The organism is Actinomyces ruminicola, from assembly GCF_900103885.1.
Taxonomy (GTDB): domain Bacteria; phylum Actinomycetota; class Actinomycetes; order Actinomycetales; family Actinomycetaceae; genus Actinomyces; species Actinomyces ruminicola.
Genome location: NZ_FNIM01000009.1, coordinates 57,672 through 115,342, shown reverse-complemented (window position 1 = coordinate 115,342; position 57,671 = coordinate 57,672). Strand labels below are relative to the sequence as shown.

Below are 57,671 nucleotides of genomic sequence, written 5' to 3'. Positions count from 1 at the left end.
AGAACGTCGCCCGTCACCTGGTGATGGTGCAGCGACTGCTGGATTCGGATCCCGAGTCGGCATACCAGCATGCGCGATATGCGGCGTCGCACGCCGGGCGCGTGGCAGTGGTGCGCGAGTCGGCGGGCATTGCCGCCTACCTGGCGGGCCATTACAACGAGGCGCTGCGGGAGATCCGCGCAGCCAGGCGACTGTCCGGTTTGGACTTGCACCGTGCGATCGAGGCCGATTGTGAACGCGCCCTGGGTCGCTACAGCCAGGCGCTGAAGGTCGCCAAGCAGGCTGACCCGAAGCAGCTGGACGACCAGGAAGAGGCCGAGCTCGCCATGGTCGTCTCGGGTGTGCGCCACGACATGGGGCAGAGCGAGCTCGGACTGGTCGTCATTGAAGAGGCGATCATGATGTTCCGGGGTGACCGGGAGACCCTGAGGCGGCTGCACTCGGTACGTGCGGATCGCCTGGAGGAGCTCGGCCGCGTCGAGGAGGCGGAGAAGATTCGCGCGCGCATTGGCCTGGCTGAGGAAGACGCCCCTGCCGAGCAGGTCGAGGTATACGACATCGAGGACGACTACGACGAAGAGGAGGCTACCGCCGCGGCGGCGGTTGATTCGGAGTCGGAGAACGAGACGGACGCGTCGGGTGACTTGGATTCGGCTGGGCACGTGGACGGCGGCTCCCCGGATCAGGAGGCGGCAGATGTGGCCGCTGCCGGTGGGACCACCGGAGACTGAGCGCAGCATGATGGGGACTCCGCACCACCTTCGTTCCGGAAGCTCTGATAGCCGTGCTGCGGCTTTCCTGCGTGGCAGTGAGCGGCCACTGGCGGCCGCCTACGACGTCGCCCTCCTGGACCTCGATGGCGTGTGCTTCGCGGGCGACGCCAGGGTGCCGTACGCGGCTGAAGGAGCCAATGGGGCACGCGAGTTAGGGATGCACCTGGTCTTCGTGACGAACAACGCTTCCCGTGCCCCGCAGGCGGTGGTGGACAAACTTGCTGACAACGACATCGTCGCCTCCCCGGGCGAGGTCTTCTCCGCCGCAATGGACGCTGCGGCGCTGCTTCATGAGCACTTGCCCGACGGCGCTCCGGTGTTCGTCATCGGCGGGGACGGGCTGCGGCAGGCGCTGACGGACGAGGGATTCGCCGTCGTGGCCTCTGCGGAGGATGCTCCGGCGGCCGTCGTGCAGGGCTGGGATCCCGCCGTGGACTGGGCCATGATGTCCGAGGGGCTGTATGCGATTGCGAACGGCGCCCTGCATGTAGCCACTAACCTGGACGCCACCCTGCCCACCGAACGCGGTTTCGCGCTCGGCAACGGCAGCCTGGTCGCCGCGGTCGCCAACGCCTCCGGGCGCAAGCCGCTGGCAGGGGGCAAGCCCTTCCCGGGTATCTACCAGCGGGCTCTGCGCCGCGCCGGGGGAGCCAGGCCCCTCGCCATCGGCGACCGGCTCAACACCGACCACGTCGGCGCCCGGGCGGCGGATATTCCCGGTCTACACGTGCTTACCGGCGTCAGCACCGCCCGCGACGTATTGCTGGCCACCCCCGAGGAACGGCCCACCTTCCTGCACACGGACCTGCGCGGTCTGCTGCAGCCTCACCCCGAGCCCCGGCGTACCACCAGCGACGGCGATTCCTGGTGGCAGGTCGGTGACGAGCGCTGGCGGGTAACCGCGGCGGGTGCGGAGGGCCAGGGAGTCGGATTCCTCGACACGGCGTCCGCCGCGGTGAGCCTGGACGCGTATCGCGCCCTCGCCTGCGCATTCTGGGACTACGCCGATGCTCACGGCGGCCGCGCAGATGACTTGAACGTGCCCGAGCTTCACGTCGGCTCCCAAGAGAACAACGTCTGATCCGAGCAGCTCTATGACCAGCACCCCCCGACCGGTTCCGCGACCCGTACCGCAACGGACACCCGCAGCCGCGTCCGCCCCCGCCTTGGACCTGACGACGCGGCTCGAGGCGGCCGCCGCCCTACCACTCGAGGAGCGCGCGGTGGAGCTCGCCTCCATCCATGAGACGCTCGCCTCCCGGCTGCGTCAGACCCAGAACTGACACCGTCACCGAAGCCCACTGCATGGCACGACTCATCCGTATCGACTCCGAGCTGGTCCGCCGTGGACTGGCGCATTCGCGGGCACATGCCGCCCGCCTCATCGGCGATGGCCGGGTCACCCTCGACGGCGTGGTGGTGATCAAACCTGCGCGCCAGGTGAACCCCGCACAGGCCATCGAGATCATTGCCCCGGAAGCGGACGACTACGTCTCCCGCGGCGCCCACAAGCTGGCGGGCGCGCTAGACGCCCTCGCGGAGCGCGGCCTGGCCCCGCGAATCGAGGGCCGCCGCTGCCTGGACGCCGGAGCCTCCACCGGCGGCTTCACCGATGTGCTCCTGCGCCGCGGTGCGGCCCACGTCGTTGCCGTCGACGTCGGCTACGGACAGCTCGCCTGGTCCCTGCGGACCGATCCACGGGTAACCGTGCTGGAGCGAACAAACGTGCGCACGCTCGATCCCGAGGCGGTCGCCCCTGCGCCTGAACTCATCGTAGGCGACCTGTCCTTCATCTCCCTGACCACCGTGCTGCCGGCGCTGGTCGGTGCGGCCGCCGCCGACGCCGACCTGCTGCTGATGGTCAAGCCCCAATTCGAGGTCGGCAAACAGCGCCTCGGGCACGGGGGAGTGGTCCGTGACCCAGAATTGCACGTCGAGTCTGTGCTGACCGTGTGCGAGTGCGCCCATGGCCTGGGGCTGGGCATTGATGCGGTCACCGCGTCGCCGCTGCCCGGGCCGGCCGGGAATGTCGAGTACTTTGTGAACATGCATGCCGGACAGGCCGGCTCGCCGACGGATCTGACCGGCGCGGCGCTTCAGGACGAGGCGCATCGCGCCGTGGCGGCAGGACCGGCCGGGCGCAGCCGGCGCAGACGTCGCACGGAAGGAGGCGGACATGAGCACCGGAACCATCTCCGGGACCACTCCTGAAATCACCGGGGCGGGTACGCGCTCGAGCCAAAGCCCCCAGCCGCGGCTTCGACGCGTCATGGTCCTCCAACGCGATCTCAACGACAAGCCGGTGCCTCCCCACCGCAAGGCGGCACCGACCGCCACCGCGGTCGCCCGCGCGCAGGCGGCCCTGCGCTCCCACGGCGTGGAGCCGGTTGAACCCGGATTCGAGGGTGACGTCGACCTGGTGCTGGTCCTGGGAGGAGACGGCACCATCCTGCGTGCCAGCGAGGTTGCTCGTGATCGCGACGTGCCGCTGCTCGGTATCAACACCGGCCATGTCGGTTTCCTCGCCGAGGCCGATCCAGACGCCGTCGAGCAGGTCGTCGCCGACCTGGTGGCAGGCAGGTACGTCGTGGACACCCGCATGACCATCGACGTGGAGGTGCGCGCCCCCGACGGCTCGGTGACCCGGGACTGGGCACTGAACGAGGCGGCCCTGGAGAAGCGCGATCGGGCCCGCATGGTCGAGGTGGCCGTCGGAGTGGACGGTCAGGCGGTGTCCTCCTTCGGCTGCGACGGGCTGGTCATGGCCACACCCACCGGCTCCACCGCTTATGCCTACTCCGGCGGAGGCCCCGTCATCTGGCCCGAGGTAGAGGCGCTGCTGCTGGTACCGCTGTCCGCGCACGCCCTGTTCACCCGCCCGCTGGTGGTGGGCCCCGATTCGCGCCTGGAGGTGGTCATCTACCACGCCGGCTTCGGCGGCGCGGAGGTGTGGTGCGACGGGCGCCGCTGCCTCGACGCGCCGACCGGATCGCGCATCTGCGTCACCCGTGCGCAGCGCCCGGTGCGGCTGGCACGAGTGAACACCGCCCCCTTCGCCACGCGGCTGGTACGCAAGTTCGACCTGCCCGTCCAGGGGTGGCGCACCGCCGATGCCTCCGCCGCGCTGCCGGGCCGGGACGGCGATACGCAGTGATCGAATCGCTGCACATCGAGAACCTGGGAGTCATCGAGGCGGCTGATCTTCAGCTCAGCCCCGGACTGACTGCCCTGACCGGGGAGACCGGAGCCGGCAAGACCATGGTGCTCACCTCCCTGGGACTCCTACTGGGGCAGCGCGCTGAGGCGGCCGTCGTCCGCACCGGCTCTGAACGCGCCCTGGTGGAGGGTGAGTTCATCATCTCCCCCTCCTCCCGCGCCGCCGCTCGCGCCGCCGAAGCCGGGGCCGAGCTCGACGACGACCTCCTGCTCGCCTCACGTACCGTGCCCGCAACGGGCCGTTCCCGCGCCCACCTGGGCGGCCGGGCCGTGCCCTCCACGGTGCTGGCCGACGTCGGCGCCCGCCTCGTGTCCGTGCACGGGCAGGCCGATCAGCTGCGCCTGCGCTCCGCCTCGGCTCAGCGCGCCGCCCTGGACGGCCTCGGCGGGCCGAGCCACGCTGCCCTGTGCCGTCGCTATGCCGAGGCCTACCAGGTCAGAACCGCCGCGGCCGCCGCCCTGGAGCAGTGGCACGCCGGCGCCGAGGCCCGCCGCGCCGAGGCCGAGGACCTGCGCCGCTGGCTGGGGCGGCTGGAGGAACTCGCTCCCGAGCCGGGGGAGGACGCCGCCCTGACCGTCGAGGCCGAGCGCCTGGACCACGCCGAAGACCTGCGCCGCGCCGCCGCCACGGCGCGCACCGCCCTGGCCGGCGATGAGGAGGCGGGTACGGGCGACGTGCCGGATGTGACTGCACTGATCGCCGCTGCCGACCGGGCCCTGTCCCACGTGGCCGACGTGGACCCCGCCCTGACGGCCCTGGCCGCACGCCTGCACCGACTCGGGATTGTCAGCGCGGACCTGGCCGGCGAGCTGGCTGAGTACCTGGCCTCGCTTGACGCCGACCCGGCCCGCCTCGCCTGGGTGCAGGACCGCCGTGGAGAGCTGGCCCGGGCCTGCCGGGAGATCGGCGGGCCCGATACTCGGCTTGACGACGTCGATGCCCTGCTCGCCTGGGGCGAGGCCGCCGCCGCCCGCCTGGACGAGCTTGAGGGGCCCCACGGCGCCGCCGCCGACCTGAGCGCGGCCCTCGCCTCCGCGGAGGACGAGCTGAGCGCTCTCGCCTCCGAGCTGTCCGCCGCCCGGCGGCTCCTTGCCGAACGGCTGCAGGATGCGGTCAATGCCGAACTGGCCGGGCTGGAGATGAAGGAGGCGCGGCTCGTCGTCGACCTCCAACCGCGTGACGAGCCCGGCCCCACCGGCGCCGAGACGGTCGCCCTGCTGCTGGTCTCCCACCCCGGAGCGCCGGCGCTGCCACTGGGCAAGGGGGCCTCCGGAGGCGAGCTGTCCCGCATCATGCTGGCCCTGGAAGTGGTTCTCGCAGACGCCGCGGCCGGCGGTGCGGAGCAGGGAGAACCGGCAGCGGAGTCCATGCATCACCGGCGTACCCTCATCTTCGATGAGATCGACGCGGGCGTAGGCGGCCGGGCCGCCAGGGAGATTGGACGGCGCCTGGCACGGCTCGCCCGCAGGCACCAGGTGGTGGTCGTCACTCACCTCGCCCAGGTGGCGGCATGGGCGGACACCCAGCTCGTGGTGCTCAAGGAGCGGACCACGGGCGACGCCCAATTCCCAGACACGCCGCCGGATTATGAACCGGACCGGCCCGCTGTACGCACCCGCGTGGTCACCGTGACCGGCACTTCCCGGATACGGGAACTGGCCCGGATGCTGTCGGGACACGAGGACTCCGAAGCCGCCCTTCGGCATGCCGCTGAGCTGATTGACGAGGCCCACGTGGCACAATCCCAGTCGTGAGGCTCCCGTTTCTGTTCCGCAAGCAGGCTCAGCCGGCGCCGGACCGCCCCAGCGGCATGGTCCGGGTGGACGCGCGCACCAAGAAACTCACCAAACGGCTCCAGCCCGGTGAAATCGCCGTGATCGACCACGTCGACCTCGACCGGGTGGCGGCGGAGGCCCTGGTCGAGTGCAAACCGATGGCCGTTCTGAACGCGGCCCCGTCGGTGTCCGGACGCTACCCGAACCTGGGGCCGGGCATCCTCATCGACGCCGGCATTCCGCTGATTGACGACCTCGGCCCGGACATCATGCGGCTGCGTGACGGGCAGCACGTCACCATAGACCTCAACCCCGACTCCGAGCACGCCGGCTGTGTGCAAGTGGAGGGCCGCGCCGGGCATCGGCGCAGCCAGGGGAGCGGCAGGACGGCCACTGCGGAGGCCGATTCCGACGTCGGCAAGCGCAGCGACTCCGGCATCCTCGCCGAGGGCACCATCCAGACCCGGGAGAGCATAGACGCGCTCATGGAGGCCGCCAAGGAGGGACTGTCGGTCCAGCTCGAGGCCTTCGCCGCCAACACCATGGAGTACATGCGCGGTGAACGCGACCTGCTCCTCAACGGCGTCGGGATGCCGGACGTCCGCACGCCGATGAACGGCAAGCACGTGCTCATCGTGGTGCGCGGCTACTCCTACAAGGAGGACCTCAAGGCCCTCAAGCCCTATATCCGCGAGTACAAGCCCGTCATCATCGGTGTGGACGGCGGCGCGGACGCGGTCCTGGAGGCGGGGCTCAAACCCGACATGATCGTTGGGGACATGGACTCCGTATCCGACAAGGCGCTGGAGTCCGGCGCCGAGATCATCGTCCACGCCTACCGCGACGGGCGCGCCCCCGGACTCAAACGCGTTGAGGACCTCGGCGTGGAGCACACCGTGTTCGCCGCCACCGGCACCAGCGAGGACATCGCCATGCTGATCGCCGACGAGGCCGGCGCCGAGCTCATCGTCGCACTGGGCACGCACGCCACCCTGCTGGAGTTCCTCGACAAGGGGCGCGCCGGCATGTCCTCCACCTTCCTGACCCGGTTGAAGGTCGGAGGGCGCCTCATCGACGCCAAGGGCGTCTCCCGGCTGTACCGTGCGCGCATCTCCGGCTGGCAGCTGGGCCTGCTGGCGCTGGCGGGACTGGTCGCGTTGCTGGTCGCCCTCGCCGCCACCCCCGGGGGACAGACCTTCCTCGGGCTCTCGGGCGCCGTATGGGACGACCTGGTCAACTTCTTCCGGTCCCTGGTGGGACTCACCCCGAACAAACCCTCCGTCTGAGCAAGTGCAGGATCCTTCATGATCGATTTCCGCTACCACCTGGTCTCGCTCATCTCCGTCTTCCTCGCCCTCGCCGTGGGGGTCGTCCTGGGAGCCGGGCCGCTGCAGAACTCACTCGGCACGGCCCTGAACGACCAGGTCACCTCTCTGCGGGCCGACCGCAACGACCTCCAGACCCGCCTGGAGCAGACCGAGACGGCGGTGAACGAGCGCGACGAGTACATCGTTGCCGCCGCCGACTCCCTGCTGCCCGGCAGGCTGAAGGACCAGCGCGTGGCCGTCGTCGTGATGCCCGACGCCGAGAGCGGCGATATCGACTCCGTCGTCACCGAGATCGAGACCGCCGGCGCCACCGTCACCGGCCGTGTCAACCTGACCACCGCCTGGGCCGAGACCGCCCGCGACTCCTTCCGCTCGACCTATTCCGGCCAGTTCTCCCCCTACCTCGACGCCGTCGCCGCGGACGGCAACGCCATCCTCGGGCAGGGGCTGGCCACCGCGCTGACCACCGAGGGGGACAACGCCACCGCCCTCATGGAGCTGCTCACCGCATCCGACACGCCGCTGGTGACCGTGGACGCGCAGCCATCCGGGCCCGCCAGCATGATCGTCGTCGTCGGCCCAAGGACGGTGGCCGCTTCGGATGGGAGCGAACCGACCGCTGCGGCCACTCCCGAGCAGGACGCCGCCGCCTGGACCTCCGCGCTGACCGGCCTCGCCTCTAAGGCCACGACCGTTGTCGTCGGGTCAGCCGACGCGAAGGCGGACGTGGTCTCGGCGCTGCGTGCCGCCAAGGCCCCGGTAACCACGGTGGACTCGGTCGGCCAGGCCACCGCCGCCGTATCCGTCCCCCTCGCGCTCGCCGCCACGGCCGCGGGCACCGTCGGCAGCTATGGATTCGACGACGGTGCCGACGCCATCATCCCGCCCGTGGCCAACTGACGCCGACTACGCTTGCAGCCATGACGCCGACCGTGCCGACGACCAGCGGCCCCGCACCCGGCCCGGTTGCGACTGCCGCCGCCTCTCTGCTCACCACGGCGGCGGTAGCGGCCGCCCTGGGGCGGGCTGGCGCCGGGTCGCGACGGCTTGAGCGTACTAATTTCCACGGCCGCACCGTCAGCCTGCGCGGTGGCGTGGGCGTGGCCGCCGGCGCTACCGCCGCGGGCGCCTGCGCAGGAGGGTTCCGGTACCACGCGGGCGAGCCCGTCGGCGCCGCCGCGATCGCCGCCGTCACGGCGGTCACGGCCGCGGGCACGGCGGGCCTGGTCGACGATCTCGACGCCGGCGCCCATGACGGCGCCGTGCCCGCCAAGGGCCTGAAGGGCCATCTGGCGGCGCTGCGCCGCGGGCACGTCACCACCGGCGCGCTCAAGGTGGCCGTGATCGGCGGCGGCGCCCTGGTCGCCGGGGGGCTGCTCGCCCACGCCCGGCGGCACGACGGCGCGGCGCGGGCCGTCGCCGACGCCGCCACCGGCGCCGTGGTCATCGCCTCCTGGGCCAACCTCCACAACCTGCTGGACCTGCGTCCCGGCCGGGCCCTGAAGGCGGCGGTCCTGGCCTCGGCGCCGCTGCTGGCCGACCGGCGCCCGGAGTCTGCGGCCAGCCGCGCCCTTGCCGCCGGTGCCCTAGGGGCGGCCGCCGCGGCCCTGCCCGAGGATCTGGGGGAGACCACCATGCTCGGCGACACCGGCGCCAACGCGCTGGGCGCCCTGGTGGGAGCCGCCCTGGCCGCCCACCCCAGCCGCCCGCTGCGTGCCGCGGCCGGCATCACCGGGACGGGGCTCGTGCTTGCCAGCGAGAGGATCTCCTTCACCCGCGTGATCGAGAACCACCCGCTCCTGTCCGCCGTCGACCGCCTCGGGCGCCGCGCCCCGTGACCCGCCCGACCGCCGTGACCAACGTGTCCGCAGGCTCAGACTCCGCCCGTTCCGGCGCTCCCTCCGGCGGTGGACATGCAGTCCTGGGGGCCGCCGGGGGAGTGGCCGGGCTCACCCTGGTCTCGCGTGCGCTCGGCTTCCTGCGCTGGATCGTGCAGGCCACCACCGTCGGGGCCGGCACCGTCGCCGGCGCCTACGCCACCGCCAACCAAGTCCCCAACGTCCTGTACGAGGTGGTGGTGGGCGGGGCGCTGGCCGCGACCGTGGTGCCGCTGCTGGCCGGCCCGGTCAGCGCCGGCCGTGACGGTGAGGTCTCCCGCACGACCTCCGCGCTGCTCGCGCTGGTGCTCCTGGTGCTCACTCCGCTCGCGCTCGTCCTGGCCCTGTGCGCCCGGCCCATAGCCGGCTGGTTCCCCGTCTCCCAGGGCGTGGACCCGGAGCTTCAGCGCGGCTTGGTGGCGGCCTTCCTGCGCATGTTCGCGGCGCAGGTCCCCCTGTACGGCATCGGCGTGGTGCTCACCGGCGTGCTGCAGGCCCACGGCCGCTTCACCTGGCCGGCGCTCACGCCCGTCCTGTCCAGTCTGGTGGTCATGGCCACCTACGCCGTGTACGGTGCACTCGCCGCCGGAGCGGAGACGGCCTCACCGGTGGCGCTGCAGGTGCTCGGCTGGGGCACGACCGCGGGGGTGGCCGCGCTGTCCCTGCCCCTGCTGTGGCCCGCGCACCGGCTGGGGATCCGGCTGCGACCCACCCTGCGCCTGGGCCGCGGCACCGCGGCGAAGGCGCTGCGCCTGGGCGGCGCCGGGGTGTGGACGCTGGTCGCGCAGCAGGTCAGCGTCCTGGCGGTGCTGGCACTCGCCCGCGCCGGGGGAAGCACCGGCACCGTCGCCGTCTACCAGTACACGCAGGCCGTCTACGTGCTGCCCTACGCCGTGCTGGTGGTGCCGGTCGCCACCGTCGTCTACCCCCGGCTGGCCGCCGCCTTCACCCGTGACGGCGATGATGCGCGCCGGCTCACCGCCCGCTCCACCGCGCTGGTAACGGGTGTGGCGGTGGCCGGGGGCGGCATGCTGTTGGCGGCCGCCGACGGCGCCGAGCGCTTCTTCTCCCTGCTGGCCGACGTCGCCGGCATGGGCGCGTCCCTGGCCCTGCTGGCCCCGGGGTTGGTGGGCTATGCGCTGATCTACCAGGTCACCCGCGCGCTGTACGCCGCCGACCGGGCCCGTGGCGCCGCCCTGGCCGCAGCCGCCGGCTGGGTGACGGTCGCCCTGGCGTCCTGGGCGGCGGTGAGCCTGCTGGCACCGCACGGCGGCGACGGGGTGGCCACCCTCAAGGGGCTGGCCCTGGGGACGACCGCAGGCATGTGCGTGGCGGGCGTCGGCCTGCTGGCGGCGCTGGCGTGCCGCATGGGAACACGGGTGCTGGCACCGACGGCGCAGATCCTGGCGGCGACGCTGCCCGTTGCCGCCGCGGCCGGCGCGGCCTGCAACTGGCTCAGCCGCCAGGCGGGAACCGTGGTCGGCGCGATGACGGTGGCCGGTGTCGGGGCGATACTGACCGCCGCCGCGACGCTGGCCGCCATCTGCGCGGTGGACCGGGAAATACCGGCGGCTCTGCGGCGGCGTCCCGCGCGGCCCGGCGTCGACGACCGCGCCGCCGCGGACGAGCACGAGGCACAGGAGTGGAAATGACCCGGTCGCATGCCGAAGACTCAAAGCGGGCCGCATCCGTTAGCGGGGCGGATGCGTGCCCGGACCGCCTGCGCATACTGGAGGTATCGGGCAGCGCCGCCGGCGGCATGCGCGCGCACGTGGCCGAGTGCGCCCGGATCCTGGCCGGCGCGGGGCACGACGTGATTGTGGAGGCCCCGGCAGACGTGCTCGCCGGAGCCGACTTCGGCCAGGCTCGCACCGAATCACTCACGATCGGTGCCCGCCCGACGCCCGGTGACGGCGCCGTGGTCGCCCGGCTGCGCCGGCTCGGGAGGCGCGCCGACGTCGTCCACGCCCACGGGCTGCGTGCCGGGGCGCTGGCCGCTCTGGCCCTGGGCCGGCGCCGCCCGGGCCGCGCCCGCCTGGTGGTCACCATTCACAACCAGCCGGTGGGCGGCCGCCTGACTACCGCCGTCGGCGAGCGGTTGGAGCAGCTGGTGGCCACGCGCGCCGACCACATCCTCGCGGTCAGCCCGGACCTGGCCGAGCGCCAACGCAGCCGCGGGGCGCAGCGGGTCGACCTCGCCGTCATACCCGCGCCGAGGCGAGACGACCGGAACCTGGCCCCCCGCGCCTCCTCCGTCGAATCGGCCTGGCGAGGCGCGTCCACGCGCCTGCTCACCGTCGCCCGGCTGGCGCCCCAGAAGGGCCTGGAGCTGCTGCTGGACACTGCGGCGCTGGTGGCCGCTCAGGCCGCGGATGGCTCCGGGAGGGGCACGGACCTGGCCTGGGCGGTTGCCGGTGAGGGGCCCGGCCGGGCCGCCGCCGAGGCGAGGATCCGTGCCGAGTCGCTGCCGGTCAACCTGGTGGGGCGGCGGGAGGACGTGCCCGCGCTGATGGAGGCCGCCGACGTCGTCGTGCAGACCAGCCTTTGGGAGGGGCAGCCGATCACCCTCCAGGAGGCCCTGCAGGCGGGCGCCGCAATCGTCGCCACCGATGTCGGCGGCACCGCCGCCACCGCCCGTGGGGGCGCCATTCTGGTGCCCCCGCAGCCGCAGGCACTCGCGGACGCGATCACCGGGCTGATGAGAGACGCCGAGGCCCGCGACCGCGTGCGGGAACGTGCCCGGCGTGCGGCCGAGCGGCTGCCGGACGGTGGCGACCTGGCCGCCCAGTTGGAAGCCGTCGTCGTTCACCGCTGAAATGATCTGAACCGAAGGAGAGAAACCAGTGAATCAGCCGAGCCGGCTCAGGGATGTCCACGACCTGACGCGCCGCGTCGTCAGCCATGAGCGCGCGTGGTCGGGGCCGATCTTCACGGTGGACGACGATGCCGTGGTCCTCGCCGACGGGCTCGCTCCGGTACGGCGCCAGACGGTCGCCCACCACGACGCCGTGAACATCGTGGCGCTGCGGGAGGGGAGCGACTCCTCGCAGGCGGATGCCGCGGCGGAGATCCTCATGGTGCGCCAGTACCGCCACCCCGTGCGGGCCATGCTGTGGGAGATCCCCGCCGGGCTGCTGGACGTGCCGGGGGAGCAGCCGTTGGTTGCCGCGCAGCGCGAGCTGGCCGAGGAAACCGACTACATGGCGGCGCGCTGGGACGTGCTGGTCGACTCCTACGCCTCTCCCGGCTTCACCACCGAGGGGGCGCGCACCTTCCTCGCCCGCGAGCTGACCCTGCTGCCGGAGGAGGCGCGGACGGTCCGCGAGGCCGAGGAGGCGGAGTTCGAGCCCACCTGGGTGCGCTTCGACGACGCCGTGGAGGCGGTCATGCGCGGCCTGCTGCACAACCCCTCAACCGTGATCGGCATTCTCGCCGCCGCACGCGTGCGCGACCACGGCTACACCGGCCTGCGCCCCGCCGACGCCGACTGGCTGCGCAGCCCGGAGAGCCTGTGAGACGGCGCGTATGGCGTATGCATGGCGTATGGCCGACGACGCTGTGAACTGAGGCCTCAGCCGATCCCGGTGATCGGTGCCGACAGGGGGGCGCCGGAGGCGTCCCGGCGTTCGTCGGCCTCCGGCAGGTCGACGGGCTGCCCCCCGCTGCCCACGGCGCGGGCCGGGCCGACCCCCGCCCAGGCGAGCACCAGCTCGTCCTCACCGCGCAGGAAGCGCTGGGCGCGCACGCCCCCGGTCGCCCTGCCCTTGGCCGGGTACCGGTCCAGGGGAGTGACCTTGACGCTGCCGGAGCCGGTTCCGGGAAGCGCGCCCGCGCCGTCCGCCACCGTCACCACCACGGCCTCGGCCAGCAGGTCGATGGGCACCGCCGCCCCGGCCACCACACGGGCGCCCTCGCGCAGGGCGACCCCCGCCATGCCACCGGCGCCACGTCCCTGCGGGCGCACCTTGGACGCCTCGAAGCGCAGCAGGCGGGCGTCGGAGGTCACCAGCACCAGCATGTCCGAATCTGCCGCCACCCCGGCGAAGACCACCCGGTCGCCGTCGGCCAGCGAGATGACCTCCCAGGCATCCCCGTGCTTGGGCTCGCTGCCCGGCTTGACGCGTTTGATCACGCCGCCGGCCGTGGCCAGCACAATCGGGGTGCCCGAGTCATCGCCGGGGGCGCCGATCGGCACCAGGCCCACGATCCGCTCGTCCGGCTCAACATCCGCCAGCAGCCGCGCCGGCTGGCCGCCGGCGAGCGACGGCGCCCCCTCCAGCCGCGGCACCTCCGGGGTGGACAGCACCTCCATGCGCACCAGCCGACCGGTGTCGGTCACTGCACCGACGTGCCCGCGCGCCGTCGTCGCCACCTGGGAGATGAGGGCGTCATGACGCTGCCGACCGCCCGAGCGCGGCACCGGCTCCGCCCCGCCGACGCGAGCCACCAGGCCGGTTGCCGACAGCAGCACCCGGCACGGATCATCCGGCACCGTCAGCGGCACCTGCCCGGCACCGGCCATCAGGCTCACCGCAGCGGCCTGGCGCATGGCCTGGGAGGCGCCCGCACCGGCGCCCCCGGGCGCACCCACACCGCCGCCCAGCGCCCCCGCTCCCGTGCCCGCCGCCTCCAGCAGCACCGTGCGCCGCGGGGTGCCGAACTCCTCCGCCACCGCCGCCAGCTCGCGGGACACGGTGGCCCGCAGCAGCGACTCGTCGTTCAGGATCGCCTCCAGCTCGGCGATCTCGGCCGCCAGCTCGTCGCGCTCCTTCTCCAGCTCGATCACGGAGTACTTGGTAAGCCGCCGCAGCTGCAGCTCCAGGATGTAGTTCGCCTGCGGTTCGGACAGGTCGAAGACCTGCATCAGGCGCCGCCGGGCCGTGGCCGCGTCCTCGCTGGAGCGGATCACCTGAATGACCTCGTCGATGTCGACGATCGCGATCAGCAGTCCCTCGACCAGGTGCTGCCGCTCGCGCCGCTTGCCCAGGCGGAAGCGGGTGCGCCGCTCCACCACCGTCAGGCGGTGGCGGACGAAGACGTCCAGCAGCTCGCGCAGGCCCAGTGTGCGCGGCTGGCCGTCAACCAGGCACACGTTGTTGATGCCGAAGGAGTCCTCCAGCGGCGTGTACCGGTACAGCTGCGCCAGCACCGCCTCGGGGTTGTAGCCGTTCTTGACCCCGATCACCAGGCGGGTGCCGTGCTTGCGGTCGGTCAGGTCCGCCACATCGGTGATGCCCTGCAGCTTCTTGGAGGCCACCGTCTCCTTAATGCGGGCGATCACCTTCTCCGGCCCCACCAGGTAGGGCAGCTCGGTGACCACAATGCCCTTCTTGCGGGCGGTGATGTTCTCAATGCGGGCGGTGGCGCGCGTGGAGAACTTGCCGCGACCGGTGCGGTAGGCCTCCCGGATCCCGTCCAGGCCCACGATCATGCCGCCCGCAGGCAGGTCCGGTCCGGGCACGAAGGCCATCAGGTCCTCCAGGGTGGCGTCCGGATGCGCCAGCAGGTGCCGGGCTGCGGCGACCACCTCAATGAGGTTGTGCGGCGGCATGTTGGTGGCCATGCCCACCGCGATGCCCGAGGCGCCGTTGACCAGCAGGTTCGGGAAGGCCGCCGGCAGCACCTCCGGCTCGGTCAGGGTGTAGTCGTAGTTGGGCGCGAAGTCGACCGTGTCCTCGTCGATGTCCGCCGTCAGCGCCAGCGCGGGGGCGGCCAGGCGGGCCTCCGTGTAGCGGGGCGCGGCCGGGCCGTCGTCCAGGGAGCCGAAGTTGCCGTGCCCGTCCACCAGCGGCAGCCGCATGGTGAAGGGCTGCGCCAGCCGCACCAGCGCCTCATAGATGGCCACGTCCCCGTGCGGGTGCAACCGCCCCATGACGTCGCCGACGACGCGGGAGGACTTCACGTGCGGGCGGTCCGGGCGCAGCCCCATACGGTCCATCTGGAACAGGATGCGCCGCTGTACCGGCTTGAGCCCATCCCGGGCATCCGGCAGGGCCCGTGCGTAGATGACCGAGTAGGCGTACTCCAGGAAGGAGCTGCGCATCTCCGTGGGCAGGTCCTGCTCCACGATGAGATGGTCGGTGGGCGGCGGCGTCGGCGGGGCGGACTTCGGCATGGTCGCATTGTGTCCCGGAGGGGCTTCGCCAACGGGGCAACGACACCCGGGGGTGACGGGAACGATGGCATGATCTGCCCCATGACGTGGACTGCGCAGGCTCGCCCCGGGGACGAGGTCCCCACCCCTACGTCGCTGGTCGACGAGGTCACTCGGGCCGGCTACTACCCCGAACTCGTGCTCGGCACCCTCGACGTCGCCACCGCGGGGGAGGAGGTGCTCGTAGACCTGGTCCAGGCCGAGACCGTGTTCGACGACGCCGTCCGGCGGCACCTGACGGTGCTCGCCCTGACCCCTACCCGCCTGATCATTGTGCACGTCGACGACGCACCCCGCGAGGACGGCCTGCCCGGGGCGCTGGCCACCAGCGAGGCCGTGCCCGTCTCCCGGATCAAGTCCGTGGGTCTCACGCGCGGCGTGTCCGAGCCGGCCGCCGACGGGGGCCGACTGACGGAGATGACCATCGCCCTGTCCTGGGGCTCCGTGCGCCGCATCGACCTCGAACCGGCCGCATGCTCCGACCCCGACTGCCAGGCCGACCACGGATTGACCGGCGTCTCCGTCCCCGACGACATCGTGGTGCGCGTGGCCGCCGGGGTCGAGGGCGATGAGGCGCTCGCCCGCGCCGAGCACTTCGCCCGCGTCCTGTCGGCCGCCACCGCCCGGGCCGCGGCGGACGCATGAGCGCCCCGCACCTGCGGCAGGTCCTGGCGGCCGCCGCCGTCGGCGCCGGGCTCACGCTGCGGGACGGGCCCGCCGGGGCCATCACCGCCGCCGAGGCCCGTGCCACCGCAGCCGAATGGGGCCTGCGCGGTGCCGACGACGCCGCAGACCCGGACGGGGTCGTCGTCGTCCTCGTGGACGGGCTCGGGCTGTGCCAGCTCCAGGAACGCCGCGGACACGCCCCCACCCTGCGCGCCTGGCTGGCCGACGCCGCCTCCGCCCCGGGCGGGGGCAGCGCCCACACCTGCGTGCCCTCCACGACCGCCGCGGCCCTGACCACACTCGGCACCGGCGCGCTGCCCGGGGCCACCGGCATGGTCGGCTACTGCGTGCTCAACCCGCGCCTGGGCCGCGATCTGCCCGCCGACACGACCCCGGACGCCACCCAGAACCTGTGCCTGATCACCTGGGAGGGCCGCGCCCCCGACCCGCGCCGCTGGCAGGACGTGCCCACCATCTTCGAGCGGATCTCCTCCCCTCCCGACGCCGCGGCGGACCAGACGCCGCCGGCCGTCACCATCGGCCCGGCGCGCTTCGCCGGCTCCGGCCTGACCGAGGCGGCCCTGCGCGGCGCCCACCACCTGGGTGCGGACCGCATGGAGGACCGGCCCGGCCTGGCCGCCGACGCCCTGAGGCGCGGCGTGCCCCTGGTGTACCTGTACGTCGGCGAGCTCGACCATGCCGGCCACCGCCACGGCTGGCGCTCGAAGCACTGGCTGGAGCAGCTCGAGCGCCTGGACGCGGCCATGGCCGAGCTGCTGCGCCGCGTCCCCGCCGGCACCCGCGTGCTGCTGACCGCCGACCACGGCATGGTCGACACCGACCCCGCCCACCGCATCGACCTGACCGAGTACCCCGAGCTGGCCCGTGACGTCGTCGCGGTGGCCGGAGAGCCACGCTTCAGCCAGCTGTACGTGCCGCACTCCGACCCGGAGGCAGCCGCCGCGGTCGCCGCCCGCTGGCGGGAGGTGCTGGGGGAGCGGGTCTTGTGGGTGGGTACCCGTGCGCAGGCCGCCGCCCGCATCGGTCCCATCGGGGCGCGCGCAGACAGCGTCCTGGGGGACGTGCTGGTGGCCATGGCCGACAACTGGGTGGTGGTCGACCCGCGCGTCCACTCCGCCGGCGCAATCGCCATGCCGGGCGTGCACGGCTCGCTCACCGACGCCGAAATGACGGTGCCGCTGCTGGCCGCCCGCGCCTGACCCTGAGCTCGAACCGACCCTGTACGCCGGTGGCGTGCGCGCGGCTACTCCGGCTTGGAGCCGAAGACGATCTCGTCCCAGGAGGGCACGGAGCGGCGCGCGCGCCGCTTGGGCCTGGGGGCGGGCGCCGCGGGCATCTCCGGCAGCGCCTCCTGGGTGCCGTCGGCATCGTCGGGCCCGTCATCGTGGCTGTCGTGTGCCGGGGCGGGCGACGGTGCGGTGCGCAGCCGGCTGCCGGCGGGATGGTTGCCGGTGTGGGCGCGGCGCCGCTCCGACATGGACACCACCTGCGCCTGCCCCTGCGCCGGGGTGGCCTCCTCGGGGATGGTGTCCTCCGCGTCGGGGGACACCACCTCCATGCGTCGGCCACGGCTGGAGGCCAGGTCGGCCAGCAGGGCGTCGGTGGAGTCCGCCGCCGTAGCATGCGGGGCATCCCCGCCCGCTGCGGCGTCGGGAGTGGGCGGGGGCGAGGCCGGGACCGTCGCCGAGGAGGCGCCGGGCGCCGCGGAGTCCTGGTCGAAGACGGTGGGACGGCGCCCGCTGCCCGCCTCCGTCAGCCAGCGGGCCTCGTCATCCAGGGCAGACACGGAGCGCGCTGTCAGATCCAGTTCCCAGTGCGCCTGCTTCGCCTCCGCGCCCTGCACGAAGGTCAGCACGATCTGCCACGGCTCCCGGCCCTCCCGCAGCGCGTCCCATTCCAGGCTGCTCGGCTCCACGCCCCGCGTCGCCAGCCGGTCCACGGCCAGCTCGCCCAGGACGGGGGAGTCCTTCTCCCAGCCGATCCGGCAGGCCTGTGCCTGCTGCACCGCCCACAGGCGCTCGGCAATGACCGGACCCTCGAAGCGGCGCACGTGCTCGACGTCCAGACCCGTCGCCGAGGCGACCTCCTCCGCGCTGGCGCCGGCGCGCATCAGCGCCTGCAGCTCCCGGGGGCGGACGGCCGTGCCGGGGGCGGGGGGCTCCGGAGTGGGGGAGAGGGCTGCGGGGCGTGCACGTCGCACGGCGGCGCGCAGTGCGTCGTCGACGACGATGCTGTAGCGCTCACCGCGTGCGTCGGTCATGACGATGGTGTCGCCGTTGGCACCCAACAGCTCAAGCTCGACCATGGACGTGGGCCTCCTTAACAGTCCCTCGTGCAACCCGAGGCGGGCGGGCTGGCACATGCCTCAGCGTGCCACCTATACCGCCCCGTGTCCGGGAGGCGGGGCCGCGTGGCACACACGAGCTCAGCGCTGTTCGCCCACAGCCGTCGCCTAAGGCCTGACCAGGCGGTTCCCGCCGACCCTGCGTGGTGCTATGGTGCGCGTGCCCTAGCTCGGAGGGGCGGCGCGCGTTCGTCGATCAGGACGTTCACCGTCCCCGGCAGTGCCCGCCGCTGCCGAGAGCCCCAGCGAGAGCCGTCCGCGAGAGAAAGTGACGAGGCCATGGCAACCGACTACGACGCCCCGCGCAAGAACGACGACGAGCCCGAAGCCGACTCGATCGAGGAGCTCACCGCTCGTCAGAAGGATCAGTCCTCGGAGGCGATTGAGGAGGATGAGAACGAAGTCGCCGAGGGCTTCGAACTCCCCGGAGCCGACCTGTCCCGGGAGGAGCTGAGCGTGCACGTCGTCCCTCAGCTCGAGGACGAGTTCACCTGCTCGGAGTGCTTCCTGGTTCACCACCGCAGCTCCCTCGCCTACGTTGACGACAATACCGGCCTGCCGGTGTGCACGGACTGCGCCGGCTGACAACCGACTGACCACCGCCCGCCTCACACGGGCGGACAATCGACCGGACACCAACTGAGAGGAGAACCTCATGGGCCTGTTCTCCCGCCGTCACCGTGACGACGCCGAGGCCGCCGACACGGATCAGGAGGAGCTCGCTCCGGAACAGCCGGAGGAGCCCGGCAGCGGCCCCTGGGACGCAGACGACGTTCCCGCCGGAACCGCGCCCGCCGGCCGCATCGACCTGGGCGCCCTGCGCGTGCCCGCCGTCGACGGCATGCAGATCCGCATGGAGCGTGCCGGCCGGGGCGCCCAGGCCTCCGCCGTCGTCCTCATCCTGGGCGGCTCCACCCTGGAGCTGCGTGCCTTCGCCGCCCCCCGCACCGCCGGGATCTGGGACGACCTGCGCGCCGACATCGCCGCCGAGCTGACCCGCGCCAAGGCCACCTATGAGCTGGTCGACGGCGACTACGGCACCGAGATCCTGGCCCAGGTGCCGGTGCGCACCCCCGAGGGACGCGCGGGTACCGTGGCCGCCCGCTTCATCGGCGTCGACGGCCCGCGTTGGTTCCTGCGCGGCGTCCTCCAGGGACGCGCCGCCACCGACGCCGACGCCGCCCGCCAACTGCGCGAGGTCTTCGCCAACACCGTGGTTGTGCGCGACGGCGTTGCCCGCCCCCCGCGGGAGATCCTGCCGCTGCACGAGCCGGGCGCGACCGTCGCCCCCGAGGTGGAGGAGCTGCCGGGCCTGGATCCGCTGCGGCCCGGACCGACCATCGCCGAGGTGCGATGAACCGGCGCGGCGGGGACAGACTCAAGGAACGTCTGGGCGCCCGCCTGCGTTCCCTGCGCGCCGCACGTGAGGGCGCGGGCGGCGACGACGTGGAGGTCTCCGCCCCCCGGTGCGGCAGCACCCCGATCAAGGACCTGGTGCCCCGAGAACGCGCCCGCGTGTCCGGGGTGCTGCGCGCGGTCACCTACCGGCCGGCGTCCGCCAAGCCGACGCTGGTCGGCCAGCTCTACGACGGCACCGGCGCGGTGGACCTGATCTGGATCGGTCGGCGCACCATAGCCGGCATCAAGCCGGGTACGCAGCTGTGCGCCGAGGGCATGGTGGTGGCCGGCCGCACCCGCCCCAGCATCTACAACCCCTTGTACGAACTCCTCGGGGAGGAGACATGAACGAGCAGACCGGCACGGCGGCGCCCTCCCGCGGCGGGCTGGGTGCCCTCGACGCCGACCGCTTCGATGCCGCCGCGGCCGTCGGCGGCTGGCGGGGCATCCTGGAGTCCGCCGCCCCCACGCTCGTATTCGTCTGCGTGCTCGCCCTGCGCCCCAGCGCCCTGGTGCCGGCGCTGCTCGCCTCCCTGGCGGTCAGCGCCCTGGCTCTTTTCGCCCGGCTGCTCGGCCGCCAGCCGCTGACCCAGGTACTCGGCGGCGCCGCCCTGGCCGCTGTCAGCGCCCTGTGGGCGTGGCGCTCCGGAAACGCCACGAACTTCTACGCCACCGGCCTGGTCATCAACGCCGTGTGGCTGGCGGCCACCGGCGGCTCGCTTCTGCTGCGCCGTCCCCTGGTAGGCCTCCTGCTGGACGCCTGGCATGCCGCGTCCGGAACCGGCCGCGGCGACCGGAATGGCGCCGCAACCCGCCGCTACGCGGTCGGCACCGCCATCCTGGCCGCCATGTTCGCCCTACGGCTGGTGGTGGAACTGCCCCTGTACCTGGCCGGAGAGGCGGCAGTGGGCGCCCTCGGCGTCGCCCGGCTCCTGCTCGGGGTGCCCCTGTTCGCCCTCACCCTGTGGTTCGTGTGGCTGGTCATCAACCCGACCCTCAGGCAGGCTCCGGCGTCCCCTCCCGGGAACTAGCGGAGGCCGGCTCGGTGCCTGCGGTGAAGATCGCCGGCACCTCCGCCAGCGCCGCCTCGCCCGCCTGGGCGGTGAGGAACAGCAGCTCGTCGCCCCGCTCGAAGCGGTCGTCCCGGCCGGGCCGGATGGGCCGGAAGTCGCGCAGGATCGCGGTCAGCACCGTGTGCGGCGGCAGCTCCACCGCGCTGACCAACTCGCCGATCACGGGGGAGTCGTCCGGCAGCGTGAGCTCGTGCATCAGCGCACCGGACTGGTGGAAGGTGAACACGGGCACCAGCGAACCGACGCTGACCGCCTCCTCCACCAGCGCCGTCATGATCCGCGGAGTGGAGACGGCCACGTCCACCCCCCAGGTGTCGTCGAACAACCACTCGTTCTTCGGATTGTTCACCCGCGCCACCGTGCGCGGCACCCCGTACTCGGTCTTGGCCAGCAGGGAGACCACGAGGTTGACCTTGTCATCCCCGGTGGCCGACACGACGACGTCGCAGTCGCCGGCACCCGCGTCGGCCAGGGCCCCCATGTCGCAGGCGTCCGCCAGCTGCCAGTCCGCCTCCGGCACGGAGGCGATGCGCATGGCGTCGGGGGCGCGGTCCACCAGGGTGACGTGGTGACCGTGGCTGATGAGCTCGCGGGCGATCGACCGCCCCACCGAGCCGGCTCCGGCAATGAGGATCTTCATGGTCAAACCTCCTGTGCGGGCGGGCGGGACAGGGCGCGTCGCACGGCCGCCAGCTGCTCCGTGGCCGCGGCCAGGTGCAGCCGGTCGTGCTCCTGGATGATGGTGCCCGCCTGTGGGATCACCGCTCCCGAGCCGCGCGAGAGCCAGGCGACTCGCACCCCGAGGCGCTCCTCCAGGGCGCCGACCGTGGTGCCGACCCAGGCGGCCGACACGTCGGGCTGAACCAGCCCCACCGCGCCGGAGGGGTCCATGAACTCCCGCGCCGTCCCGCCGGGGAGCAGATGCCGCATCATGTGCTCGGCCGTTTGCCGCACCGTGGCCACGGTGGGGATGCCGAGCCGCTCGTAGACGTCGGCGCGGGTGGCGTCGTAGATGCGGGCCACCACGTGCTCCACGCCGAACAGCTCCCGCGCCACGCGCGCGGCGATGATGTTGGAGTTGTCCCCGTTTGACACGGCGGCGAAGGCATAGGCCTCGTCGATGCCCGCCTGCTCCAGCGCGTCCCGGTCGAAACCGATGCCCTTGACCTTGCGGCCGTTGAATGTGGTCGGCAGGCGCCGAAACGCGTCCGAGTTCCGGTCGATGATGGCCACCGAATGACCCATGCGGTCCAGCTGGGAGGCCATGGAGGCGCCCACCCGGCCGCAGCCCATGATGACGAAGTGCACGGGATGAACGGTACTCCGTCATCAGCCGGGCGGAAGGCTTGGCCCGAGCAGGAGGGGGACGTAGCATCGTCGTCCGTGCGTGACTTCGCCGACCGCTTCAAGCGGCTCCTCGTCGGCCGCCCGGTGCCCAGCCGGGCCCGGGGCGAGACCCTCCTCCCCAAACGGATCGCCCTGCCCGTGTTCGCCTCCGGCGCGCTCTCAAGCGTCGGTTACGCCCCGGACGAGATCCTCCTCACCCTGACGGCGGCGGGGGTGGCCGCCACCGCCGTGTCGCCCTGGATCGCGCTGGCCGTCGTCGGCGTGCTGGTCGTGGTGGTCGCCTCCTACCGGCAGACCGTCCACGCCTACCCCTCCGGCGGCGGCGACTACGAGGTGGTCTCCACCAACCTGGGCCGCCGTGCCGGTCTGCTGGTCGCCTCCGCCCTGCTTTGCGACTACGTGCTCACCGTTGCCGTGTCCATCGCCTCCGGCACCGGTTACCTGGTTGCCGTCATCCCCGCGCTGGCCGCCCACAAGGTGGAGATCGCGGTCGGCATCGTCACGGCGCTGGCGCTGCTCAACCTGCGTGGCGGCCGCGAGTCGGGGCGCCTGCTCGCCCTGCCCACCTATCTGTACATGGGGGCCGTCGGAATCATGGCCGTGGTCGGCTTCGTCCAGGAGCTGACCGGCACCCTCGGGCGGGCTCCCTCCGCCTCCTACGAGGTCGTCGCCCAGGCCGGCTGGGACCAGGGACTGACGGGCCTGGCCGGCGGCTTCCTCATCCTGCGGGCCTTCTCCTCCGGATGCGTAGCCCTGACCGGCGTTGACTCCATCTCCAACGGCGTGCCCGGCCTGCGACGGCCCAAGGCCAAGAATGCCGCCACGACCCTGCTGCTGCTCGGCGGTATCGCGGCTGCCATGCTGTTGAGCGTGGTGCACCTGGCCGGCGCCGTCGGCGTCCACCTGGTAGAGAACCCCGCCACCGAGCTGCTCGACCACGGGGTGCCGCTGGGCGAGGGATACCGTCAGGATCCGGTGATAGGGCAGATCGCCGCCACCGTGTTCGCCCGCCTCCCACTCATGTTCTACCTGGTGACCGTCTTCACCGGCCTCATCCTGGTGCTGGCCGCGAATACGGCCTTCAACGGCTTCCCCGCGCTGGTCGGCGTGCTCGGCCGGGACGAGTTCCTGCCCCGCCAGCTCTCCCAGCGCGGTGATCGTCTGGTCCACTCGGGCGGCATCATCGTGCTGTGGGCCGTCGCCGTCGCCTTCGTAGTCGGCTTCCAGGCCAGCACCAGTCGGTTGATCCAGCTGTACGTCGTGGGCGTGTTCATCTCCTTCACACTCTCCCAGATCGGCATGGTGCGCCACTGGAACCGGGAGCTGTCCACCGCCACCGACCCCGCCAGACGCCGCCGCATGCGGCGCTCGCGGATCGTCAATGGCATTGGGGTCGCCGGCACCGGGACCGTGCTGCTAATTGTGCTGCTGACCAAGCTCACCCACGGCGCCTGGATCGTCCTGACCGTCATGGCGGCGCTCTACCTGGTGATGCACGGCATCCGCAGCCACTATCTGCGCGTCGGCGAGGAGATCGCCATCAAGGATATCCACGATGCGCGGCTGCTGCCCGCTCACGTGCACGCAATCGTCCTGGCCTCCAGCCTGCACCGTCCCACCCTGCGGGCCCTGACCTACGCGCTGTCCACCCAGCCGACGTCCATCGAGGCGGTTACGGTCGATATCGGCGACGGCGGCGCCAAACGGCTCCTGGATGACTGGGAGGACGCCGAGCTGCCCGTGCCGCTGACGGTGCTCGACTCCCCGCTGCGCGACATCACCCGCCCCGTCGTCTCCTACGTGCGCAGCGTGCGGCGAGACTCCCCCCGCGACCTGGTAGTCGTCTTCCTGCCCGAGTACCTGGTGCGCCACTGGTGGGAGCAGGCCCTGCACAACCAGACCGCGCTGCGCCTGAAGACCGCACTGCTGTTCACGCCCGGCGTGGTGGTCGCCTCGGTGCCCTGGCAGCTGGGACCGCCCGGCCAGAACCACATTCACCACGGTCTGCGAGTGGCCGCCCCCAGTGGCATCGCGGACGTCGACGTCGCCACCCGGAGCGCCGAGGACCGTCGCCTCATCCCCTCACAGGCCCAGGAGTCCCCCCACCCGCCCGAGACGCAGGAGAATGCATGAGCCCGCATCGCCGCAGCGCCCCGCCCCGCCCGCCGGCCCCGGTACCGGCGACGCCCGAGTACGTGACCCTCGCCGTCGGCGCCCCCGCCCACGGCGGACACTGCATCGCCCGCCCCGTCGACGATCCCTCCGGGCGCATCGTCTTCGTCCGCCACGCCCTGCCCGGGGAGCAGGTGCGGGCGGTGATGACGGAGAAGAACGCCAAGATCTGGCGGGCCGACGCCGTCGAGATCCTGTCCGCCTCGCCGGACCGGGTGCGCCCGGTCTGGGCGGAGGCCGGGCCCGGGGGAGTGGGGGGCGGCGAGCTGTCCCACGTGGCCCTGCCCGCCCAGCGCACCTGGAAGCGGTGGGTGCTGGCGGACTGTCTGCGCCGTATTGGGGGAGCGCCCGTGGTCGAGGCCGTCTCCGCCCTGCCGGGAGCCGAGGGCGGAGCCGTTCCGGTCGAGCCCATGCCGGGGGAGGCGGCCGCCGAGGCCGACCCGGACCCCCGGGTGCGTGCCCGCGCCGGCACCGGCACCCGCACCCGTATCTCCCTGGCGGTAACCGAGTCCGGCGAGGCCGGCATGCACGGATTCCGCAGCGGCACCGTCTTGCCCGTGCACGAGTTGCCCCTGGCGGTCGGCGCCATCCAGGACCTCGGTCTGACCGAGCGCGCCCTGTGGCGCAAGCACTTCCGCCCGGGCATGCGCGTCGACGCCGTCGCTCCCTCCGCAGGCGAGCCGCTGGTCCTCCTGGAGGACGGCGGTCGGAGCAGCCGGGCTCTGACCGTGCTGACCGCGACCGGCCGGGCCACTGGCCGCCGACGCGTCGCCGAGGTCGTGGACGCCGCCGGCCTGGGCCTGGGAGAGCTGCACTACTCCGTGCATGCCACCGGCTTCTGGCAGGCCCACCGGGAGGCCCCGACGGTGCTCGTCGACCGGGTGGTGCGCGGCGCGCTCGCAGAGGAACCGACCGCCTCCGGCACCCGCCCCGGCGACGGCCCGCTGGACGCCGCCCGGATGGCCGGCGCCCGCGTCCTCGAGCTGTACTCCGGCGCGGGCCTGTTCACCTTGCCGCTGGTTGCGCTCACCGGCGCGGTGCGCTCGCTGGAGGGCAGTGGCCGGGCGGTCGCAGACGCCCGCCGCACCCTGCATGAGTACGCCGGCGCCGAGCTGACCGCCGGGCGCGTCACCCCGGCAGCGGTGGCGCAACTGGGCCGCTTCGGAACGGGCGGACCCTCCGGCGGGGACGGCGCCGACGTCGTCGTCCTCGACCCGCCCCGGCAGGGTGCCGGCCGCGGAATAATCCAGGCCGTGGCCGCATTGAACCCGCGTCGAGTCGTCATGGTCGCCTGTGATCCGGCGGCACTGGCACGCGACCTGGGCGCCTTCCTGGGCAGCGGCTATCGGCTGGCCGCCATGAGCGCCCTGGACATGTTCCCGCACACGCACCACTTCGAGACCATCGCCGTCCTTCAGCGCGACTGAGCCCGTCTGGTCCCCAAACCGGGAGCCTTGCCCGTTTTCGCAACTACCGCGTGGCGTATGCCGCGCCGGTGACGATCCGAGCCGGGCCGTGTTGACGGCGGATGAAGGCGGGTCCGCTACCGTGACCGCAGCTGAACCTAGCTGAGTGCAGCCCCGTGCGCCAGCGCGCACCAGGATGAACAGGAACGAATTTGACGAGTCTTGACACCTTCCACTCCCGCGCCACCCTCGACGTGGACGGACGCCCCTACGAGATCTACCGCCTCGACGCTGTCGAAGGCCTGGACCGGCTGCCCTACGCCCTGAAGGTCCTGGCGGAGAACCTGCTGCGCACCGAGGACGGCGCCAACGTCACCGCGGATCATGTGCGCGCCCTGGCCGCCTGGGATCCCGCCGCCGATCCGGACACCGAGATCCAGTTCACCCCGGCGCGGGTGGTCATGCAGGACTTCACCGGTGTGCCCTGCATCGTCGACCTGGCAACCATGCGCGAGGCGGTGGCCGACCTGGGCGGCGACCCCGAGGTCATCAACCCGCTGGCCCCCGCCGAGATGGTCATCGACCACTCGGTCCAGATCGACTCCTTCGGCCTGTCGAGCTCGCTGGAGCGCAACAAGGAGCGCGAGTACGAGCGCAACGCCGAGCGCTACCAGTTCCTGCGCTGGGGGCAGGGCGCGCTGGCGAACTTCCGGGTGGTGCCCCCGGGCACCGGCATCGTCCACCAGGTCAACATCGAGTACCTGGCCCGCACCGTATTCACCCGGGAGGTCGGCGGCGTCACCCAGGCCTACCCGGACACCTGCGTGGGCACGGACTCGCACACCACCATGGTCAACGGCCTGGGTGTGCTCGGCTGGGGCGTGGGCGGCATCGAGGCGGAGGCCGCCATGCTCGGCCAGCCGGTGTCCATGCTGATTCCCCGCGTGGTCGGCTTCAAGCTCTCCGGGGAGATCCCCGCCGGCGCCACCGCCACGGACGTGGTGCTCAGCATCACCCAGATGCTGCGCGCGCACGGCGTGGTCGGCAAGATCGTGGAGTTCTACGGCGAGGGCGTGGCCGCGGTGCCGCTGGCCAACCGCGCCACCATCGGCAACATGAGTCCCGAGTTCGGGTCCACCGCCGCGATCTTCCCCATTGACGACGTCACCCTGGACTACCTGCGCCTGACCGGCCGCTCGGAAGAGAACATACGGCTGGTGGAGGAGTACACCAAGGCGCAGGGGCTGTGGCACGACCCGTCCCGCCAGGCGACCTACTCCGAGTACCTCGAGCTGGACCTGTCCACCGTGGTGCCCTCCATCGCCGGCCCCAAGCGCCCCCAGGACCGTATTGAGCTCGCCGACTCGAAGGCGGCCTTCGAGCGGACGCTGCCCACCTATGCGGCCGAGCCGCACAAGCCCACGCCGGTCACCCTGGCGGACGGCACGCAGGTGACCCTCGACCACGGTCATGTGGCCATCGCTTCGATCACCTCCTGCACCAACACCTCCAACCCGTCGGTGATGGTGGCGGCCGGGCTGCTGGCACGCAACGCCGTTGCGAAGGGGCTGCGCTCCAAGCCGTGGGTGAAGACCTCCACCGCCCCCGGCTCCCAGGTGGTCACGGACTACTACGAGAAGGCCGGGCTGTGGCCCGCCCTGAACGAGCTCGGCTTCAACCTGGTCGGCTACGGCTGCGCCACCTGCATCGGCAACTCCGGGCCGCTGCCCGCCGAGGTGTCGGCCGCGGTGAACGACGCCGACCTGGCGGTCGTCTCGGTGCTGTCCGGAAACCGCAACTTCGAGGGGCGTATCAACCCCGACGTCAAGATGAACTACCTGGCCTCCCCGCCGCTGGTGATCGCCTACGCCCTGGCCGGAACCATGGACTTCGACTTCGCCACGCAGCCGCTGGGGCAGGACGCCGCCGGCCAGGACGTATTCCTGGCCGACATCTGGCCCGACCCCACCGAGGTGCAGGCCGTCATCGACGCCACCATCGACCGGGAGATGTACACCCGCGACTACGCCGACGTCTTCGCCGGCGATGCGCGCTGGCAGGGACTGGACACCCCCGAGGGGGAGACCTTCACCTGGGACGAGGACTCCACCTACGTGCGCAAGGCCCCCTTCTTCGAGGGCCTGACCATGGAGTTGACCCCCGTGGAAGATGTCACGGGTGCGCGCGTACTCGCCCTGCTGGGAGACTCGGTAACCACCGACCACATCTCCCCGGCCGGCGCCATCAAGGCCGATTCTCCGGCCGGCCGCTACCTGGCGGCCCACGGCGTGGAGCGCAAGGACTTCAACTCCTACGGCTCGCGGCGCGGCAACCACGAGGTCATGATCCGCGGCACCTTCGCCAATATCCGGCTGCGCAACCAGCTGCTCGACGGCGTGGAGGGCGGCTACACCCGCAACTTCCTCACCGGGCAGACCGAGTCGATCTTCGACGCCGCCCAGGCATACCAGGCCGCGGGCGTGCCGCTGGTGGTGCTGGGCGGCAAGGAGTACGGCTCGGGCTCCTCCCGGGACTGGGCGGCCAAGGGCACGGCCCTGCTGGGGGTCAAGGCGGTCATCGCCGAGTCCTTCGAGCGTATTCACCGCTCCAACCTGATTGGCATGGGCGTGGTGCCGCTGCAGTTCCCCGCGGGACAGTCGGCGGCCTCGCTGGGCCTGGACGGCACCGAGACCTACTCGATCACCGGCCTGACCGCCCTCAACGACGGCGTCACCCCCCGCACCGTCACCGTCACCGCCCGCCGGGCCGACGGCGGCGAGACCGCCTTCGACGCCACCGTACGCATCGACACTCCCGGCGAGGCGGACTACTTCCGCAACGGCGGCATCCTGCAGTACGTGCTGCGGGGCCTGGCCCGCGGCGAGCAGTAGCGGTAACCGGCAGGTTGTCCGCCGAGGATGCGCCGCGCCGACGACGACGTTCGTCGGGGCGGCGCATCCTCGCGGGCTCGGGCGCGCCGCGGAGGGCAGACCCGCGTGCTAGGCATTCGCTTCGCCACCGGCAATTACGGAAAGACTACGTTGTCTTTTTGGCGTGGTTACGCGGTTTTGGGCGAGTCGACCGCTATTGCGGGTCGGGTGTGCGTCAAGGGCGCGCCAGGCGCTGATCCTGTGGTCAGGAACCCGCCCGGGAGTGGCTTCGGCGGAGGGGTGGACGGCTGCTGCTCGGGCGGAGACGGAGGTGATGGCGCCGTGGGCGCCGGGCCCGCGCACTGCCGGAACGGTGACGCACACGCATCGGATTGTCAGGACTAAATGACGGGCTCCTGAGGCGCGACATGTGAAAGAGCTCATGAATAGGACTCGGTGTCATAAAGTGGGGCGTGAACTAGGACGGCGCCTACGGACGCCCTGCAAGGAGGCCCGATGTTCCAGATCCGTATCCACGGTCGAGGCGGTCAAGGGGTGGTGACCGCGGCCGACCTGCTGGCCTACGCCGCCTTCAAGGAGGACCGCTACGCCCAGGCCTTTCCATCCTTCGGCTCCGAGCGTACGGGGGCGCCGGTGGTCTCCTACTGCCGGATCGACACCAGCCCGATCCGCACCCACGAACCCGTGCTCACCCCGGACGCGGTCATCATCCAGGACCCCACGCTGCTGGGTGCCATCGACGTCTTCGCCGGTCTGCGTCCGGGCGGTTACGCGCTCATCAACTCCTCGCGGCCCTTCGCCACCTTCGACCTGGATCCGGCCACGGTAGCCGCAGTTCCCCCGGAACACCGCCTGACCGTGCCGGCCACGGAACTGGCCATGGAACACCTGGGGCGTCCCCTGCCCAATGCCGTCCTGCTGGGGGCCTTCACCGCCGTCACCGACGTGCTCGGCATTGAGGCCGTGTGCGCCGCCGTTGCCGACCGCTTCCCGGGAACGGTGGGTGAGCGCAACATCGCCGCCGCCCGGGCCGCCCACCAGATCGTCGCGGACAAGCTGGCCCGCAAGCTTGCCGAGTCCCGGACCCTGACCACCCACGACCACGAGGAGGACGCCGGTGCTGCGTGAGATCGAGGGGTCGAAGGCGGTGGCGGCCGCCGTGGCCGCCTGCCGCCCCGATGTCGTGTGCGCCTATCCCATCTCGCCGCAGACGCACATCGTGGAGGAGCTCTCCCGCCTGGTCAAGGTCGGGGAGCTGGAATGCGAGTACGTCAACGTCGAGTCCGAGTTCGCGGCCCAGTCAGTGGCCATCGGCGCCAGCGCCGTGGGCGCCCGGGCCTATACGGCCACCGCCTCCCAGGGGCTGCTGTTCATGGTGGAGGCCGTCTACAACGCGTCGGGTCTGGGCCTGCCCATTGTCATGACCGTGGCCAACCGGGCCATCGGTGCTCCCATCAACATCTGGAACGACCAGTCCGACACCATGAGCCAGCGCGAGAGCGGCTGGCTTCAACTCTTCGCCGCGGACAACCAGGAGGCCGCTGATCTGCATGTGCAGGCCTTCCGCATCGCCGAGGAACTGAGCCTGCCGGTCATGGTGTGCATGGACGGGTTCGTCCTGACCCACGCAGTGGAACGCGTGGACGTTCCCGAGCAGGAGCAGGTGGATGCCTTCCTGCCCCCCTTCCAGCCGGTGCAATCACTCGACCCGGATGATCCCGTCACCATCGGCGCGATGGTGGGACCCGAGGCCTTCACCGAGGTCCGCTACCTGGCGCATCGCAAGCAGCAGGCGGCCATCGAGGTGGTCGAGCGCGTGGGGCGGGAGTTCGCCGAGGCCTTCGGCAGGGACTCCGGGGGGCTGCTCCACACCTATCGCACGGAGGGAGCCGACACGGTGGTGGTGGCCCTGGGGTCGGTGACCGGTACCCTCAAGGACGTCATCGACTCCCTGCGCGAGGGCGGCGTGGCGGTCGGCCTGGTGGCCCTGACCTCCTTCCGTCCCTTCCCGGACGCCGCGATGGCGCGCGCGCTGGCCGGAGCCACCCGGGTGGTGAGCCTGGAGCGCGCCTTCTCCCTGGGGCGCGGCGGCATCGTCGAGGAGGACCTGCGGCGCGTGCTGTGGGACCGCGCCGGCGAGGTCGCCCTGACCACGGTGGCCGCGGGGCTGGGCGGACGGGAAATCACCTCGGCCTCCCTGGCCGAGGCCCTGCGCCGCGCCGACCGGGGCGAACTCGCCACCCTGGAGTTCCTGGATCTGGACGAGGCCGCCGTCGCCGCGCACCTGGCGGCAGTCGGCTCTCACACGGAAGGAGCAGCATCATGACGACGACGTCCACCCCCGCTCCCGCCCCACCGCTGCAGCCGGGGGGCCGGGTACGTTTCTACCAGGTCGGTTCCTTCGCCGTGGGCAACCGGCTCCTGCCGGAGGTCCGCTCCCTCCAGTCCAGTCGGGAGCGCCACAACACCCTTACCTCCGGGCACCGCGCCTGCCAGGGGTGCGGTGAGGCGCTGGGAGCCCGCTACGTGCTCGACGCCGCCTCGGCGGCGGCCGCGGGCGCTGGAGGCAGCCTGGTCACCGTCAACGCCACCGGCTGCCTGGAGGTCTTCTCCTCCCCGTACCCCGAGTCCGCCTGGCGCCTGCCCTGGCTCCACTCCCTGTTCGGCAATGCCCCGGCCGTGGCCACCGGGGTGGCCGCGGGACTGAAGGCCAAGGGGCGTGAGGACATCCGCGTGGTCGCGCAGGGAGGCGACGGCGGCACCGTGGACATCGGCTTCGGCTGCCTGTCCGGAATGTTCGAGCGCGGCGATGACATCCTGTACGTCTGCTACGACAATCAGGCCTACATGAACACCGGGGTCCAGCGCTCGGGCGCGACTCCACCGGCGGCCCGCACCGCCACCACCCAGGCGGTGGGGGACACCCCGGGCAATGTGTTCGGCCAGGGCAAGGACGTGCCCCGCATCGCCATGGCCCACGAGATCCCCTACGTGGCCACGGCCACCGTCGCGGACCTGCACGATCTGGAACGCAAGGTCGCCTACGCCATGGGCCTGCACGGCCCTCGCTATATCCACGTGTTCGTCCCCTGCCCCCTGGGCTGGGGATCGAAGTCCTCCTACACCGTGCGCATCGCCCGCCTGGCCGTGGAGTCCGGGCTCTTCCCCGTCTTCGAGGCGGAGCACGGCGAGGTCACCGGGGTCAGTCCGATTCGCCGTCAGGTGCCGGTGGAGGACTATCTCGTGCTCCAGCGCCGCTACGCACACCTGTTCCGCCCCACTCGGGACGAGGAGACGATCGGCCGCATCCAGGCTCTCGCCGACCGCAACATCCGCCGCTACGGCCTGCTGGACCGGACCGATGCAACCCCCGTGCTGAACGACGCGGCCACCGGTGCCGCCTCCGCCCTGGGAGCGCGCGCCGACCTCAACAATGCCCCCAAGGAGGACTGAAATGACCACCACCTCCACTCCTGAACCCGCGGGTACCGACGCCGGGACCGGCAGGGTCCTCCCCTTCGCCATCACCCTGGCCACGGCCTCCTCCCTGGAGAACAAGACCGGCGCCTGGCGCGTGGAACGCCCCGTCTACCGCGACTTCCTCCCGCCCTGCAACGACGCCTGCCCCGCCGGGGAGAACATCCAGAAGTGGCTCTACGACGCCGAGGACGGCTCCTACGAGCAGGCCTGGCGCACCCTGATGCGGGACAACCCGCTGCCCGCCGTCATGGGACGCGTGTGCTACCACCCCTGCCAGACCGCATGCAACCGCGGCCGGGTGGACGAGGCCGTGGGCATCAACGCCGTCGAGCGCTTCCTGGGCGACGAGGCGCTGCGGCAGGGGTGGGCGCCCGAGCCGTGCGCGCCGGACACCGGCAAGCACGTGCTCATAGTCGGGGCCGGGCCCGCCGGCCTGAGCGCCGCCTACCAGCTGCGCCGCCGCGGCCACGCCGTCACCGTCCGCGACGCCGCCCCCAAGGCGGGTGGGATGATGCGCTACGGCATCCCCGCCTACCGTCTGCCCCGTGATGTGCTCGACGCCGAGATCGCCCGCATCGAGGCCATGGGGGTCCGTTTCGTCCTGGACAGCAAGGTGGACCACATCGCGCCGGAGCTGGCCTCCGGCGAGTTCGATGCTGTCTTCCTGGCCGTTGGCGCCCAGATCGGGAGACGCGCCTACATTCCGGCCGGCGAGACCGCCCGCATCCTTGACGCCGTCACCATGCTCAAGGATGTGGCAGGCGGAGGTGAGAGCGGTGAGGGCGCCGTGGACGACCAGCTCATGCTGGGACGACGTGTAGTGGTCTATGGCGGTGGCAACACTGCCCTCGATGCCGCCCGCACCGCCAAGCGCCTGGGTGCCGAGGAGGCGATCATCGTCTACCGGCGTACTCGCGAGCGCATGCCCGCCCACGACTCCGAAGTGGTCGAGGCCCTGGAGGAGGGCATCCAGATGCGGTGGCTGTCCACCGTCCAGCACGCCGACGCCGGCAAGCTGCGCATCGAGCGGATGGAGCTGGACGAGACCGGCTTCCCGCAGCCGACCGGCGAGTTCGAGGATCTGGCCGCCGACTCCCTGATACTGGCCCTGGGGCAGGAGTCGGATCTGGGCCTGGTGGACGGGGTGGAAGGAATAACGATCGAGGACGGCGTGGTGCAGGTCGACGATCAGCTAATGACCGGCTACCCGGGACTGTTCGCCGGCGGGGACATGGTTCCATCACAGCGCACCGTCACGGTGGGCATCGGCCACGGCAAGAAGGCCGCCCGCGCCATCGATGCCTATCTGCGCGGCGAGGTCTACCAGCCCCCGGAGCGCCACCGGCTGGCCCAGATCGGCGCCATCAACTCCTGGTACTACTCCGACGCGCCCCAGCAGGTGCGTGAGCGGCTGGAGGGGGCCCGCCGCTCCCAGACCTTCGCCGAGGTGGTCCGGGGGCTCAGCGCGGATGACGCCCTGTTCGAGGCCCGGCGGTGCATGAGCTGTGGCAACTGCTTCGAGTGCGACAACTGCTTCGGGGTGTGCCCGGACAACGCCGTCATCAAGCTGGAGCCGGGCAAGCGCTACGCCTTCAACTACGACTACTGCAAGGGCTGCGGCATCTGCGCGGAGGAGTGCCCCTGCGGCGCCATCGAGATGGTGCCGGAGATGAGCTGACGGTAGCGGGACGCCGCCGTACGCGGTTGCGAGCGCGGCCCGCACCCGGATTTACGGCCGGCAATGGCATCGGTAACTGCCTGCCAGCGTGACCAGGCAGCTGAGACACCCCGCCCCCACGCCTTCAAACACGAGAGAGCCGTCATGTCGGGTGCTGCTGCTCTAGGCAGGGGTGATGCCCAGGCCCTCGATCACCTCGGCGCCGGGCAGGGCCGCGAGCAGCGCTCCGGGCACCAGCAGTTTGGAGTGGCGCACGCCGGAGCCGATGAGCATCGTGTCGCGCGCGGCCACCTGCGCGTCGATCAGCAGCCGCCAGTCGGTGGGCAGGCCCACCGGGGTGATGGCACCGTAGGCCATGCCGCTCATCTCGACTGCCTGCTCCATGGGCAGGAAGGACGCCTTGCGCACGTCGAGGAGCTGCTTGACACGGTGGTTGACGTCAGCGAAGTCGGTTGCCCGCACCACACAGGCCGCCAGGCGCCGCTCACCGGAGCGCTTGCCGGCCACCAGCACGCAGTTACCGGTGGCCTCGGGGTTCAACGAGTACTCCGTGTTCAGCGCATCCGTGTCGGATAGGGCGGGATCAATCTCCACCACTTTCGCCGCGCCCGCCAGGTCCTGATCGGCGTCGGTGGCGGCGGGAGCCTGCAGTGCTGCGGCCACGGGCGGGGCGAGCAGATCGGTCCGCTCGAGAGCGGATTGCCATCCGAGCGTCTCGGCGAAGACATCGGCCGGTTCACGCAGCTGACTCATAGAGAAGTCCTTTCGGTGGCGAAGCATCGGAGAGCAGCTTGGGCAGGATCCCGACGGGAGTCTACGGCGCCGTCGGGGCCGGGGCGGGAATGAACCCCGCCTTACCAGGCGTTGCCTGTGGGACACGGCGGCCTAAGTCAGGCCACGGAAAAGAACGAGGAGAGGCAATGGGCGTCACCGACACCACGGTCACCGCATCCGGGCAGGTTCAGGAGGTTGACCTGCTCGTCGTCGGCGGAGGCAAGGCGGGCAAGTCGCTGGCCATGGCGCGTGCCCGCAAGGGAGACGACGTCGTCATGGTCGAGCGCGACAAGGTTGGCGGCACGTGCATCAATGTTGCCTGCATCCCCACCAAGACCCTCATCACCTCCGCCCGCGTCCTGCATCAGGTGCAGGGGGCCGGCGCCTACGGCGTCGCCCTGCCCGAGCTCGGTGCCGACGACTCCAGCTCCCGCGACGACACCGCGCTGCTGACCCGCGCCCACATCGACCTGAAGGCGCTGCGGGCACGCAAGGAGGCCGTTGTGGGCGGCATGGTTGCCGCTCACGAGACCATGTTCGCCGATTCCGGCTTGGACTTCGTGCGCGGCTCCGCCCGCTTCATCGCCCCGCGCACCGTCGAGATCGCCACCGCCGACGGCGCCGTGCGCCGGGTGCGGGGGCGGCGCGTCCTCATCAACACCGGCACCACCCCGGCCCTCCCCGCCATTCCGGGACTGGCCGACGCCCCCTACTGGACCAGCGAGGACCTGCTGGGCCTGCCCGAGCTGCCCGGGCACCTCATCATCCTCGGCGGTGGGGTCATCGGCGTCGAGATGGCCTCCCTGATGGGAATGCTGGGCGTGCCCGTGACCCTGCTCCACTCCGGCGAGCACGTGCTGAACCGGGAGGATGCAGATGTTGCCGCGGAGGTCGCCGCCGGGCTCGAGGCCCTCGGTGTGGAGATCCTCACCGGCGCCCGCGTGAATGCCGTGCGCTGCCCCGCCCGCTCCGGCCCGGTGGTGGTGCGCACGGAGGACGGCCGCGAGGCCACCGGCTCCCACCTGCTGGTGGCTCTGGGCCGCACCCCGGTCACTGCCGGTCTGGGCCTGGAGGCGGCCGGGGTCGAACTGACCGAGCGGGGCTTCGTGCGCGTGGACGACCACCTGCGCACCACGGCCGAGGGCGTGTACGCCGCAGGCGACGTGGCCGGCAGCCCCATGTTCACCCACGCCTCCTGGAACGACTTCCGTGTGCTGCGGGACCTGCTGGACGGCCGTGAGGCCTCCACGGCCGGGCGCGTCATACCCTGGACCGTGTTCACCACCCCAGAGCTCGGGCACGTCGGCCTGACCGAGGCCCAGGCGCGGGAGACGGGGCACAACGTGCGCGTCGCCAAGACCCCCACCGCCGCGGTGCCCCGCGCCAGGACCCTGGGCGCGACCGGCGGCTTCTACAAGCTGATCATCGACGCCGACACCGACCTGATCCTCGGCGCCGCGATCATCGGTGAGAGCGCCGGGGAGGTCATCACCGCCGTCCAGGTGGCGATGCTCGCGGGCATGCCCTGGCAGCAACTGCGCGACGCCCCCATCTCCCACCCGACCATGGGGGAGGGCCTCAACCTCGTCCTGGACTCGCTGGGCTGACCCCGCCCGGAGACGGTGCGCCCCACCAGCGCCAAGCAGCCGGTGGGGCCGTGGCAGGATGTCCCGCGTGCTGCACGTCATCTTCTTCGAGCCCCGCATCCCCGGGAACTCGGGCGCGGCCATCCGGCTGAGCGCCAATACCGGGGCGACGCTCCACCTGGTCGACCCCCTGTTCGACATGGATGACGCCAAGCTGCGCCGCGCAGGTCTGGACTATCACGACCTGGCCCGCACGCGCGTGCACGCCACCTGGGAGGCGTGCCTGGAGCAGGTGCCCGGACGCATCTTCGCCTTCACCGCCCGCACCTCCACCCTCTACACCGACATCGCCTGGCGTGACGATGACGCCCTGCTCTTCGGCCCTGAACCCACCGGCCTGCCCGAGCGGATCATGAATCATCCGCGCGTCACCGGGCGGGCGCGCATCCCCATGCTCGCCGGCAGCCGCTCGCTGAACCTCGCCAACTCCGCCGCCGTCGGCCTGTACGAGGCCTGGCGGACCCTCGGCTTCCCCGGCGCCGCCTGAGCCGCGCAGCGCGAGCGGGCGCCGGTCGGTCGCTCAGCCGCTACGCCTCCTGGAGGAAGGGCGCGGCACCGGGCTCGCCCGGCTGGGAGTAGGTGACGGTCAGCAGGGCCCGGGCGATGGCGTGGAAGGAGCACTGCGCGGCCACGGTCGTCGGAGAGGCATCGTCCTCCAGGCCCAGGGTGTCCACGTCCAGGGCGTGCACGGCGAACACGTAGCGGTGGTCGCCGTCGCCCGCCGGCGGGTAGGGGCCGGACCAGGCGTGCGTGCCCGAGTCGTTGACGGCGTGGAAGGCGGCGCCATCGAGGTGGAGATCGGACTCGCCCACGCCCTGGGCCAGGGAGGTGACCGACGCGTCCAGATCCTGCACCGTCCAGTGCCACCAGCCGGCCGGGGAGGGGGCGTCGGGGTCGAAGCAGGAGACCACGAAGGAGCGGGTGGCGGCCGGGAAGCCCGACCAGTGCAGCTCGGGGGAGATGTTCTCATGCACCGCGGTGAAGCGGTCGGGCATGCGCCCGCCGTCGACGAGGTCGTCGGAGGCCAGGGTGAAGGCGGGCAGCGGAGGAAGCGAGTCGTAAGGGAAGGGCGGGCGGGGGCGCGTTAGATCTGCGGTCATGGCGGACCTCCTCGGAGTTGAGCGGAGCGCCGGTCGGCTTGTTGACCGGGGTGATGACCACCACTTTAGACGCGGCTCGGATGCGATTCGTGTCGGAGGGCGTCACTACTCTTGCAATCGAACATCGAACAGGTGTTCGATAGGTGTTCCCGTCGGGAGTAAGGAACCATGAGACAGACCCAGCAGGGCGTCGGCGTCGCCGGAGGCGCGGTACGTGCCGACCGCCTCGCCGCGGCCCGCACCGCCCTCGCGCGCGCCGAGGAACGCACAGGCCTCCGCGGGCGGGGCGCCTGGGAGGTTTCCCGCGCCTTCGGCGGTGCCTCCCGGGATATGCGTGGCTCCGGCGCCGCCGCGCTGGCGGTTCCGATGCTCCGCCAGGGGGCGGAGGAAGCGGGGGGCGTGAACCTCCTCCCGACGGGAGCCGAGTCCGTCGGCGTGGCGACCGTGACCGGATCGGCCGGTGCGCTGCTCGTCTTGGCCGCCCGCCGCCAGGGGGAGGAGGACTGGTGCGGGGTCGTGGGCTGCGAGGGGCTGGGGTGGCGGGCCGCCGCCGAGGCCGGTCTCGACCTCTCCCGAGTCCTCGCCGTTCCCGCCGCGGAACTGCCGCCCGAGCTGCTCACGGCGGTCCTCGGGGCCCTGCTGGACGGCGTTGCCGTACTCCTGGTCTCCGCCACGGTCGCCGCTGGCCTGCGGCCCCGCGACCGCCGCACCCTCCTCGCCCGCGCCCGAGAACGAGGACACCTCATTCTCACCCCCTCCCCCTGGGAGGGGGCGCGCACCCTGACCGCTCAGCCCGCCGACGTCGGCACCGAGCTGCCTACGGACCTCGCTACGGCAGGCCCACAGCCCGCCTTCTCGCCTAGCCCGCAGGCGCGGGGCGGTTCTGCCGCAGTCGTAGTCCCGCTGCGCAGCCGCGCTCCGGATGAGCCGCTCCCGCAGGAGTTGGCCGGAGGCTACCTGCAGCATCTCGCCTGGACCCTCCGCAGCCCCCACCGTCCCGGGCAGGTGCGCCTACTGCTCGACGCCGCCGGTGCGCATCTGTCCCCCACGGCCCCCGAGGCCCGCGCCGTTCCGACGCCCACGCCGCGACCGCGCCTGGTCCTCGTCGGTGGAGCCGATGCGCCCAACCCCCAGGAGGAAACCGCATGATTTCCCCCGTCCCCGCCGCGGGCCCGCCCGCTCCGAACTCGGCTCCGGACCCTCGCGAGCCACGGTTAATCGCCGTGTGGACGCCGGACTGGCCCGTCGTCGCCCTCACCCTGGAGGCGCGCCGTCCCGATACCCCCGATCCGGCCCTGGCCCCCGTGGCCGTCGTGGGCGGAAGGGGCGTTATCGCCGCTTCGGCGCCGGCCCGCGCAGCCGGCATCGCCCGCGGCATGCGCCTGCGTGTGGCCCGGTCGCTGTGTCCCGGGCTCGTCGTCCTGCCCCCGCAGCCCGACCGCGAAGCCCGTGCCTACGAAGCCGTCATGGAGGCCCTCTCCGAGCTTCTCGCCGATCCGCTGGTCGCCCGTCCCGGGCTGGCCCTGTCCACCGCCCGGGGCCCGGCCCGGTGGGCCGGCGGTGAGGAGCAGCTGGCGGCCGCCCTCGTAGAGGCCGTCACCGCCGGGCCGGGGGTCGAGTGCCAGGTCGGCATCGCCGACTCCCTGCTCGGCGTCGTCCTCGCCGCCCGCCGGGGCGTCATCGTCCCACCCGGAACCACCCCCGGCTTCCTCGCACCCTGGCCGCTGGACTGTCTGCTGCACGCCCTGGCCACGGAGCAGGGGCGTCGACGGGCCCGCCCCCTCCTGGAGGACTTCGGCCGGCTCGGCCTGCACCGCCTGGGCGACGTCGCCGCTCTGCCGCGCCGCGACGTCGCCGCCCGCTTCGGGCCCACGGGGGAGCTCCTGCACCGTCTCGCCTCCGGGGGCTGGGAGGCCCCGCCCCGGTCCGCCCGCCCGGCCGCCGACGTCGCAGCGGAGACTGCGCTCGACCCTCCCATCGAGCGGGCCGACACCGCGGCCTGGGCAGCCCGTTCTCTCGCCGAGCAGCTGTCTGCGCGCCTCGTCTCCCTGGGGATGTCGGCCGAACAACTCCGTGTGGAGGCACGGTGTGAGAACGGGGCGGAGCTGGGGCGCTCCTGGCTGCTCGGCACCACTCCCACGCCCGCCGAGCTCACCGACCGTGTGCGCTGGCAGCTGGAGGGTTGGCTGGCCGGCCGCTCCGGACGTCCGCCTGCTGCGCCCCTGATCCGACTCCGCCTTGTCGCCCTCGGTCTTGCCCCCGCGGGCGCCGCCCAGGCCGGCCTGTGGGCCGCTCCCGGGGAGCAGGCGGAGCGCCGGGCGCACCGCGCCGCCGGGCGCGTCGAATCCCTCCTCGGCGCCGGCGGTCTCCGCGTTCCCGTGCCACGTCCCGGGCGCGACCCGCGCTCACGCGTCATCCTCGTCGGCTGGGGGGAGACTTCCGGCAACGTCCCGCCCCCCGCCCCCTGGAACGGCGCCCTGCCGTCCCCCTCGCCCGCGCTGGTTCCTCCGGAGCCACTGCCCGCCCGTCTTCTTGACCGCGAAGGGCGGGATGTCGGCGTCGACCGTCAGGGCCAGCTGACCGCCACGCCGGTCGCTGTGACTCTGGAGTCCTCCGCTGCAGGGGGTGCGCCGCAGTGGGGCGGAGGCTGGGGTGGTGAGCCGGAGGGCTGGAGCGCACGGCGGCGAGTCGTCTTCTGGGCGGGTCCCTGGCCGGTCGACGAGCACTGGTGGCGGCCCGGGGGCGCGTCGCGGCGCGCCTACCTGCAGGTCGTTACCGATACCGGGCCGCCCCTGCTGCTCGCCCGCTCTGGCCGCTGGTGGATCGACGGCGTCTACGCCTGATCCCGAGGCCGCCCCGAACCCGCCGCGGGCGCCCGCGGACCGCCTCCTGCCGGGAGCATGCGGGGACGCCGTCGAACGGTGAGAACGATGACGCCGACCACGCACAGCCAGGCCAGGGCGATGCTCCAGCCCGCGAGCACGTCGGTGAGCCAGTGATAGGCGAGGTATATGCGCGACAGGCCCACCAGCACAATGGCGGCGCAGGCCGCCGCGGCTGCCAGCACCTTGCGGGCCGGCGCCGTCGTCGAGAACAGCACGAAGCCCGCCAGGACTCCTGCGAAGACCCCGGTGTTGAACGCATGCCCGGAGGGGAAGGCCCAGGAGGAGGCGGGCTCTCCCAGCAGCAGCGAGGCCGCTGGGCGCGACCGGGCGAAGACGAGTTTCAGCAGCACGGTGAGTGACGAGGAGCCGATCATGGCCCCGGCCAGTACCAGGGCGTGCTCTCTGCGCCCGCGCAGCAGCAGGAGCGCGCAGACGGCCAGCGTGAGCAGCGTCAGCCCGAGTGTGCCGCCCAGGTGCGTGAGCGGCCACGCCACCGCGGTAACAAGTCCGTGCCGCATGCGCACCGTCCAGGTGGTCACCGCGGGATCGTAGGCGGCCAGGGAGTGCCCGAACTCGGTGCTGACCGCGAGCCATGCGAATACGCCGATCGCCGCCGTTGCCACGAGGGCGAGAAGCGGCCGGAGATCCCGCTGCGGGGCGGCGATGGTTTGCTGCATAGGGCAAGAGCCTATAAAGCCGCCCTGGGCGGCACCTGTGGCGGACATCGGTAGCGGGGATGAATGCGGACCGGCCCGGTAGCATCGTGGCGGGTCGCCCCGGACCCGACAGGCGGGTGTCGGGGACTGTGCAGAGGGAGCAAGCCCCGCTCCGGGAGAGGAATCGGAACACGCATGGCCAAGCTCTACTTCCGCTACGGCGCCATGAACTCGGGCAAGACCACTGGGCTGCTCCAGACCGCCTACAACTACGAGGAGCGGGGGCAACGGGTGCTCCTCATCAAGGCCGCCGTCGACACCAAGGGCGATGACACCGTGGTCTCCCGCCTGGGGATGACCCGCCGCGTCGACCTGCTCGTCACGGCCACCGACGACGTCCGTGCCCTCGTGCGCCGTGCCGCCCTGGGGGAGCGCGCCGCCGACCCGCGGGTCGGCGCGCTCGAGGCGGTCGACTGCGTACCGGTCGATGAGGCGCAGTTCCTCACCCCGGCGCAGGTCGATCAGCTCATGGAGATCGTGCTCATCGACGACGTCCCCGTGCTCGCCTACGGGATTCGCACCGACTTCCGCACCTTGAGTTTTCCCGGATCGCGGCGCCTGCTGGAGATCGCCCACTCCCTGGAGGAGCTCAAGACGATCTGCCGCTGCGGACGCAAGGCCATCTTCAACGCTCGCAAGGTGGATGATGCATTCGTCTTCGACGGCGACCAGGTGGCCATCGACGGCGCCGACGTCACCTACGAGTCCCTGTGCGGCAAGTGCTACCTGGCGGCCGGGGGCGTGCTGCCGGGGGAGTAGGGGCACGGGCGCGCAGGGCGCTGCGGGCTCCCCGGCGACTCTCCGCGGATGCCCTTGTAATGAGAGAAATACAAGCGCTACCGTGAAGGCGTGGATGTCTACTACGCCATCATCGCCGATATCGTCGGATCCCGGCGTCTGACCGACCGCCACGCCGCGCAGGCCGTCTTCGCCGATGCGCTGACGCGGGCGGCCGCGGGGCTGGCGCTGCCGCAGAAACCCGTCGCCACCGTTGGCGACGAGTTCCAGGCCATTGCCGCCTCGCTGCCCGCCGCCCTGACGCTCACCCTGCGCACTCAACTGCTTCTGCCCGAGGGACTGGCCCTGCGCTTCGGCATCGGTGCCGGGCGGGTGGAGACGATCTCCGCCGCCGACGGCGCCGGCATCGGCATTCAGGACGGCAGCGCCTGGTGGGCGGCTCGGGAGGCTATCGAGCAGGCGCATACCGTCCAGGACGCGGGCCGGGAGTTCTGCCGCACCTGGATGCGCGTGGCGCGGGATACCGCCGTCGACGTCCCCGGGGCGGCGGGCGAGGGCGAAGCGGTTGTCAATGCGCTGCTCCTGCTGCGCGACCAGGCCGTTGCCCGGCTGCGTCCGCGCCAGCGGCGCATGACCGCGGCGCTTCTGGCCGGCGCCACCCAGGTCGAGGTGGCCCGGGCGGAGAAGGTCAGTCAGCAGGCCGTCTCCGACTTCTCCCGCGGCCCGGGAGCGGCCCTCATCGAGGCCCAGTCCCTGATCGACGCCGTCACTGCGGCCGACGCCGTCACTGCGGCCGACGCCGTCACCCCGGCCGACGCCGTCACCACGGCCGACGCCGTCACCGCGGCGAGAGAGGAACAGTGATGACCGCGCTTGTGCTGCTGCTGGCCGGGCTCGCCAGTGCCCTACCCGTCCTGGAGCGGCGACTCGTCGGCGAGGGGAGCTCGGCGCGGCGGGCGGCAGCCGTCGCCGCCGGAACCGGGGCTCTCGTCGTCGTCGGAATCCTCCTCGCCCGAGGGCCGCTGGGGCTCTCGGCCGCAGGCGTTGCGGTCGCCATCGCGGTACCGGTCGCGTGGAGCGCCTGGGATGCGCTGGCGCCCGCCGAGTGGAGCGGGCCGGTGTCGCTCGTCGCGATCGTCGTAGCCGTCGGAGTCTGTGCCGTACTGGCCGCTCCCGTTGGTACGTCCGTGGCGCGGGCGTGCGCCGTGGTGGGTGCGGTGATTCTCCTGGGAGTGCCGGCGAACGGGCTGGTGTCGGCCGTCCTTGAGCTCGCCCGTGGTTCACAGTCATCCGCGGGCGCGCTGAGACCGCTGGTCGCGGCGATGCGCGGTGGGCGCTGGATCGGCCCGCTTGAGCGCATCCTCATCCTCCTGCTCGCGGCGGCCGGAGCGCAGGCCGCGGTCGCGGCGGTCATTGCCGCCAAGGGTGTGATCCGCTTCCCGGAGATCAACTAGGATCAGGACGGCCGCAAGGCGGAGGAGTTCCTCATCGGCTCGATGACCTCGTGGATTCTGGCGGCGCTCGCGGTTGCCGCGGTGGCCGTGGCCTGAGCCCGGGTCTGGTTTCTCCCGGGGCTCTGCCCCGCCGGATCTGTCCAGCCGGGCCCCGGGACGCTCCTCGTCTCGGCCTGGGGCGGGCGGGTCGGCTTGCGGGGGAGGCGGGCGCGCAAGGAGTGTGATGCATATCTCGTTAATGGGTCGTACGCGGGAGTGAAGTGGGGCGAGTTCGTGTCGGACCCACGCGGTATCTTGTACATATGTTCGAAGGCGGGGGTGTTGAGAGCCGACCCGCCCGGGGTGCCGGGGCGGGAGTTATCGGCCTGCCCGCTGCCGAAAGGACGGCGGCGCGCACCGTAGCCGTCCCGGCGGGGGCCGCGCCCGGGCCGGAGCTCCCAGCCGCTGCGGGTGCGGACTCGGAGAGCCTGGTTGAGCGCCTCGCGGGGGTGCCGGCCGGCGCGGGTTTGGCGGGCTTGGTTGAGGATCTGCTGTCGGTGCTGCTGGCGCCCGCCCATCCCGACAAAGCCGTCGGCGCCGATTCCGGCGGCGGAGCCGGCCCCACCGATGACGTGGTGGAGGTCGCGGATGTTCTGGGGATTGCTGACACCGACAGGCTGCTGGCGGCTGTCACTAGTCCGGGTGAGCGGGAGCTGGCGCAGGCGGCCGGGCGGCTGGGTCCGGACTGGGGCGGGGCGACGGGCGTTGACGCGCTGGCCTGCCTGGGCGGGGAGGGGCTTAGCGAGCTGGTGGGAGCGTGCCACCGTTTGGGCGCCTGGGCCGCCTGGTGCGAGGGCGTGGCGGCTGCCTGTCTGGCACGTACACCGGAGATGAACCGCGGGGTCGCCCCCTGGGGGCCAGGCGGAAAACCCGGGCCGTTCATAACAGCCGAGGAGCAACGATTCACCACCAGCGGGGAGATCGCCGCCCGCCTGGGCGCCACCCGCAGCAGCGCCGGATGCCTCTTGGATCGTGGCAATGCGCTGCTGCAACCCGAGTTCGCGCCCACGGAGGCCCTGCATCGGGCCGGGCTACTGGACGCCTCTAAGACCGCCCTGGTCATCCGGCGCCTGGGGGACGCCGCCCCTGAGGTGGTTGTGGGGGTGCAGGAGCGGGTGCTGGCGCGTGCCCCGCGCCGCACGTGTTCTCAGCTGGGCAGAGATATCGATCGGGCCCTGGCCGCTCTGGATCCCGATGGTGCTGGCCACCGCCGCAAGCGCAACGTGGCGGGCCGGCACATGACTCGGCCCCGCCAGGCCGGTGAGGGCGTCCATGAGATGCGGCTGGTACTGCCGAGCCTGGATGCGCTGCTGCTGGACGCGACCCTGGACGCCATCGCCGCGTCCGCGCGGGCGGCCGGGGATGAGCGGAGCCTGGGGCAGCTGCGGGCCGACGCCATCACCGGCATGACGCTTCGCACTCTGCAAGGCAGCCAGAATCTGGCCTGTCGAACCAGCCCCAACAATGGCCGCGGCGGTGGCAGTGACGATGCAAGCGGCGGAAGCGACGGCGATGGTGGTCCGCGGACACCGACGGTCTCCGGCTTGCCGACACCAGTCGTCACTGACGGAGCCGGGGGTGTAGCCGGTGCAGGCGTCTCCGCTGCGGCTGGGACTGAGGCTGCTGGCCTGCTGCCGGATGGGGTGCCGCTGGCAGGCCTGCTGGGTGCTCTCAGCGGTCTGGTGGAGCCCTCCCGTCCGTGGTGGACGCCGTCTGGTACCGAGCCGGTCTACCCGCCGCCCGGGATCAGTATCAATGTTGACGTCACGGTTCCGTTGAACCTGCTGCTGCCCGATGACAACAGGCTCGCCGCCGGCAGCCCGCCAGCAGACGGGTGCGAAGATCCGCCCACCTGCAGCGGGGAGGACCTGCCCGTTAGCGGGAGTACTGCGTCCGCTGCGCGCGGCGGAAGTCTGCCCACCGAAAGCAGCGGAACTCTGCCAGCTGTCGGCGGGGCGAGTCTTCCTGTCGGCGACGGCAGAGATTCGGCCGGAGTACCCGTGGTCCCGTCCGTGCCAGTGGCCCCGCCCGGATCGGCGGCGCCGTCGGCCGAGGCGGTGCCGACGGCGGAGGTTGTGATCGGCGCCGGCCGAGTGGCGGTGCCCGCCGCCACCGCTCGGGCCCTCGCCGCCGGCGGTGTCTGGCGCAGGCTGGTCACCGACCCGGTCTCCGGCACCGTCCTGGATGTGGGCCGGTCCCACTACCGGCCCCCGGCCGGTCTACGCGACCTCGTACGAGCCAGGGACCAGGAGTGTGCGTTCCCGGGCTGCACGGTCCCGGCCTTCCGCTGCGACATCGACCACATCAACCCCTGGGACCGGGGCGGGACTACCAGCCTGGACAACCTGGCCAGCCTGTGCCAGGCCCACCACCGTCTCAAGCACACCCCCGGATGGACGCTGACCCGCCAAGACCCGGACGACGGTTACCGGGACGGCGGCGGCCGCAGTGGCGGCCTCGGTGGCGCCTTGGTCTGGACTACCCCCACCGGGGCCCGCTACCGCCGCACCCCAGACGGGACCATCACCCTCCTGCCCCGCCGCATCGGGCCGCGTCAGCTGGCCGCTCCTGCACGGCGCGTGCCGGAGGAGCTGGCGTCCGCCGTCGACGAGGCGGTGATGACTCGGCTTCAGCACGGTCTGGACCTCGCTGCCCGAACGCCCAACTCGCCGGCCGCCGCTGCCGGTCGTATCAACCGCCCGGGGCGGCCCCCACGGATCACCAGCCGGGGGCCTCGCCCCGGCCGACCCGTCGGCGCCTTCGAGCCGACCCCTTACCCCGACGCCCTCCACCAGCTCGATCTCACCCCGCTGCTGGACGAAATCCCACCCTTCTAAACCACATCCCAGCGGGACGAGCCGCTCCTCCCGCCGCTGTGAGAATCACCGCTGAGGACCACTTCCATGAGTCGCGCTACTGCCGCCACGCACCGCTACGCCGAACTCCACGCCCACTCCGCCTACTCCTTCCTGGACGGCGCCAACGAGCCCGAGGACCTCGTCGCCGCCGCCGCTGAGCTCGGCCTCGAGGCCATCGCCCTCACCGATCACGACGGCATGCCCGGTATCGTCCGGCACGCACAGGCCGGCCGCACCTATGGAATCCCCACCGTCCACGGCACCGAGCTGACTCTCGACGACGGTGCTCACCTGCCGCTCCTCGCCCGGGGGCCGCTCGGTTACCACCGTGTGTGCGCCGCCATCTCCCGTCACAATCTCGCCGCCGGCCGCCGCGTGGACCCCGCCCATCGGCTGCCGACCCTGGCCGCCGCCCTGCGCTCCACCTGCCTGGTCCTCACCGGCACCGCCAACGGGCCTCTCCGTCGCGCCCTCGGCGACCCACAGCGCCCGGACACCTGGGACCTCGGCTCCGCCGACGCCGTCCTCGGGCGCCTGGTCGGCCTCTTCGGCCAAGACGCAGTCGCCGTCGAGATCTCCCTGGACGCAGGTCCCACCGACGCCGCCCTCACCACCGTCCTCGCCAAGCTGGCCGGTGCCCACCGGCTTCCGCTCGTCGCCACCGGTGCCGTGCGCTGCGCCCGACCAGCAGACTCCCGCCTCGCGGATGTCCTGACCGCTACCCGCCTGCGCACCGACCTCGAGGGCGCCCGCGGACACCTGCCCGCCAGCGGCCGCTGGCTGCGCGGCCCGCAGGACATGGCGCGCCTCCACCGCCGGGCGCCTCACGCCGTCGACGCCGCCGCCGAGATCGCCCAGGAGCTCGCCTTCGACCTCACCCTCGTCGCCCCCGGGCTGCCCGATCCGGAGGTTCCAGAGGGGCACACGCCCGCAACCTGGCTGCGTGAGCTCACTCGCCGGGGAGCCCTGGCCCGCTACGGCACCGAGGCAGAGGACCCAGAGGCCTGGAGGGTCCTGGCCCACGAGCTCGACGTCATCGAGTCCCTGGGCTTCCCCGGATACTTCCTCATCGTCCGCTCCATCGTCGACTTCTGCGGCAGCGCCGGCATCCTGTGCCAGGGCCGGGGGAGCGCGGCCAACTCCGCCGTCTGCTACGCCCTGGGAATCACGGCGGTGGACGCCGTCCGCCACCGCATGCTCTTCGAACGCTTCCTCTCCCCGGGCCGGACCGGCTACCCCGACATCGACCTCGACATCGAGGCCTGCCGTCGCGAGGAGGTCATTCAGCACGTCTACGCCCACTACGGGCGCGACTACGCCGCCCAGGTCGCCAACGTCATCTCCTACCGGCCCCGCTCCGCGATCCGTGATGCCGCCCGGGCGCTCGGCCACCCCGCCGGGCTGCAGGACGCCTGGGCATCCCGGATGTCCCACCACTGGAGAAGCGTCCGCACCGACGACGGCGATCCCACCGGACCCGCCGCTTCCGCCGCCGACAGCCCTCCCGAGCAGGTCCTAGAAGTCGCCGAACAGCTATTGCGCCTGCCCCGGCACCTGGGCATCCACTCCGGCGGCATGGTGCTCGCCGACCGCCCCGTAACCGAGATCTGCCCGGTGCGCTGGTCCGCCATGGAGGGGCGCACCGTCCTGCAGTGGGACAAGGACGACTGCGCCGCTGCGGGCCTGGTCAAGTTCGATCTGCTGGGACTCGGGGAGCTGACCGCGCTGCGCCTGGCCTTCACCAGCCTGGCGCAGCGCGGCGAGACGGTGCCCGACCTTGCCCCCGGCGGGGAGCTGCGCCCCGCCCAGGCGGGCCGGCCCTGGGGACTGCACACCCTCCCCGAGGAGGACCCCGCCGTCTACCGGCTGCTCAGCGCCGCCGACACGGTCGGCGTCTTCCAGGTCGAGTCCCGCGCCCAGATGGCCACCCTGCCCCGCCTGCGCCCGCGCGAGTTCTACGACATCGTCGTCGAGGTCGCCCTGATCCGGCCCGGTCCCATCCAGGGCGACGCCGTCAACCCCTATATCCGCCGCCGCCTGGGCCGCGAGCAGGTCACCTACCTGCACGAGTCCCTCCGGCCCGCACTGGCCAAGACCCTGGGGATCCCCCTGTTCCAGGAGCAGCTCATGCAGATCGCCGTCGATGCCGCCGGCTTCAGCCCGGCCGAGGCCGACGCCCTGCGGCAGGCGATGGGTTCCAAGCGCTCCGTGGAGCGCATGGAGGCCCTGCACGGGCGCCTGGTGCGCGGCATGCAGGAGCGGGGCATCGACCCGCCGACCGCGGAGACCATATTCGACAAGCTTCGCGCCTTCGCCGACTTCGGCTTCCCCGAGTCCCACGCCTTCTCCTTCGCCTACCTCGTCTACGCCTCCGCCTGGCTCAAGGCCCGCAAGCCCGAGGACTTCTACGCCGGTATCCTCGCCGCCCAGCCCATGGGCTTCTGGTCTCCGCAGAGCCTGGTCGCCGACGCACGCCGCCACGGCGTGCGGGTACTGCCCGCAGACATCAACTTCTCCCGGGAGCAGGCCGCCGTCGAGCCCAGGGACGACGCCGATGCCGTGCAGGCAGCTGTGCGAGCAGACCCCAACGCGCTCAGTCCCCTGGACGTCCACCCGGAGCTCGCCGTCCGCCTCGGCCTGGCCCCCATCAAGGGACTGGGTGACGCCGCCGTGGCCATCGTGGCCGAACGCACCGCCCACGGCCCCTACACCGGCATCGCCGATCTTGCCCGCCGCGTGCACCTGAGCCGCTCACGACTCGAGGCTCTCGCCGCCTCCGGGGCGCTGGCCTCCCTCGGCGTCGCCCGCCGTGAGGCCCTGTGGGCCGCGGGCGCCCTGGCCCAGGAGTACGGGCGGCGCCACGCCCCCGGCCATACCCATGACCACAGGCGGCCCGTCTGGTACCAGCCGCCGCTGCCCGGCACCGCCGTCGGCGCCCGTGCCCCGCACCTGGCCGACATGACCGACCGGGAGCGCCAGGACGCCGACCTGCGCCTGACCGGGGTCTCCACCGAGGCCTCACCCATTGCCTTCCAGCGCGACCGGCTCGCCGCTGCGGGCGTGCTGAGCGTCGCCGAGGTTCTGCACCATGAGCCGGGGCGTCGGGTGCGGGTGGCCGGGCTCGTCACCCACCGGCAGCGACCGAGCACCTCGGCCGGCACGATCTTCCTCAACCTCGAGGACGAGACCGGTCTGCTCAACGTCATCTGCCCCGTCGGCATGTGGCGGCGCTACCACGACGCCGGTCGCCGGGCCGCGGCACTCGTGGTGCGGGGGCTGGTCGAATCCGGCGACGGCGTGACCGCCCTCGTCGCCGAACGCCTGGAGGTGCTGCCGGGCGTCGCCTCGCCGGGCAGCCGCGACTGGTGCTAGCCAGCCGCCCGCCCCTCAGCCCCTGTCCCCGGAGTAGGCCGGCAGCTCGCCGACCACGGGTGCGTCCTTGGTGTGCAGCTCGGAGTACACCGACCAGGCCACGCTCACCAGCGGCACTGCCACGATCGCGCCGAGCAGGCCCGCGGCGTAGGTGCCCACGGCGACGGCGATGATGACCACCACCGGGTGCAGCGACACCTGCCGCCCCATGATCAGCGGCTGCAGAATGTGCCCCTCGATCTGGCCGATGCCGGCCACCCCCAGGCCCACGACGACCATCGTGATGAAGCCCTTCGAGGCCAGTGCCACCACCATGGCGATGATCATGGCCGTGGGGGCGCCGATGATCGGGATGAAGGCCCCGATGAAGACCAGCACCGCCAGCGGTGCGGCCAGCGGCACGCCGACGATCTGGAGGAAGATCCCGCACATGATTCCGTCGGTCAGCGCCACGATCACGGTGCCGCGGGCGTAGCCGGCGAAGGTGTACCAGCCGGCGCCGGCGGCGCGGTGGACGTCTTCGCGGATTCGGGCAGGAAGCTCGTTCAGGAACCACCGCCACATGCGTCCGCCGGAGGCCAGGAAGAAGATCGTGGTGAAGATCGCCAGCGCCAGCACGGCGAAGATGTTCACCACGGTTCCAGCATTGGACAGCACTTCCGTGGCCAGCGTGGGGGCGTTATTCATCAGGTAGTGCTGCCCCTGCTCGAGCAGCTGTTGCAGCTGCCCCGTCAGTTCCTGCTGGGTCAGGTCCAGCGGCAGCGGGCCGTCGACGATGAAGTCCACAATCGTGTCGACGCCGTCGGAGAACTGGGAGGCGAGCGTGTTCCACTGGTTCGTCACCGAGGTGACCACATAGGTCACCATTCCGGCCACGACCGCCAGAGCGCTGAGCAAAGCGAGGAAGGTGGCCGGGTAACGGGGCATGATCCGGGCGAACAGCTTCACCAGCGGTTGCAGGATCGAGGTGAGTACCAGCGCCATGAACACTCCTACGAATACCGGAATGATCCGTGAGGTGGCGAAGAAGACCAGGCCGATGACAATGATCAGCCCCAGCAGGAGCCAGGCCGAGATTCCACCGCGCACCAGCCACGAGGGCAGTGTGGCCAGCGGCGAGCGCGGAGCGGCGTCAACCACGTCGCTGTCTTCGGTGTCCGTGGAGGCAGACGCGGGGGAGTCGTTGTAGCGCAGCTGCTGCTCGCGGGCGTCGAGTCGAGCGCGCTCGGCCCGGTCGATCGTGCGTCCCAGCGCGCCCCGTCCCTCCCGCAGGCGGGAGGTGAGGTGTCGCAGTGCGGAATCCGCCGACTGTGTCTTCTCCGCGGAGGATGACGGGTTCCGCTCCTGCCCGGGCTGCTCCGCGGCGGTGGCCGCCGGGCCCGGGTCCAGACCGGGACCCTGCCCGATCTCCTTGTTCTCCGGGCTCCCTGCGGGAGCCGTATCCGACGTGTTTGCCATCTCAGACCTCCACTCCGAGCAGCGCCCCCAGCTCGGCCGGGGTGGTGACCAGGGCGATGGCGCCGCGCAGCTCCTCCGCACTTCCGTAGCCCCACAGGGCGCCGATGCAGTCGACGCCCTCGGCTCGGGCCCCCTGGACATCGTGGTCTAGGTCCCCGACGTGCACCGGCCGATCCAGGTCTGCTCCCGCCGCCGCCAGGCGTTGAAGCGCGGAGTGAATGACCGCCGCCTTCCTGCCACTGACGTCTCCGGCACGCGCCCCGCTGACCACGGTGAAGCAGTCGGCCAGACCCTTGTGCGCGAGGATCTCGCGCGCGTAGCCCTCGTGCTTGGAGGTCGCCAGCGCCAGCGGCATCCCGGCTGCATGCAGGCCGCGCACCAGTTCGGCCGCGCCGTCGTACAGGGGCGAGTCGAGCATCGTCTCGCGGTAGTGGCGCCGGTAGGTTGCAACCGCCTCGGCGTTGGCCGCACCGGTAAGGCCGGCATACAGGCGGAAGCCGTCGACCAGCGGGGGACCCACGAAGCGCATCAACTCCGCGGGTGCCTGCGCTGGCAGCCCCAATTCGCTGAATGCCGCCCTGAGCGCCATGAGGATCGCCGGCGCGGAGTCGACGAGGGTGCCGTCCAGGTCGAGCAGGACAGCGGTCGGGACATAAGGCAGCGGGAGCGGGCGGCCCTCAGCGCCGGCTCCGGCGGTGGTATACATGTTTTATCTGGCTCGCTCTCACTTGCGGACGCGGGCCAGCCTACTAGCGTGGCGTCTATGGACACAGACACCACGCGCCCCCGCCTGCCGCGGACCGCGGCCCTGACTCCGGGGCGGGGCGGCCAGCCGAGACTGCTCATCGACGCCCCCGCGGGCAGCGCCGAGATCTACCTGCACGGAGCGCACTTGACCGCCTGGACGCCGCGCGGCGGCAGGCCCGTCATCTTCACCTCGCGGCGGGCGGTGTTCGACGCCGTGGCCCCGATTCGCGGCGGCGTGCCGCTGTGCCTGCCCTGGTTCGGGGCAGGCGTGAGCGGTGACCGGCGGCCCGCACACGGCTGGGGGCGCGTCTCACCCTGGCAGCTGCGCAGCGTGGAGCCGCAGCCGGGCGGCGCCGTGCAGGCGCTGTTCACGCTTGAGCGCGATGGCATCGCGGCGCTGTACTCGGTGAGCGTGGGAGAGGAGCTCGCCCTCACGCTCTCCCTGCGCCGCAGCGCCGACGCTCCCACGGACCACCCGGTGGAGGCCGCCCTGCACACCTACCTGGCGGTCGGCGACGTGACGGCCGTGGAGGTGAGTGGCCTGGACGGGGTCCATTACCTGGACAAGGTGACCGGCCGGGCCGACCAGGTGCAGCGCGGGGCGCTGCGCATCACGGGACAGACGGACCGGGTCTACGCCTCCGGCTCACCGGTCACCGTCAGCGATCCGGCCTACGGCCGCCGCGTGCGCGTCACCGGCGTGCGCGCCCGCAACACCGTGGTGTGGAACCCGTGGAGTGCCGGTGCCGCCGCGCTGGCGGACATGGACGGCGACGAATTCGCCTCCATGCTGTGCGTGGAGAGCGCCGTCGTCGGGGACAGCGCCACCCGCCTGGAGCCGGGGGAGTCGGTGTCGCTGGGGACCAGGATCGCCGTCGCCCCGCTGTGAGTGGGAGTTGTGCTCCCCGCCGCCGCGGCTGTGACGCACGGCACCCGGGGCGGATTTGCCCGCTCTGGCCCGGAGCGTGTTAACTTTCGTGCGTCAGCAGTGCCGGGCTGTGCCCGGCGTCGGTGACGACAAGTCCGAGTGGCGGAATAGGTAGACGCGCTAGCTTGAGGTGCTAGTGCCTGATTAAAAGGGCGTGGGGGTTCAAGTCCCCCCTCGGACACCCCCAGCAGGGGCCGCGGCCAACGGGTCGCGGCCCCTAGTCATATCCGCAACATCTCCGTCTACTCGTCATCTCGAGAGCCCTAGCCCCGAAAAGGACCGCACCGCCGTGACCACCGATGCCCCCTCCGGACGCGGGCGCCTGCCCGCCGTCATCAAGGCCCGCATCGCCGTCTACCTGATGTTTCTGGCCAACGGGCTGGGATTCTCCAACCTGGTGCCGCGCTATCCGGAGATCCTGGAGCATCTGGGCATCAACAAGGCGGCCTTCGGTCAGGCAGTCATGTTCAACTCCATCGGGGCGCTCGTCGCCGGCCTGGCGGCCTCCTGGCTGATCACCCGCTTCACCTCCGCCCGGGTGGCCTGCCTGGGCATGATCATTCTGGGGGTCGGCCTGCTCGGTGCCGGCATGGCCGACTCCTGGATCGTCTTCGCCCTGTGCATGGCCTGGGTTGGTGGCACCGACGCCATCGTCGACGTCGCCCAGAACGCCCACGGCCTGCGCGTGGAGCGCCGCTGGGGCGGCTCCATCATCACCAGCTTCCACGCCGCCTGGTCGCTCGGCGCGGTGCTCGGCGCCACCACGGGGCAGGCGATGGCCGGGGCCGGAGTTCCGGTGGAGATCCACATGGCCGGTGTACTCGCGCTGCTCGCCGTCGTCTCCGGCGCGGCGATGCCTTGGACCATCAAGGGCCCCGACGCCGACGACCGCCGCCTGGCAGACGCCGCCGAGGACGCCGCCGCCGGTGCGGGCACCATCACCGCACCTGTCGATGTAGACCCGGACGCCGCCGCCACCGCACCGGTGACCTCGCCCTCCCGCGCACTGACCCTGACCCTCGTGGTGGTACTCGGGCTCATGTGCGCCGCCGCCATGTTCCCGGAGGATGTCACCGGCAACTGGTCCTCCCTGCTGCTGACCGAGCAGGGGGCCGCGGCCGGCATGGTGGGTATGGGACTGGTGTGCCTGCAGACCACCATGATCGTCGGGCGGCTGCTGGGAGACGCGGTCATCGACCGCCTCGGCGCCCGCAGGGTGATTGCGGGCGGGGGAGCGCTGGTCGCCCTCGGCATGGGCGCAGCCCTGCTGGCCGGATCGGTTCCGGGAACGCTGGTGGGCATGGTGATCTCCGGCGCCGGCTGCGCGGTGGCGGTGCCGGTCGCGTACGCGGCCGCCGACGACATCCCGGGTCTGCGCCCCGGCATGGGACTGACGATCGTGTCCTGGCTGGCGCGCGTAGTCATGCTCATCGCCCCGCCCATTGTCGGCTGGTTCGCCGACGCCCACGGCACCTGGGTGGCGCTCCTTTACGGCCTGCTCGGCGGGATCATCCTGCTGCTGAGCTGGCCGGCCCTGCGCCGGGGGCCGCGCCCCAACGCCGCGGGGGAGCCCGCTCGCGCCTGACTGCAACCCTCCGAGCCAGTACGCCGGTAGGCTCGTTTCATGCAGCCCTTCGAGATCCGTGTGCCCGCCGCCTCCGGCAACGGCGTCGACCTGCCCGAACTCCTGCTGTCGATCCCTACCGAGGCGGATGTCGACCGCGTGGCGGAGATCTGTCAGGACCCCGACATCCAGGAGTGGACCACCGTGCCCCGGGGGTACACCCGCGCGCACGCGCAGGACTTCATCGGCCGTATCGTGCGCGACGGCTGGGATGCCGGCAACGACCTGAACTGGGCCGTGCGCGAGGTCGAAGATGACGACGGGACCGTCCTGGTCGGCATGATGGGTGTGTCCGGGCAGCCGGACGGCACCTGGGAGATCGGCTACTGGCTGGCCCCCGAGGCCCGCGGCCGCGGTACCGTCTCCCGGGCCGCCCGGGCAGTCATCGAGACCGCCTTCGACCCGGACGGGCCCCTGCGTGCAGCCGCCCTGCGCTGGCGCTGCGACATTCACGACGGCGTGCCCAACTGGGCGTCCTGGCGCGTGGCCTGGGGGCTGGGCTTCCGCCGGGAGGGGCGGGTGCGCTCCTTCCTCGCCAACGACGGCGTCCTGCACGACGGCTGGGTGGGTACGCTCCTGCCCGCCGACCCGCGGCGCCCCGTGGCCCCCTGGGACGGTCCGGTCACCGTCGGCGGGCAGGTCGCGGGCTCCTCGCACACCCACGGCGCCGCCACCCCGCTGGTGGCTGCCGACGCCGTTGGGGAGCGCGAGGGGGACGACCCCGAGGCGCTGGTGCGCCGCTTCCACTCCACCTACGGCCTGCCGATCCAGACCGACGGGCCGAGCCTGGACCGCGAGAGCCTGCACATGCGCATGAGCCTGATCGCCGAGGAGTTCGCCGAGCTGACCGGCGCTGTCTACGGGCGGGCGGCACGCAGCGAGATCGAGTCCGCCTACCGGCGTGCCGTGGCCGCCGACGACGGCAGCCGCGACACGGTCGAGGCCGCGGACGCGCTCGCGGACCTGGTGTATGTCATCTACGGCATGGCCCTGGAGACCGGCATCGACTTGGCTGCGGTGCTGGCCGAGGTACAGCGCTCCAACATGTCCAAGCTCGGGCAGGACGGCAGGCCGGTCTATCGGGCGGACGGCAAGGTCCTCAAGGGGCCCGGCTTCTTCCCCCCAGACGTCCAGGGCGTACTCGGGCTCTAAGGGCCCTGGGACGCAGCCGCCGCCGTCCGGTGCGGTAGGCGCGGTGCCGCGTAGGCTCATGCCATGCAGCCCCTCGACATTCGGATTCCTGCCGCACGCCGCGACGGCGTCGACCTGCCTGCGCTGGTGTTGTCGGTTCCTACACTCTCCGATACCGACCGCATCGCGGAGGTGTGCCAGGACCCGGACATTCAGAGATGGACCACCATCCCCACGCCATACGCGCGACAGGACGCTGTCGACTTCATAGAGGATGTGGTCGCGCCGGGCTGGGACGCGGGTCGGATCTACACCTGGGGCGTCCGCGAACTCGATGCCACCGAGCCTGTGAGCCCTCGTCTGGTAGGCATGCTCAGCGTCCTGGTCACGGATAGCGGACGCGGCGAGATCGGCTTTTGGCTTGCCCCGGACGCCCGCGGCCGCGGCACGATGCATCGCGCTCTCGCCGCCGTCATTGAGCTCTTATTCGATCCCGACGGCCCCTTCGCTCTGCCCGTCCTGGGATGGGCATGTCTGATCGATGACGGGGCGCCCAATTGGGCGTCCTGGAGGACGGCATGGCGGCTCGGGTTCGTCCGCGAAGGACGCCGCCGCGGTGTCTTCCGCAAGAACGGGCGCAGCTATGACGAGTGGACCGGCTCGTTGCTGGCCCATGAGCCGCGTGAGCCGGCCGCCCCCTGGGACGGGCCGGAGCCCGTGGCAATATGAGCGCATGACCGAGTCGACTCCGGCAGTGGTGGACGCCCTTCCCGAGACCAGCCCCTTCGCCCGCCCCTGGGAGCTTGACCTGGAGTTGCCCGACTTCGCCGCCGTCGCGCCCGCGGACATCGAGCCCGCCGTACGCGCCGGCATGGCGGCCCAGCGCGCCGAGTGGGAGGCGATCGCCGCCGACCCCGCCGTCCCGACCGTGGAGAACACCGTCGCCGCGGTCGAACGCAGCGGCGAGCTGCTGGGACGCGCTCTGACCGTGCTGTACGCCCTGACCTCGGCCACCGACTCCCCGGAGCTGGATGCGCTCGAGGAGAACCTGGCTCCCGACCTGGCCGCGCACGAGGATGCCTACAGCCTCGACGAGCGCATCTACCGGCGCTTCAAGGCTCTAGACGAGCAGGTGCGCGCCGCCGCCCAGGACACCCCCGCCCAGACCCCGGTGGACGCCGACGGGCAGGTGATCGACGCCGAGACCGCCCGCTGCATCCGGCTGGCCGTGGAGGAGTTCGAACGCGACGGCGTCGCCCTGACCGGTCCGGACGCAGACCGGCTGCGCGCCATTAACGCCCGCCTGAGCGCCCTATCGACCCGCTTCGGCACCTTGTCCACCAAGGCCATGCATGCGGCCGGAGTCGAGAACTTCACCGCCACCCCCGCCCTGGTCACCACCACCACTCACGCCGAGCGCGTTGCCCTGCTTAACCGGTCCCTCTCCCGCGGCCTTTCCGGCGAGTACGACACTCGGGCCATCGTCCTGGAGGAGGCCGGGCTGCGGGCCGAGCGGGCGCGGCTGCTCGGCTACCCCCACCACGCCGCCGTCGTCGCCGCCGAGTCCGCCGCCCGCACCAGCCAGGCCGTAAGCGAGCTGCTCACCCGTCTGGTGCCTCCGGCCATGGCGAACGCCAGCCGCGACGCCGAGACCTACGCCGCCCGCATGGCCGCAGACCCGGACACCCTTCCCGGTGAGGCCTTCGGCCCCGCCGACTGGCTCCGCTACGAGGAGGCCGAGCGCAAGGAGCGCTTCGGCATCGACGACGCCACCCTGGCCCCCTACCTGGAGCTGAACAACGTCGTCGAGCGCGGCGTCTTCTATGCGGCCACCCGGCTCTATGGCATCACCTTCCACGAGCGCCCCGACCTGGCCGCCCACATGTACGCCCCGGACGTGCGGGTCTGGGAGGTGCGCGACAGCGAGGGCCCCGACGCGCACCTGCTGGGGCTGTTCGTCGGCGACTACTACGCCCGCGAGGGCAAGCACGGCGGCGCCTGGATGGACTCCCTGGTGGAGCAGAGCCACCTGACCGGGCGCAGGCCGGTGGTCATCAACTGCCTGAACCTGACCAAGCCGGAGGCCGGCCCCACCCTGCTGACCTGGGACAACGTCATCACCGCCTTCCACGAATTCGGCCACGCCCTGCACGGCCTGTTCGCCGACACCCGCTGGCCCAGCGCGTCGGGAACCAACGTGCCCCGAGACGTCGTGGAGTTCCCCTCCCAGGTCAACGAGAAGTGGGCCCTGCACCCGCAGGTCCTCGCCTCCTACGCCCGCCACGTGGACACCGGTGCGCAGCTGCCCGATTCGCTCGCCGAGCAGCTGCGCAGTCAGGGAGCCTTCGGGCAGGGGTACGCCACCACCGAGTACCTGGGGGCCGCCCTGCTCGACCAGGCCTGGCACACACTACGACCCGAGGACGTGCCCGCCGACGTCGCCGCGGTCGAGTCCTTCGAACATGCCACCCTGTCCGCCGCCGGCATTGACGACGCGCTGGTCCCGCCCCGCTACCGCAGCACCTACTTCGCCCACGTGTTCGGCGGCGGATATGCGGCCGCCTATTACGCCTACATCTGGAGTGAGGTCATGGACGCGGA

At 72.1% G+C, this 57,671-nt stretch carries 48 protein-coding genes and 1 tRNA gene (2 of these 49 cut by a window edge); 40 read left to right on the top strand and 9 right to left on the bottom strand.

What is annotated here, in order from left to right; translation table 11 throughout:
- The 12 genes in view from BLR49_RS08670 to BLR49_RS08615 are tightly spaced (at most 58 nt apart) and all read left to right on the top strand, a layout consistent with a single transcriptional unit that may run on beyond the window.
- Nucleotides 1-731, top strand: partial view of a hypothetical protein gene (locus BLR49_RS08670; RefSeq protein ID WP_245690569.1) — the 3' portion only. The gene continues 94 nt to the left of window position 1, outside the view; only the last 731 of its 825 coding nucleotides appear in the window; the start codon falls outside the window, past its left edge; the stop codon is at nt 729-731.
- A 10-nt stretch (nt 732-741) separates the two neighbouring features.
- Complete coding sequence (locus BLR49_RS08665) at nt 742-1,854, top strand: HAD-IIA family hydrolase (RefSeq protein ID WP_092536494.1); 1,113 nt, start codon at nt 742-744, stop codon at nt 1,852-1,854.
- 13 nt (nt 1,855-1,867) lie between these two features.
- On the top strand, nt 1,868-2,056 hold the full coding sequence (locus BLR49_RS08660) for a hypothetical protein (RefSeq protein ID WP_092536465.1): 189 nt from the start codon (nt 1,868-1,870) through the stop codon (nt 2,054-2,056).
- 22 nt (nt 2,057-2,078) lie between these two features.
- On the top strand, nt 2,079-2,984 hold the full coding sequence (locus BLR49_RS08655) for a TlyA family RNA methyltransferase (protein ID WP_092536462.1): 906 nt from the start codon (nt 2,079-2,081) through the stop codon (nt 2,982-2,984).
- 58 nt (nt 2,985-3,042) lie between these two features.
- Nucleotides 3,043-3,927, top strand: a complete 885-nt coding sequence (locus BLR49_RS08650; protein ID WP_092536459.1) for an NAD kinase — start codon at nt 3,043-3,045, stop codon at nt 3,925-3,927.
- Nucleotides 3,924-5,744 carry a DNA repair protein RecN gene (gene recN, locus BLR49_RS08645; protein ID WP_092536456.1) on the top strand — a complete coding sequence of 607 codons (1,821 nt, stop codon included), beginning with the start codon at nt 3,924-3,926 and terminating at the stop codon, nt 5,742-5,744. The genes BLR49_RS08650 and recN overlap by 4 nt, the downstream gene beginning before the upstream one ends.
- Entirely contained in the window at nt 5,741-7,051 is a 1,311-nt protein-coding gene (steA, locus tag BLR49_RS08640) for a putative cytokinetic ring protein SteA (protein WP_092536454.1), read from the top strand. Before recN ends, steA begins: the two co-directional genes overlap by 4 nt.
- 18 nt (nt 7,052-7,069) lie before the next feature.
- Nucleotides 7,070-7,993, top strand: coding sequence for a copper transporter (locus BLR49_RS08635; RefSeq protein WP_092536450.1), 924 nt, complete (start codon nt 7,070-7,072; stop codon nt 7,991-7,993).
- A gap of 20 nt (nt 7,994-8,013) precedes the next feature.
- The gene (locus BLR49_RS08630) at nt 8,014-8,931 is read left to right on the top strand and encodes a hypothetical protein (RefSeq protein ID WP_092536447.1); all 918 of its coding nucleotides are present in this window, start codon (nt 8,014-8,016) and stop codon (nt 8,929-8,931) included.
- A complete protein-coding gene (murJ, locus tag BLR49_RS08625) occupies nt 8,928-10,622 on the top strand; it encodes a murein biosynthesis integral membrane protein MurJ (RefSeq protein ID WP_425425764.1) in 1,695 nt (564 codons plus the stop codon). The genes BLR49_RS08630 and murJ overlap by 4 nt, the downstream gene beginning before the upstream one ends.
- Nucleotides 10,619-11,785: a glycosyltransferase family 4 protein gene (locus tag BLR49_RS08620; RefSeq protein ID WP_092536444.1), complete on the top strand. Its 1,167-nt coding sequence runs from the start codon at nt 10,619-10,621 to the stop codon at nt 11,783-11,785. The genes murJ and BLR49_RS08620 overlap by 4 nt, the downstream gene beginning before the upstream one ends.
- Nucleotides 11,786-11,813: 28 nt before the next feature.
- A complete protein-coding gene (locus BLR49_RS08615; RefSeq protein ID WP_092536441.1) occupies nt 11,814-12,485 on the top strand; it encodes an NUDIX domain-containing protein in 672 nt (223 codons plus the stop codon).
- Between the two features lie 56 nt (nt 12,486-12,541).
- Here BLR49_RS08615 and BLR49_RS08610 read toward each other — a convergent pair whose 3' ends face one another.
- The gene (locus BLR49_RS08610) at nt 12,542-15,085 is read right to left on the bottom strand and encodes a DNA gyrase/topoisomerase IV subunit A (protein WP_092536438.1); all 2,544 of its coding nucleotides are present in this window, start codon (nt 15,083-15,085) and stop codon (nt 12,542-12,544) included.
- Between the two features lie 81 nt (nt 15,086-15,166).
- Here BLR49_RS08610 and BLR49_RS08605 point away from each other — a divergent pair, with 81 nt between their 5' ends.
- Both BLR49_RS08605 and BLR49_RS08600 read left to right on the top strand, forming a co-directional pair.
- Nucleotides 15,167-15,769, top strand: coding sequence for a DUF5998 family protein (locus tag BLR49_RS08605; RefSeq protein ID WP_092536435.1), 603 nt, complete (start codon nt 15,167-15,169; stop codon nt 15,767-15,769).
- Complete coding sequence (locus BLR49_RS08600) at nt 15,766-17,010, top strand: alkaline phosphatase family protein (RefSeq protein ID WP_092536432.1); 1,245 nt, start codon at nt 15,766-15,768, stop codon at nt 17,008-17,010. The genes BLR49_RS08605 and BLR49_RS08600 overlap by 4 nt, the downstream gene beginning before the upstream one ends.
- A gap of 44 nt (nt 17,011-17,054) precedes the next feature.
- Here the strand turns inward: BLR49_RS08600 and sepH are convergent, their stop codons facing one another.
- Complete coding sequence (gene sepH / locus BLR49_RS08595; protein ID WP_092536430.1) at nt 17,055-18,116, bottom strand: septation protein SepH; 1,062 nt, start codon at nt 18,114-18,116, stop codon at nt 17,055-17,057.
- A gap of 318 nt (nt 18,117-18,434) precedes the next feature.
- Here sepH and BLR49_RS08590 point away from each other — a divergent pair, with 318 nt between their 5' ends.
- The 4 genes from BLR49_RS08590 (at nt 18,435) to BLR49_RS08575 (ending at nt 20,584) form a co-directional block, all read left to right on the top strand.
- Complete coding sequence (locus BLR49_RS08590) at nt 18,435-18,740, top strand: DUF4193 domain-containing protein (protein WP_086615752.1); 306 nt, start codon at nt 18,435-18,437, stop codon at nt 18,738-18,740.
- A 70-nt stretch (nt 18,741-18,810) separates the two neighbouring features.
- Entirely contained in the window at nt 18,811-19,512 is a 702-nt protein-coding gene (locus tag BLR49_RS08585) for a DUF3710 domain-containing protein (RefSeq protein ID WP_092536427.1), read from the top strand.
- Nucleotides 19,509-19,901 (top strand): OB-fold nucleic acid binding domain-containing protein, encoded by a 393-nt coding sequence (locus BLR49_RS08580; protein ID WP_092536424.1) that lies wholly within the window; start codon nt 19,509-19,511, stop codon nt 19,899-19,901. Before BLR49_RS08585 ends, BLR49_RS08580 begins: the two co-directional genes overlap by 4 nt.
- Entirely contained in the window at nt 19,898-20,584 is a 687-nt protein-coding gene (locus tag BLR49_RS08575; protein ID WP_092536421.1) for a DUF3159 domain-containing protein, read from the top strand. Before BLR49_RS08580 ends, BLR49_RS08575 begins: the two co-directional genes overlap by 4 nt.
- Here the strand turns inward: BLR49_RS08575 and BLR49_RS08570 are convergent.
- Entirely contained in the window at nt 20,550-21,266 is a 717-nt protein-coding gene (locus BLR49_RS08570) for a potassium channel family protein (RefSeq protein WP_092536418.1), read from the bottom strand. The two genes, BLR49_RS08575 and BLR49_RS08570, sit on opposite strands and share 35 nt — an antisense overlap.
- A gap of 2 nt (nt 21,267-21,268) precedes the next feature.
- Nucleotides 21,269-21,934 carry a potassium channel family protein gene (locus BLR49_RS08565; protein ID WP_092536415.1) on the bottom strand — a complete coding sequence of 222 codons (666 nt, stop codon included), beginning with the start codon at nt 21,932-21,934 and terminating at the stop codon, nt 21,269-21,271.
- Nucleotides 21,935-22,009: 75 nt separating this feature from the next.
- On the opposite strand from BLR49_RS08565, the gene BLR49_RS08560 reads away from it, so the two are divergent.
- From BLR49_RS08560 to BLR49_RS08530, 7 genes are all read left to right on the top strand, one after another.
- The gene (locus tag BLR49_RS08560) at nt 22,010-24,106 is read left to right on the top strand and encodes an APC family permease (RefSeq protein WP_092536412.1); all 2,097 of its coding nucleotides are present in this window, start codon (nt 22,010-22,012) and stop codon (nt 24,104-24,106) included.
- Entirely contained in the window at nt 24,103-25,572 is a 1,470-nt protein-coding gene (locus BLR49_RS08555) for a class I SAM-dependent RNA methyltransferase (RefSeq protein WP_092536409.1), read from the top strand. Before BLR49_RS08560 ends, BLR49_RS08555 begins: the two co-directional genes overlap by 4 nt.
- A gap of 191 nt (nt 25,573-25,763) precedes the next feature.
- Nucleotides 25,764-28,442 carry an aconitate hydratase AcnA gene (gene acnA, locus BLR49_RS08550; protein WP_092536406.1) on the top strand — a complete coding sequence of 893 codons (2,679 nt, stop codon included), beginning with the start codon at nt 25,764-25,766 and terminating at the stop codon, nt 28,440-28,442.
- 495 nt (nt 28,443-28,937) lie between these two features.
- Complete coding sequence (locus BLR49_RS08545; RefSeq protein ID WP_092536403.1) at nt 28,938-29,570, top strand: 2-oxoacid:acceptor oxidoreductase family protein; 633 nt, start codon at nt 28,938-28,940, stop codon at nt 29,568-29,570.
- Nucleotides 29,560-30,768: a pyruvate ferredoxin oxidoreductase gene (porA, locus tag BLR49_RS08540; RefSeq protein ID WP_092536401.1), complete on the top strand. Its 1,209-nt coding sequence runs from the start codon at nt 29,560-29,562 to the stop codon at nt 30,766-30,768. The genes BLR49_RS08545 and porA overlap by 11 nt, the downstream gene beginning before the upstream one ends.
- A complete protein-coding gene (locus tag BLR49_RS08535) occupies nt 30,765-31,895 on the top strand; it encodes a thiamine pyrophosphate-dependent enzyme (protein ID WP_092536398.1) in 1,131 nt (376 codons plus the stop codon). Before porA ends, BLR49_RS08535 begins: the two co-directional genes overlap by 4 nt.
- A 1-nt stretch (nt 31,896) precedes the next feature.
- Entirely contained in the window at nt 31,897-33,600 is a 1,704-nt protein-coding gene (locus tag BLR49_RS08530) for an NAD(P)-binding protein (protein ID WP_092536395.1), read from the top strand.
- 162 nt (nt 33,601-33,762) lie between these two features.
- Here the strand turns inward: BLR49_RS08530 and BLR49_RS08525 are convergent, their stop codons facing one another.
- Nucleotides 33,763-34,353, bottom strand: coding sequence for a YbaK/EbsC family protein (locus tag BLR49_RS08525; protein WP_092536392.1), 591 nt, complete (start codon nt 34,351-34,353; stop codon nt 33,763-33,765).
- A 167-nt stretch (nt 34,354-34,520) separates the two neighbouring features.
- On the opposite strand from BLR49_RS08525, the gene BLR49_RS08520 reads away from it, so the two are divergent.
- Nucleotides 34,521-35,981: a dihydrolipoyl dehydrogenase family protein gene (locus BLR49_RS08520; RefSeq protein WP_092536389.1), complete on the top strand. Its 1,461-nt coding sequence runs from the start codon at nt 34,521-34,523 to the stop codon at nt 35,979-35,981.
- A 67-nt stretch (nt 35,982-36,048) separates the two neighbouring features.
- The gene (locus BLR49_RS08515; RefSeq protein ID WP_092536386.1) at nt 36,049-36,507 is read left to right on the top strand and encodes a tRNA (cytidine(34)-2'-O)-methyltransferase; all 459 of its coding nucleotides are present in this window, start codon (nt 36,049-36,051) and stop codon (nt 36,505-36,507) included.
- 40 nt (nt 36,508-36,547) lie between these two features.
- Here the strand turns inward: BLR49_RS08515 and BLR49_RS08510 are convergent, their stop codons facing one another.
- A complete protein-coding gene (locus tag BLR49_RS08510; RefSeq protein ID WP_092536383.1) occupies nt 36,548-37,120 on the bottom strand; it encodes a YbhB/YbcL family Raf kinase inhibitor-like protein in 573 nt (190 codons plus the stop codon).
- A gap of 168 nt (nt 37,121-37,288) precedes the next feature.
- On the opposite strand from BLR49_RS08510, the gene BLR49_RS08505 reads away from it, so the two are divergent.
- Complete coding sequence (locus tag BLR49_RS08505) at nt 37,289-38,269, top strand: serine/threonine-protein kinase (protein ID WP_092536380.1); 981 nt, start codon at nt 37,289-37,291, stop codon at nt 38,267-38,269.
- Nucleotides 38,266-39,963 (top strand): DNA polymerase Y family protein, encoded by a 1,698-nt coding sequence (locus BLR49_RS08500; RefSeq protein ID WP_092536378.1) that lies wholly within the window; start codon nt 38,266-38,268, stop codon nt 39,961-39,963. The genes BLR49_RS08505 and BLR49_RS08500 overlap by 4 nt, the downstream gene beginning before the upstream one ends.
- Here BLR49_RS08500 and BLR49_RS08495 read toward each other — a convergent pair.
- Nucleotides 39,954-40,682 carry a phosphatase PAP2 family protein gene (locus tag BLR49_RS08495; RefSeq protein ID WP_092536375.1) on the bottom strand — a complete coding sequence of 243 codons (729 nt, stop codon included), beginning with the start codon at nt 40,680-40,682 and terminating at the stop codon, nt 39,954-39,956. The genes BLR49_RS08500 and BLR49_RS08495 overlap by 10 nt on opposite strands.
- A 174-nt stretch (nt 40,683-40,856) precedes the next feature.
- Between BLR49_RS08495 and BLR49_RS08490 the strand changes: the two genes are divergently transcribed.
- From BLR49_RS08490 to BLR49_RS08470, 5 genes are all read left to right on the top strand, one after another.
- Nucleotides 40,857-41,480 carry a thymidine kinase gene (locus BLR49_RS08490; RefSeq protein WP_092536372.1) on the top strand — a complete coding sequence of 208 codons (624 nt, stop codon included), beginning with the start codon at nt 40,857-40,859 and terminating at the stop codon, nt 41,478-41,480.
- A 90-nt stretch (nt 41,481-41,570) separates the two neighbouring features.
- A complete protein-coding gene (locus tag BLR49_RS08485) occupies nt 41,571-42,323 on the top strand; it encodes a SatD family protein (RefSeq protein ID WP_092536369.1) in 753 nt (250 codons plus the stop codon).
- The gene (locus BLR49_RS08480; RefSeq protein ID WP_245690568.1) at nt 42,323-42,913 is read left to right on the top strand and encodes a hypothetical protein; all 591 of its coding nucleotides are present in this window, start codon (nt 42,323-42,325) and stop codon (nt 42,911-42,913) included. The genes BLR49_RS08485 and BLR49_RS08480 overlap by 1 nt, the downstream gene beginning before the upstream one ends.
- Before the next feature lie 302 nt (nt 42,914-43,215).
- Nucleotides 43,216-45,789, top strand: a complete 2,574-nt coding sequence (locus BLR49_RS08475) for an HNH endonuclease signature motif containing protein (protein ID WP_092536366.1) — start codon at nt 43,216-43,218, stop codon at nt 45,787-45,789.
- Nucleotides 45,790-45,855: 66 nt separating this feature from the next.
- Nucleotides 45,856-49,182, top strand: a complete 3,327-nt coding sequence (locus BLR49_RS08470; RefSeq protein WP_092536363.1) for an error-prone DNA polymerase — start codon at nt 45,856-45,858, stop codon at nt 49,180-49,182.
- A 15-nt stretch (nt 49,183-49,197) separates the two neighbouring features.
- Here BLR49_RS08470 and BLR49_RS08465 read toward each other — a convergent pair whose 3' ends face one another.
- Both BLR49_RS08465 and BLR49_RS08460 read right to left on the bottom strand, forming a co-directional pair.
- Entirely contained in the window at nt 49,198-50,640 is a 1,443-nt protein-coding gene (locus BLR49_RS08465) for an AI-2E family transporter (RefSeq protein ID WP_092536360.1), read from the bottom strand.
- Nucleotide 50,641: 1 nt separating this feature from the next.
- Entirely contained in the window at nt 50,642-51,346 is a 705-nt protein-coding gene (locus tag BLR49_RS08460) for an HAD hydrolase-like protein (RefSeq protein ID WP_092536357.1), read from the bottom strand.
- A gap of 57 nt (nt 51,347-51,403) precedes the next feature.
- Here BLR49_RS08460 and BLR49_RS08455 point away from each other — a divergent pair, with 57 nt between their 5' ends.
- The 6 genes from BLR49_RS08455 to BLR49_RS08430 form a co-directional block, all read left to right on the top strand.
- Nucleotides 51,404-52,276 carry a D-hexose-6-phosphate mutarotase gene (locus tag BLR49_RS08455; protein WP_092536354.1) on the top strand — a complete coding sequence of 291 codons (873 nt, stop codon included), beginning with the start codon at nt 51,404-51,406 and terminating at the stop codon, nt 52,274-52,276.
- Between the two features lie 132 nt (nt 52,277-52,408).
- Nucleotides 52,409-52,496, top strand: a tRNA-Leu gene (locus BLR49_RS08450).
- Nucleotides 52,497-52,604: 108 nt separating this feature from the next.
- A complete protein-coding gene (locus BLR49_RS08445; protein ID WP_425425763.1) occupies nt 52,605-53,900 on the top strand; it encodes an MFS transporter in 1,296 nt (431 codons plus the stop codon).
- Between the two features lie 39 nt (nt 53,901-53,939).
- Nucleotides 53,940-55,091: a bifunctional GNAT family N-acetyltransferase/nucleoside triphosphate pyrophosphohydrolase family protein gene (locus BLR49_RS08440; protein ID WP_092536351.1), complete on the top strand. Its 1,152-nt coding sequence runs from the start codon at nt 53,940-53,942 to the stop codon at nt 55,089-55,091.
- A 63-nt stretch (nt 55,092-55,154) separates the two neighbouring features.
- Nucleotides 55,155-55,799 (top strand): GNAT family N-acetyltransferase, encoded by a 645-nt coding sequence (locus BLR49_RS08435; RefSeq protein WP_092536348.1) that lies wholly within the window; start codon nt 55,155-55,157, stop codon nt 55,797-55,799.
- A gap of 4 nt (nt 55,800-55,803) precedes the next feature.
- Nucleotides 55,804-57,671 carry the 5' portion of a M3 family metallopeptidase gene (locus BLR49_RS08430; RefSeq protein ID WP_092536345.1) on the top strand. It continues 196 nt past the right edge of the window, so the window shows 1,868 of its 2,064 coding nt (coding positions 1-1,868); its start codon is at nt 55,804-55,806; its stop codon lies off the right edge, out of view.

Bases quoted from the DNA above. Each gene is read 5' to 3' on its own strand.
- BLR49_RS08665 (WP_092536494.1), top strand. From the start codon at position 742: ATGGGGACTCCGCACCACCTTCGTTCCGGAAGCTCTGATAGCCGTGCT.
- BLR49_RS08660 (WP_092536465.1), top strand. From the start codon at position 1,868: ATGACCAGCACCCCCCGACCGGTTCCGCGACCCGTACCGCAACGGACA.
- BLR49_RS08655 (WP_092536462.1), top strand. From the start codon at position 2,079: ATGGCACGACTCATCCGTATCGACTCCGAGCTGGTCCGCCGTGGACTG.
- BLR49_RS08650 (WP_092536459.1), top strand. From the start codon at position 3,043: ATGGTCCTCCAACGCGATCTCAACGACAAGCCGGTGCCTCCCCACCGC.
- BLR49_RS08635 (WP_092536450.1), top strand. From the start codon at position 7,070: ATGATCGATTTCCGCTACCACCTGGTCTCGCTCATCTCCGTCTTCCTC.
- BLR49_RS08630 (WP_092536447.1), top strand. From the start codon at position 8,014: ATGACGCCGACCGTGCCGACGACCAGCGGCCCCGCACCCGGCCCGGTT.
- BLR49_RS08620 (WP_092536444.1), top strand. From the start codon at position 10,619: ATGACCCGGTCGCATGCCGAAGACTCAAAGCGGGCCGCATCCGTTAGC.
- BLR49_RS08610 (WP_092536438.1), bottom strand. From the start codon at position 15,085: ATGCCGAAGTCCGCCCCGCCGACGCCGCCGCCCACCGACCATCTCATC.
- BLR49_RS08605 (WP_092536435.1), top strand. From the start codon at position 15,167: ATGACGTGGACTGCGCAGGCTCGCCCCGGGGACGAGGTCCCCACCCCT.
- BLR49_RS08600 (WP_092536432.1), top strand. From the start codon at position 15,766: ATGAGCGCCCCGCACCTGCGGCAGGTCCTGGCGGCCGCCGCCGTCGGC.
- sepH (WP_092536430.1), bottom strand. From the start codon at position 18,116: ATGGTCGAGCTTGAGCTGTTGGGTGCCAACGGCGACACCATCGTCATG.
- BLR49_RS08590 (WP_086615752.1), top strand. From the start codon at position 18,435: ATGGCAACCGACTACGACGCCCCGCGCAAGAACGACGACGAGCCCGAA.
- BLR49_RS08585 (WP_092536427.1), top strand. From the start codon at position 18,811: ATGGGCCTGTTCTCCCGCCGTCACCGTGACGACGCCGAGGCCGCCGAC.
- BLR49_RS08580 (WP_092536424.1), top strand. From the start codon at position 19,509: ATGAACCGGCGCGGCGGGGACAGACTCAAGGAACGTCTGGGCGCCCGC.
- BLR49_RS08575 (WP_092536421.1), top strand. From the start codon at position 19,898: ATGAACGAGCAGACCGGCACGGCGGCGCCCTCCCGCGGCGGGCTGGGT.
- BLR49_RS08570 (WP_092536418.1), bottom strand. From the start codon at position 21,266: ATGAAGATCCTCATTGCCGGAGCCGGCTCGGTGGGGCGGTCGATCGCC.
- BLR49_RS08555 (WP_092536409.1), top strand. From the start codon at position 24,103: ATGAGCCCGCATCGCCGCAGCGCCCCGCCCCGCCCGCCGGCCCCGGTA.
- BLR49_RS08545 (WP_092536403.1), top strand. From the start codon at position 28,938: ATGTTCCAGATCCGTATCCACGGTCGAGGCGGTCAAGGGGTGGTGACC.
- BLR49_RS08535 (WP_092536398.1), top strand. From the start codon at position 30,765: ATGACGACGACGTCCACCCCCGCTCCCGCCCCACCGCTGCAGCCGGGG.
- BLR49_RS08530 (WP_092536395.1), top strand. From the start codon at position 31,897: ATGACCACCACCTCCACTCCTGAACCCGCGGGTACCGACGCCGGGACC.
- BLR49_RS08525 (WP_092536392.1), bottom strand. From the start codon at position 34,353: ATGAGTCAGCTGCGTGAACCGGCCGATGTCTTCGCCGAGACGCTCGGA.
- BLR49_RS08520 (WP_092536389.1), top strand. From the start codon at position 34,521: ATGGGCGTCACCGACACCACGGTCACCGCATCCGGGCAGGTTCAGGAG.
- BLR49_RS08510 (WP_092536383.1), bottom strand. From the start codon at position 37,120: ATGACCGCAGATCTAACGCGCCCCCGCCCGCCCTTCCCTTACGACTCG.
- BLR49_RS08505 (WP_092536380.1), top strand. From the start codon at position 37,289: ATGAGACAGACCCAGCAGGGCGTCGGCGTCGCCGGAGGCGCGGTACGT.
- BLR49_RS08500 (WP_092536378.1), top strand. From the start codon at position 38,266: ATGATTTCCCCCGTCCCCGCCGCGGGCCCGCCCGCTCCGAACTCGGCT.
- BLR49_RS08495 (WP_092536375.1), bottom strand. From the start codon at position 40,682: ATGCAGCAAACCATCGCCGCCCCGCAGCGGGATCTCCGGCCGCTTCTC.
- BLR49_RS08490 (WP_092536372.1), top strand. From the start codon at position 40,857: ATGGCCAAGCTCTACTTCCGCTACGGCGCCATGAACTCGGGCAAGACC.
- BLR49_RS08480 (WP_245690568.1), top strand. From the start codon at position 42,323: ATGACCGCGCTTGTGCTGCTGCTGGCCGGGCTCGCCAGTGCCCTACCC.
- BLR49_RS08475 (WP_092536366.1), top strand. From the start codon at position 43,216: ATGTTCGAAGGCGGGGGTGTTGAGAGCCGACCCGCCCGGGGTGCCGGG.
- BLR49_RS08470 (WP_092536363.1), top strand. From the start codon at position 45,856: ATGAGTCGCGCTACTGCCGCCACGCACCGCTACGCCGAACTCCACGCC.
- BLR49_RS08465 (WP_092536360.1), bottom strand. From the start codon at position 50,640: ATGGCAAACACGTCGGATACGGCTCCCGCAGGGAGCCCGGAGAACAAG.
- BLR49_RS08460 (WP_092536357.1), bottom strand. From the start codon at position 51,346: ATGTATACCACCGCCGGAGCCGGCGCTGAGGGCCGCCCGCTCCCGCTG.
- BLR49_RS08455 (WP_092536354.1), top strand. From the start codon at position 51,404: ATGGACACAGACACCACGCGCCCCCGCCTGCCGCGGACCGCGGCCCTG.
- BLR49_RS08440 (WP_092536351.1), top strand. From the start codon at position 53,940: ATGCAGCCCTTCGAGATCCGTGTGCCCGCCGCCTCCGGCAACGGCGTC.
- BLR49_RS08435 (WP_092536348.1), top strand. From the start codon at position 55,155: ATGCAGCCCCTCGACATTCGGATTCCTGCCGCACGCCGCGACGGCGTC.